The organism is Achromobacter sp. RW408, from assembly GCF_003184165.1.
GTDB classification, from domain to species: domain Bacteria; phylum Pseudomonadota; class Gammaproteobacteria; order Burkholderiales; family Burkholderiaceae_B; genus Achromobacter; species Achromobacter xylosoxidans.
The window spans coordinates 500,285-547,973 of record NZ_QHHO01000022.1 but is presented as its reverse complement, the minus strand read 5'-3'; the positions used below and the strand labels follow the sequence as shown (position 1 = coordinate 547,973).

The following is a 47,689-nucleotide window of genomic DNA, read 5'->3' as shown; positions in this document are numbered from 1 at the left end:
GCGCGGGTCGCTGCCCCCCGAGGGGGCGTTTTTGCCTTGGGGCGGCCCGGCGGCAAAAAAAGCCCCCCCACGCTCGCCGCTGCGCGGGTCGCTGCCCCCCGAGGGGGCGTTTTTGCCTTGGGGCGGCCCGGCGGAAAAAAAGCCCCCCACGCTCGCGCTGCGCGGGTCGCTGCCCCCCGAGGGGGCGTTTTTGCCTTGGGGCGGCCCGGCGGCAAAAAAAGCCTCACGCCGTGGCCTGGCGCCAGTACGATATATGGGAACCATACGATCCAGTGATGGCATTCATTCTCACCAATGTTGCCTTTAAGGAACCAATTCAATCGCAGGCGGCGACGCCCAGGAAGGCATGATGGCTACACCCCTCCCCCACGACCGGCTCGGCGGCATCGAGGTTTTCGTGCAGGCCGCCGAGGCCGGCAGTTTCGCGCTGGCGGCCGAGCGCCTGAGCCTGACCCGTTCGGCGGTCGGCAAGTCCATCGCGCGGCTCGAGGCCAGGCTGGGCGCGCGGCTGTTTCATCGCACCACGCGCCAGCAGAGCCTGACCGACGCCGGCCAGGCCTATTACGACCGATGCGTGCGCGCGCTTGCCGAGCTGTACGACGCCGAGGCGGAGCTGGACAGCGGCCGCCGTTCGCCACAGGGCCGCCTGCGCGTCAGCGCGCCGGTGGTGTTCGGCCGCCATTGCGTGGCCCCGGTACTGCGCGAACTGGCGGCGCGGCATCCGCAGTTGCAGATCGAGATTTCGTTCAACGACCGCGTGGTCGACCTGATCGAGGAAGGCTACGACCTGGGCATCCGCATCGGCGCGCTACCCGACAGCGCGAGCCTGGTGGCGCGGCGCCTGGGCCTGCAGACCATGGGCATAGGCGCGTCGCCGGCCTACATTGCGGCGCATGGGCGCCCGCAAACGCTGGATGAAATGCGCCAGCACGTGGGCGTGGCCTACGCCCGTGGCGGCGTCGAAAAGGGCTGGTCGTTGATGGAGGCGGACGGCGAGGTGGTGCAGCTGCGCGTGCCGCCGCGCCTGCGCATGGACGATCTGCAAGCCATCGCCGACGCGGCCATCGCGGGCGCCGGACTGGCCTGGCTGCCTTGCTGGATGCTGTCGCACTACGTGCGCACCGGCGAACTGGATGTGCTGATGCACGGCGACCGCATGGCGGCGCAGCCGGTGCATGCGGTGTGGCCCCAGGCGCGCTACCTGCCGTCGAAGACGCGCACCGCGATCGACGCGCTGGCCGAACGGGTGCCGGCGATGCTGGCGACGTGGTGACGAAAGCGCGCGGCGCGGCGGCCGCGCGGTGTGGGCGGCAAGCGCCGCCCGAGCCTCAGTCGAACTTGCGGCGCGCGTCCAGCGCCAGGCCGGCGCCGATGCTGCCGAACAGGTCGCCCTCGACGCTGCGCGCCTGCGGCACCAGCGCCGAGACGCATTCGCGCAGTCGCGGCACGCGACTCGAACCGCCGGTGAAGAACACCGTGTCCACATCGGCGGGCGCGACGCCCGCGTCGCGCAGCAGGGTGCCGACGGTCTGCTCGATCTTCTCGATCAGCCGCGCCACGCTGTTGTCGAACGACGGCCGGCTCACGTCCACGCCAAGTTCGGGCGCGATGCGCGACAGGTCGATGCGCGCCGCCGGCGCCTCGGACAGCGCGATCTTGGCCTCTTCCACCTGCACCGCCACCCAGTGGCCGGCGCGCTGCTTGACCAGGTTCAGCAGCAGGTCGATCTTGTCGCGGTCGCCGGCCTCGGCGCGGATGTAGGCGAAGTGCTCGGCGGCCTTGCGGGTGTAGGCCTGGTTGATGGTGTGCCAGCAGGCCAGGTTGCCGTACTGCGTGGACGGCACGTCCTTGCCGCTGCGCAACTGGCTGCCCAGGCCCAGCAGCGGCATGACGTGCGCCAGGCTGAGCTGCTTGTCGAAGTCCACGCCGCCGATGTGCACGCCGCCGTAGGCCAGGATGTCGTCGCGCCGGTCCGGCTTGGCGGCGCGGCCCGGACCCAGACGGATCAGCGAAAAGTCCGAGGTGCCGCCGCCGATATCGATGACCAGCACCAGTTCCTCGCGGTCGATCTGCGACTCGTAGTCGAAGGCCGCGGCCAGCGGCTCGAACTGGAATTCGATGTCGGTGAAGCCGACGCTGCGCGCGATCTCGCCCAGGGTGTCCTGGGCGGTCTGGTCGGCGGCGGGGTTGTCGTCGACGAAGAACACCGGCCGGCCCAGCACGGCGCGCGTGAAGTCGCGGCCGGCGGCGGTTTCGGCGCGGCGCTTGAGCTCGGCGATGAAACGCGTCAGCAGCACGCGGAACGGGATCGAGCGGCCCTGCACCTCGGTGGAACCGTCGATCAGCGAGCTGCCCAGCAGGCTCTTCATCGAGCGCATCAGGCGCCCGTCGTAGCCCGCCAGGTAGTCGGAGATGGCCGCGCGGCCGTAGCTGACCTCGGCGTCTTCATCGTGAAAGAAGATGGCCGAGGGCAAGGTGGTCTTGCCGTCTTCAAGAGCCAGGAGCGCGCGCTGGTCGGGGCGGCTCCAGCCGACGGTGGAGTTCGACGTGCCGAAGTCGACGCCGCATGCGGTGGAAATCATGGAAATTCGGGGGCTGAAAGCAAAACGGCGCACAAGTGTAGCCGCAACCGCCCGAAACGCCATGTCACCCGGGGCGGCGCAGCGCCAGCGCCACGAAAACCAGCGTGACCACGGCCGCCAGCAGCCCGCCGCCGAAACCAGCGGCATAGCCGAGCAGGGCGGCCAGCGCGGTGATGAGCGACGAGGTCAGGATTTCGCCCAGGTCGCGCGCGCTCTGCACCGCCGTCATGTCGGTGCCGGCCTGCGTGCCGCGAGCGGCAAAGCGCATCGCCAGCGTCATCAGCGCCACCGAGGCGGCGCCGGCGCCGAACGAACCCAGCGCCTGGGCCAGGTAGGCCATCAGCGCGGGCTGCGCGGCCCAGCCCCGCGCCTGCGCCAGCCAGGCCACCGCGGCCGCGCCCGAGGCCGCCAGCCCCAGGGCCAATGCGCCGCGCGCGCCCAGGCGCCCGACCAGCCAGGCGCCGCCGCCGCACCCCAGCAGCACCGTCACCGCGCCGCCGGCCATGCCGAGCTGCCCCACCGCGTCCACCGGCCAGCCCGCATCGACCAGGAACAATTTGGACAATCCATAGCCCGCCACCGCCGTCATCGCCGACAGGAACGCCGCCAGTACCAGCGCCCAGGCGCCGGGCCGGCGCGCGAAACCGGCCAGCGAGGCGCGCCGCGGCGCGGCCGCGGGTTCGGGCAGCGCGGTTTCCCGCCACCCCAGCGCCATCAGCAGGCTGAACGCCACCACCGCGGCCAGCAGCGCCAGCGCGCCGCCCTGCCCCAGCCGGCCGGCCAGCACCAGGCAACCGGGCCCGCCGGCGAAGAAGCCGACCATGGTGCCGCCCACCTGCACGGCGTTGGCGCGCGCCAGGGCCTGGCCATGGAAGCGCTCGGCGGTCAGGCCATCGGTGGCGATGTCCTGCGTTGCGCTGGCCAGCGAGGCCAACGCCATCAGGCCCACCACCCAGGGCGCGCTGGCTGCGGCGATGCCGGTCATGGCCACCGCCGCCAGGCAGGCCAGCACCACGGCCTGCATCGGCAGGATCCAGCTGCGGCGCCGGCCGAGCGTGGCGCGCCAGCGGTTGTCGACCAGCGGCGCCCACAGGAACTTCAGCACCCAGGGCAGCCCCACCAGCGGCAGCCAGGCCAGCGCATGCAGGGGCGCGCCATCGCGCCGCAGCAGCGTGGGCAGCGCCTCCATGGCCACGCCCAGCGGAATGCCCTGGGAAAAATACAGCGCGCCGATCATGACGAACAGGCGCGCATTGGCGATAGGCTTCACGTCGATTTCCTTCAAGCTTGCGAGGCCGCGCCGGCGCGGCGGTGTTCACTGCCATGCCCGGGCGTGACGAACAGGATGCGGGCCGGACAGGCCACGTGCAGCCGGTGCCACACGCCGCGCGGCACCACCACGCTGCGCCGCGCGTCCAGCAGCACGTCGGTCTCGGCGCCGGTCGCGTCCATCAGCGTCAGCACCACGCGGCCCTCCAGCACGCAGAGCATTTCCTCGCCCGCGGGATGGCGTTCCCAGACGTCGCCATGCACGTCGGCGTCGCAGGCCGCGGCCTTGACGCCGACCAGCCAGCCCTCGTGCGGCGCCAGCCGGCGCAGCTTGCCGATATCGCGCATGGCGCCGTCGGCGCCGAGCGCCATGAAATGATCGAGCCAGTCGAACACTGGCGGGGGGATGAGCGTGGCCAATCCGTTACTCCTTCGAATGATGGCCGGGCGGCGCGCGCCGCCCGTGTGGGGCGCGCCGTTCAATACTCGGCGCGCAGGGTCAGCATGAGGTTGCGCGGTTCGCCGTAGCGGTTGTTCCAGGCCGTGCCCGACAGGCTCTGGTAATAGCCGCGGTCGAACACGTTGTTGACGTTCAGCGCGGCGGTCAGGTGCTTGTCGACGCGGTAGGCCAGGCGCAGGTCCACCAGCGCGTAGCCGCCCTGGCGCAGCGTGACCGGGCCCGACTCGGTCGAGTAGCCGGACTGCACCTGCAGGCCGCCGCCCACGCTCAGGCGCCGCTGCATCGTCGGCAGCGCATAGTTCGTCCACAGCCGGAAGATGTGCTTGGGCGTGAAGCTGGCGAACGGCTGGCCGCCCGCCTGCGTGTCGGTCAGGTACTTGCTGGTGTTGAAGGTGTAGCCCGCGGCCACCGTCCAGTACGGCGTGATGTTGCCGCTGGCCTCGGCCTCGAAGCCGCGGCTGCGCACCTCGCCGCCAGCCACGTAGTAGCAGTTCTGGCCGACGCAGGGCCAGGCGGGATCCTGCTGCGCGCGATTCTTCTGGCGGATCTGGAACACGGCCAGCGATACGTTCAGCGCGCCGTCCATCAGTTCGCCCTTGATGCCGGCCTCGTAGTTGGTGCCGGTGACCGGGTCCAGCCCCTGGCCGTCGCGCGTCAGCTGGGTCTGCGGCTGGAACACCTCGGCATAACTGCCGTACAGCGACCATTGGCGGTCCAGGTCGACGATCAGCCCGCCGTAGGGCGTGAATTCGGGATCGATGCGCTGTCGCGAAGCGGGCGCGTCCTGGTTCCACCAGCTCATGCGTCCGCCCAGCACCAGCGTCAGCGGGTCGGCCAGCGAGAAGCGGCCCATGCCGTAGACGCCCTGCTGGCGCGCGCGCGTCTCGCCCGGCGAGGTATAGGGTCCCACGCCCGGCTCCGGCACGCTGCGCGGGTCCCAGTCGAACACGTTGACCGGCACGCGCAGCGCCGGCAACAACTGGCCGGTGTACTGCTCGGTCGTGGTGCGCTGGGCATTGCCGCCCAGCAGCAGTTCGTGGCGGCGGCCGAACAGTTGCACCGGGCCGCTGACGTAGGCATCGACGCTGGCCTGGGTGTTGTCGAACTTGTAGGCGCCGCCCATCAGCGCCGACCCCAGGCCGGTCTGGCGGTCGATCGCGCCATAGGCGCCGGCGTACTTCAGGTTGCTGTCGGCGGTCAGATAGTTGGCGCTGACCTTGGCGCTCCACCCCTGGCCGAAGCGGTGCTCCAGGTCGGCGAATACCCGCGTCGTGTTCCAGTTGAAGCGGTCCCAGGCGGCGTCCAGGTAGGTCGAGCGCTTCAGGCCGATATCGCCGCCGTCCTTGTAGCGCGGCACGCCCGCCATGTTGGTGGTGGAGCGGATGCGCTGGTATTGCAGGCCGGCCGAGAGCACCGTGTCCGGGCCCAGGTCGACCTCGCCGATGCCGTAGAACAGCGCCGACTTCTGGTCCGCCACGTCGTAGAAATAGCCGCGGTCCTCGAGCGCCGTGACGATGCGGCCGCGCACGCTGCCGCTGTCGTTGAGCGGGCCGCCGAGGTCGGCCTCGACGCGGTAGCGGTCCCAGCTGCCGGCGCTGAGCGCGCCGCTGAAGGCGAACTCGCGCTGCGGACGCTTGCGCACCAGGTTGACGGTGGCGGCAGGGTTGCCGGCGCCGTGCAACAGGCCGTTGGCGCCGCGCAGGATCTCGACGCGCTCATACACCGCCATGTCCTGGGGCGACGCGGCCATGTTGCCCATCAGCACCGGCACCCCATCCTGCTCGTACGAATCGACCTTGAAGCCGCGGGCGTAGTAGGCGGTGGTCAGCAGTTGGTAGGGCTGCACCGTGATGCCGGTGGCGTGCTGCATCACCTCGTCCAGGCTCTGCAGATTCTGCTGCCGCATCTGTTCCTGGCCGATCACCGTGATCGATTGCGGCGTCTCGCGCACCGTCAAAGGCAGCTTGCCCATGGTGGGCGTCGGCGCGGTGGCGGCGGATTCGCCGCTGACCGTCACCGCCGGCAGCGTTGCCGCATCGCCCGCCTGCTGGGCCTGCGCTGGCCCCACCGCCGTCAACGCCAGCCACACCGGCCAATGGCGCGCCGCGCCCTTGCGCGGCCGTGCCGCCCTGTTCCTGAACCTTGATCGCACCGCAGTTCCTCTTTCCTGGTTACTGAGAATTATTCTCAAACCATTCTAGAGAGCGGCCCGGCGCGCCACTGGCGATTGCGGAAGTCTCGCTGGCGATTGCGGAAGTTTTTTACCGGGCGGGCCGAGGCGGCCGGGACGCGCCATGCGACGCGCGCGGCCGCCTCAGCCGATGACGACGGTCAATACTCGGCGCGCACCGTCAGCATGAAATTGCGCGGCTCGCCGTAGTAGTTGGTCCAGCTGGCATCGTTCAGGCGCTGGTAGTAGACGCGGTCGAACAGGTTGTTGGCGTTGAGCGCCACCGTCACGTGCTTGTCGACGCGGTAGGCCACGCGCATGTCGGCCAGCGCGTAGCCGCCCTGGCGCAGCGTGATGGTCTTGGCCACGTTGTAAAAGCCCGATTGCACCTGTACGCCCCCGCCTACGCTCAGGCGCCGCTCGAGTGCCGGCAGGGCGTACTCGGTCCACAGGCGGAAGATGTGCCTGGGCGTGAAGCTGGCGTAGGGCTGGCCCTCGGCGCGCGTGTCCACCTTGTACTTGGTGGTGTTGAAGGTGTAGCCCGCCGCCACCGTCCAGTAGGGCGTGATGGCGCCGGCGGCCTCGGCCTCGAAGCCGCGGCTGCGGACCTCGCCCCCGGCGACCGAGGGGCAGCGCTTGCCCACGCACACCACCGAGGGGTCGGCCTGGGCGCGGTTCTTCTGCTGGATCTGGAACAGCGCCAGCGATACGTTCAGCGCGCCGTCCATCAGTTCGCCCTTGACGCCGGCCTCGTAGTTGGTGCCCGTGACCGGATCGAGCGGCTGGCCGTTGCGATCGAGCTGGTCAATTTGCGGCATGAATACCTGCGCGTAACTGCCATACAGCGACCACTGCCGGTCCAGGTCGACGATCAGGCCACCATAGGGCGTGAATTTGGCATTGGTGCGCTGGCTGGCTTTGGGCGCTTGCAGCCGGCTCCAGTCCATGCGCCCGCCCAGCACCAGCGTCAGCGGATCGGCCAGCGAGAAGCGGCCCATGCCGTACACGCCCTGCTCGCGGTCGCGATTGATGCCCGCGGACTTGTAGGGGCCGATGTCGTAGCCGGGCACGTCGCGCGGATGCCAGTGGAACACGTCCATCGGCATGTTCAACTGAGGGCTGGTGACATCGGCATTCAGGTTCTCGTACGAAGTCCGCAGTGAATTGGCGCCGAACAGCAGTTCGTGGCGCCGCCCGAACAGTTCCACCGGACCGCCGACGTAGGCATCGATGCTGGTCTGGCTGTTGTCGTACTTGATACCTCCTCCCGACAGCTTGGCGCCCAGGCCTGTCGCGCGGTCGATCCCGCCGTTGACGGTGAGGTACTTCATCTCGGAATCGGAGCGAAGATGATCGACGCTGAGCCGCGCGCGCCAGCCCTGGCCGAAGTGGTGGTCCAGGTCCGCGAACACGCGCGTCGTGTTCCAGTCGGAACGGCTGCCGGCGGATTCCAGGTTGACCGAGCGCCGCAGCCCGATCGGCGCGCCGTCCTTGTAGCGCGGCAGCCCGCCCATGCTGGGCGGCGGATGCGAGCGCACGCGGCTGTGCAGCAGGCCCGCCGACAGCACGGTGTCCGGGCCCAGGTCGACCTCGCCGGTGCCGTAGAACAGCCCGGTCTTCTCGTTCGCGCCTTCATAGAAGAAGCCGCGATCGGCCATGACGCCGACGACGCGGCCGCGCACGCTGCCGCTGTCGTTGAGCGGTCCGCCCAGATCGACTTGGGCGCGATAGTTGTCCCAGCTGCCGGCGCTGAGTTCACCGCCGAAGGCGAATTGCCGCTGCGCACGCTTGCGCACCAGGTTGACGGTGGCCGAGGGATTGCCGGCGCCGTGCAACAGGCCATTGGCGCCGCGCAGGATCTCGACGCGCTCGTAGATGGCCATGTCTTCCGGCGCGGCGGCGCGGTTGCCCATCATGGCAGGCACGCCGTCCTGTTCGAAAGATTCGATCTGGAAGCCGCGGGCATAGTAGGCGGTGGTCAGGTGATGGTGCGGCTGCACCGTGATGCCCGTGGCGTGCCGCATGACGTCGTCCAGGGTTTGCAGGTTCTGCTGGCGCATCTGCTCCGGCCCGATCACGGAGATCGATTGCGGCGTCTCGCGCACGCTCAAGGGCAGCTTGCCCAATGTCGGCTGTTGCGCACTGGCGGCCTCGCGTTCGCCGCTGACGGTGACTGCCGGCAGCGTGGCCGCGTCCTTGGCATCCCTGGCGTCGCCGGCCAGCGCCGGCCCCGCCACCACCGCCAGCCAGAGCGGCCAATGGCGCGCCGCCCGCGCGCGCCGCGCCTTGTTCCTGGACATTGAACGCATGGGTACTTCTCCTTCTTTGATACTGAGAATTATTCTCATACAATTTGAAGGAGAATCCGCAGCGCGCAAGCGTTTGTAAGACTCTTGCTATGTTCAGCGACCAGGAACCAGCGCGCTGGGCAGCACCCCGTAGCGCCGCTGGAAGGCCTTGGTGAAGTGCGAATCGGTATAGCCGCAGGCATAGGCGGCCTGCGACACGCTCATCTCGCCGGCGGCGAGCAGCGCGTGCGCCTGGGCCATGCGCTGCTCGCGCACGAAGGCGTAGACACTGCATCCGAACACGCGGCGAAAGCCCGTGGTGAGCTTGTTGACGTTGACGCCGGCGCGGCGCGCCAGCTCGGGCAAGGTGGGGGGATGCTGAAGATCGGCCAGCAGCAGGTCGCGCGCGTGGTGCAGGCGTTCGGTATCGGCGCGCGACAGGCCGGGCGGCGGCGGCGCGGCCTGTGCCGGCTGCAGGGCGCCCAGCGCCAGCGCGGTCAGTTCGAGGGCCTTGGCGGACAGGTACATGCGCTTGAGCGCGCCCTGCATGGGACAGGCCAGCATCTGCCGGCCCAGGGCCTGCAGCGGCGGCGCCAGCCGCAGGTTGGCCTCGGCGTAGGAATCATCGTGGCACGGCGCGCGCAGCAGGCGGACGATGTCGGCGGGTTCCAGCGACAGGGAGTCGCGCAGGTGGTCCAGCGAGGTGCGCAGCGAGACAAAGCGCAGCGACCGGCGCGCGCCGAACTCGTGCTCCATGCGCAGCGGGTCGCGGCACAGGCTCAGGTGCAGCAGCGGTCCGCTGACTTGCGCGGCCGGCGCGCCCGGCACGCGGTAGCGCAGTTCCCCTTCCAGCACCAGCACCAGCTTCAGGCCGGGTGTCAGGTCTTCGAGCACCCGCTCGCCGCGCTCGAAGCGCAACGTGCCGCCGGCCAGCGACATGGCTGGCGTGGCGGCCGGAACGGCCCAGTCGAGTTCAGGATGCGAAGCGGTCACGGTGGCGGGCCCGGGCGGGATCCGACGCTTTATTGAGAGTGACTATTATTACCGTTTCACCCGTTTCATGCCAACGCGGCATTGCGCGCCGCGCGCCGCAGCGCCTGTGGCGGCTGGCCGTAGACCCGCAGAAAGGCGCGGCGCATGCGTTCGCTGTCGGTGAAGCCGACCCGCCGGGCGACGCTGTCGATACTGCCATCGCCCTGTTCGATCTGCGCGCGCGCGGTCTCGGCTCGGATGCGCTCGACCGCCTTGGCGGGCGTTTCGCCGGTCTCGGCCTTGAAGCTGCGCAGGAACTGGCGCGGGCTGACGCAGGCGACCCCAGCCAGTTGTTCCACCGTCAGCGCCGTGCCCAGGTTGCCGCGGATATGCTCCAGCACGGCGCGCATGCGTTCGCTGTCGGGCGCCAGGTCCTGCAGGGCCGAGAACTGCGACTGGCCGCCCGAACGCCGGTGGTAGACCACCATTTCGCGCGCGGTCTCGGCCGCCACGTCCACCCCCAGGTCGGCCTCGACCATGGCCAGCGCCAGGTCGATGCCGGCGGTGATGCCGGCCGACGTCCAGGTGTCGCCGTCGCGCACATGGATGCGGTCGGGCTCGACCCGGACCGTGGGATGGTTGCGCGCCAGCGCCGCGGCATGGCGCCAATGGGTGGTGGCGCGCAGCCCATCGAGCAGGCCGGCGGCGGCCAGCACCAGCGCGCCGGTGCACACGCTGGCCAGCCGCCGGCCCTGTTGGCGCTGGGCCAGCAGGCGGGCGCGCAAGGCGGCGGTGACGGCGGTTTCGCGCGCGCCCTCGCCGCCCGGCACCACCAGGGTATCGGCCGGCGTGCCGCGCCACGGTCGCGTCTGCACGCCAATGCCGCAGGAACTACGCACTTCGCCGCCATGCTCGGACACGACGTGGACCCGGTATGCCGGGCCAGCCGCCGTCCGCGCGAAACGGCCGGCGGTCTGGAACACGGCCGCGGGGCCGGACATGTCCAGCAGCTGGAAATCGGGCACCAGCAGGAAGGCGACGTGGTGGGTCATGACGGATTGGCGTTTTTTGAGGGAATTATGTCATTCACGCCAAAGTGTGCGTCGATACAGTGGGGCCTGTCAAACCCGACCTGTCCGCCCCTTCCTTTCCCATGCCCTCCTCGCCCTCGCCCGCCACGGGCCGCCGCAACGCCCGTATCCTGGCCGTGTGCCAGGGCCTGTTCATCGCCGCGATTTCCATCGACCTGACGCTGACCGCGCTGACCGGCCACATGCTGGCGCCGGACAAGGCGCTGTCGACGCTGCCGTTCGCGCTGATCACCGTCGCCGGCGCTGTCGTGACCTGGTTCGCTTCGCTGCTGATGCAGCGCATCGGCCGCCGCAACGGCTTCGCGCTGGGCGCCCTGGCCGGCGCGGCGGGCGGCGGCATCTCGGTGTGGGCGGTGTTCCACGATCACTTCTGGGCCTTCTGCGCGGGCACCGCGCTGGTGGGCGTGTTCCAGGCGTTCGCGCAGTACTACCGGCTGGCGGCGGCGGACGCGGTGGAACCGGCCGCCAAGAGCCGCGCGATTTCGGTGGTGATGACCGGCGGCGTCATCGCCGCGATCGCCGGGCCGGCGCTGGCGGCCTGGAGCCGCGACCTGTTCGCGCCGGTGGCGTTCGCCGGCGCCTACCTGATGGTGGCGCTGCTGTCGCTGTTGTCCGCCGCCCTGCTGTTCGGTTTCTATCGCGATACCGAAACGTCCGTGGCCGCGGGCGAGGCGCAGGCCGGGCTGCCGCCGCGGCCGCTGCGCGCGGTGGCGCGCCAGCCGGTGTTCATCGCCGCGCTGGCCAACAACGTGGTGGGATCGGTGTCGATGATGTTCATCATGACGGCCGCGCCGCTGGCGGCGGTGGCGTGCAGCCACAGCATCGGCGACGGCGCCAACATCATGCAGTGGCATCTGGTCGGCATGTACGCGCCGGCTTTTTTCGCGGGCGCGCTGATCCAGCGCTGCGGCCTGGCCAAGGTGCTGGGCGCGGGCATGCTGCTGAACGTGGCCTGCGCGCTGATCGCGATGGCCTCGCCGTCGCTGCCGGCGTTCTACGCGGCGCTGTTCTGCCTGGGAGTGGGATGGAATTTCATGTTCGTGGGCGGCACCACGCTGCTGGCGCAGTCGTACCGCCCATCCGAGCGCGCCCGCGCCCAGGGCGCGGCCGAGATGCTGCGCTATGCCGCCACCGCGGTGGCGACGCTGGCCGCCGGGCCGGCGCTGGACGCGTTCGGCTGGGAGGTCCTGAACGCCGCCATGCTGCCGGTGGTGCTGGCGGCCGGCCTGATGACCTGGCACTGGGCGCGCGGCTCGGCCCGGGCCGCCACGGCGGCCGGCCCGGCCTGACCAGGTCCGACCTGAAGCGGGCTGACCTGAAGCGGGCTGACCTGACCGAGCCCGACGTGCAGCGGGCCGGCCGGGCCAAGCCCCGCGGGCGCGGCGCTTACTGCTGCTGGCGGCGCTGCTCCAGTTCGCGCAGGCATTGGGCGACCCCGGCCTGCATCTGGGCGTTGGAGACGGCGGCGCGGTCCGAGACCTCGCGGCAGCGCACGTATTGCGCCTGGCTCTCGGGCGTGTCGCGGATCACGGCCGGCGCCGAGTTCGGATCGGGCGTGACGGTCATGCGCAAGGTGGAAGGCGGCGACAGGCTGCCGTCCTTGGAGCGCTGGCTGGGATATTGGAATTCCTGCGTGACCGGCGCCGCGTTCTGCGCCTGGGCCGCGCCGCCCAGGCAGGCCAGGGCCAGCAGGACGGCGGTGAACGGGAGTTTCTTCATGACGACCTCTCTTTGTTGGTCGCGCCCGGGCCAGATACCCCGCCCGGTGACGCGCCGGTCTATCGTAGCCCCACGCGCGCCCGCGGGGCGTGCCAAGACGCTACGCCAGCCGCGAGATTTGTTTCTTGCGGTTTCCCCGGCGCCGTTCAGCGCGCCGCCGGCGGCTGGCGCAAGGGCGCCAGCAAGGACGACAGGCCGTTGTGGTCCAGCTCGTGCATCAACGCCAGCAGGCGCCCCAGTTCGCCCGGCGGAAAACCCTTGCGCGCGAACCAGGCCAGGTACGGCCCCGGCAGGTCGGCGATGAGGCGCCCCTGGTACTTGCCGAAAGGCATGGTGCGCGTCACCAGCAGCTGCAGCAGTTCGGGATCCACGGGCCGCTACCTCGCCTGGCCGAAGGCAATGTCGGCCGCCGGCACGGCGGCGATCTTCACGCCGAAGCTGGTCATCGACGAGAGCGTGGTGTTGTGGTGCGCGCGGATCTGCGCGCCTGGCGCGTGCGGCTTGTCCTGGGTGGTGTGGGCGTCGGCCGCCAAGGTGACCGGATAGCCCAGCGCCGCGGCGCGGCGCACGGTGGTGTCGACGCAGAATTCGCTGGCGTAGCCGCACACCACCAGCTGCGTGACGCCCGCCTGCGACAAGGCCTCGCCCAGGCCGGTGCGCAGGAACGAATCGGGGGTGGTCTTGCGTATCCGGATGTCGCCGTCGGCCGGCCGCAGGCGCGTATCCAGCTGCCATCCGGGTTCGCCTTGCGCCAGCGGGCTGCCGGCCGCCTCGTGCTGCACGTAGACCACGGGCGCGGCGGCGGCGCGGGCGCGCTCGGCCAGGTCGTTGATGCGCGCCAGCACGGCGCTGGCATCGGCGGGTTCAGGCGTGGTCTCGAACAGGGCGCGTTGCACGTCGATCACGATCAGGGCGGACGTCATGGTTCTCTCGGAAAAAGTGGGTCGCGGCCCGGCAAGGCCGGGCCCACGGGAACGGAAAGGCGGGCTAACCGCATTCGGCGCCGACCAGCGCGGGCGGCCAGATGCGCGCGTACATCCAGAAATGGCGCGGCTCGCCGCGCACCTGCCGGTAATGGTGCAGCAGCCCTTCGCGGTGGAAATGGCAGCGTTCCAGCACGCCGGCCGAGGCGGTATTGGTGTCCAGCACCGTGGCCTGCACTCGCGCCAGGCCCAGCGTCTGCAGGGCCCACGCGGTCATGGCCTCGCAGGCCCGCGACGCGATGCCGCGGCGCCAGTGCGAAGGCGCGAGGTCGTAGGCGATTTCGGCGCGACGCGCGCCCGGCGCGATCTCGTTGAACCCGATCGTGCCGATCAGGCGGTCGTCGGCCTCGACGATGGCCAGGCGCACGCAGTGGCTGGCGGCAGGGTCGGCATAGCCGCGGATCAATGGCGCCAGCGCGTCCGGGCCGTCCAGCTGCCAACTGGTGTGGCGGGTCACGTTGTCGTCGCGCAGATAGGCATACCAGTGTGTCGCGTCGGTGTCGCGCAAGGGACGCAGGCGCAGGCCGGCGATACCCAGGTCAGGCGCGCGTTGCGGCCAGTCGGCAAGAGGCAGGAGCATGGGGAAGCCACGTCGCAAAGATAGTGCCGGCGCGCCTTCGCGCCGGCCATGGGACAGCTTAACAGGCCAGCGCGCCCTCAGAAATCCAGCCGGCCCTTCAACTCGCCGAACGGCACCATGACGTGTTCGCGGTAGGCGGGGCGTTCGCGCAGGCGCTCGTACCACGCCCGCACGTGGGCCAGGGGCTCGTGGTCGATGTCCAGCTCGTAGTAGCGGTACAGCGCGGTGGCCGCGGGAATGTCGGCCAGCGTCAGCGCCTGGCCGTCCAGGTAGGGCTGCGCGGCCAGCACCGCATCGAGCTGGCGCAGGCAGGCATGGGTGGCGGCCAGGCTGCGCGCGATGGCCGGCAGGTCGCGCTGCGCTTCGGGGGTGCGGTAATAGCCCCAGAACACGCCGGCCAGGAAGGCCGGCTGCAACGCGGTCTGGGCCCAGTCCATCCAGCCATCGGCGCGCGCGCGTCGCGCCGGATCGGCCGACCAGAAGGCGTCGGCGCCATGGCGCGCGGCCAGGTAGCGCAGGATCGCGTGCGACTCCCACACCACCGTGTCGCCGTCGCGCAGCAGCGGCACCCGGCCATGGGGATTCATCCGCAGGAAGTCGGGCGTATCGAGCAGCCCGAACTGGCCGCCGGCCGGCACGTGCTCATACGCCAGGCCCAGTTCGCCCGCCAGCCACAGGACCTTCTGCACGTTGAAGGAACTGCGCCGGCCCCAGATCGTCAGCATCGCAAGCCCCCTTCGAGTGGCGCGTCAGCCGGCCACGACGATGCGCGGCTCGCACAGCACGGGAAAGTTGACCGAATTGGCGATGAAGCAGAAATGATGCGCGCGGGCATGCAGGGCCTCGGCCAGGCCGGCGTCGCCGCCCGCGGCGATGATGACCTCGGGCCGTAGCGTGACCGAGACGAAGGCGCCGCCGCGTTGCGGATCTTCGCGCATGACACCTTGCGCGTCATCGCGGTAGGCCGTGACGATGATGTTCTCGACCGCGCAAAGGTGCAGATACCAGAGCTTGTGGCAGGCCGACAGCGAGGCCACCAGCAGGTCCTCCGGATTCCAGCGCGCCGCGTCGCCGCGGAATGCGGGATCGGCCGAACCGGCGATATCGGGCTTGCCCGGCGACTGGATCACGTGGTCGCGGGCATAAGCGGTGTAGCTGGCGGTGCCCTTGCCGGTATTGCCGGTCCAGGTCACGCCGACGTCGTAATGGTGTTCGCCTTTCATTGCGGCTTCCTCGCGGCGCGCCACGCCGGCGCGCAAAGATAGATAGCGTAGCGCATGCGTCGGGCGGGGGACGGCGACGAGCGCTGCCGCCGATGAGCGTAGCGCGGGCCGCCTCGGCGCGGCGCGCCGATACGGCCAGGATGGCGGGCGGCGGCGGACATGCGGGCCACGGCGCAAGGCCTGGCCGGTCGCCGCAGCGGCGTCAGGCCCCCTGCCCTTGCCGCGCCCCCATCAGCGAGCGCGACAGGCGGCTGGCCGCGGCGAGGATCGGCTCCTTCAATTCATGCAGCACGCTTTCGCCCAGGCGCGAAATCGGCCCCGAAATACAGACAGCTCCCTGCAGCGTCCAGTTGATGCCATAGACCGGCGCGGAGATGCTGGAGACCTCGGGATCGCGTTCCCCCAGCGACACCATGTAGCCGGCGCGGCGCACCGATTCATACGGTTCGCCCGGTTCGCCGGAAAAGGCGAGCAGCACGCGGCCCGGGCTGCCCAGTTCCAGCGGCAGGGCCGCGCCGACGCGCACGTGGTGCCGGATCGACTTGGGGCCCTCGACCCGCGCCATGCAGATGCGCTGCTTGCCTTCGCGCACGTAGAACGTCGCGCTTTCGCCGGTTGCCGCCGACAGCTCGCGCAGGATCGGCTGGACCACCTCGACGATGTTGAAGGTGGCCTGGTAACACGCGCCCAGCCAGCCGGCGGCGCGCGCCAGGCGCCAGGTGCCGTCGGGCCGCTGCGCCAGGTAATCGTCCATGGCCAGCGTGCGCGCCAGCCGCAGCACGGTGGAGCGATGGCAGCCGGTGCGCCGGCTCAGTTCCGCCAGCGAGAGATGGGGGTCCTCCACGCCAAAGGCTTCGAGGATCCGCATCGCGCGGCGCACCGCCACTACGCCCTCTTCGCCCGGCGCGTCGGGGGATTCCGGGGTCAGGTCATCGTTCGTCATATGAAACATGTTCCGTTGTATAAACTCGTATTGTATTAGGTGGAACATCCCTCGACAATTCCTCCCATCAAAAACAAACATCGGAGACAAAACATGAAGCCGTTCGCACGCTTGCTATCGGGCCTGGCCCTTGTGTGCATGAGCAGCCTGGGCGCGGCCCAGGGCTACCCCGACAAACCCATCCGGCTGATCGTGCCGTTCCCGCCCGGGGGCGGCACCGACGTGCTGGCCCGCGAAGCGGCGATCAAGGTGGCCGGCAACACCGGCTGGAACATCGTCACCGAAAACCGGCCCGGCTCGGGCGGCAACATCGGCGTGGACGCCGTCGCCAAGTCGGCGCCGGACGGGTATTCCCTGGTGCTGGGCCAGACCAGCAACCTGGCGATCAACCCGACGCTGTACGCCAAGCTGCCCTACGACCCCGAGAAGGACCTCACCGCCATCGGCCTGGTCGCCGATGCGCCGCTGGTGATCGTGGTGCCGGCCAACTCGCCGCTCAAGACCTTCGAGGACATGATCGCGGCGGCCAAGGCCAAGCCGGGGACATTGAACTTCGCCAGCTCCGGCAATGGCACGGTGGCCCACCTGGCGGCGGTGCAGTTGCAGAACGCGGCGGGCATCCAGCTCACGCACATCCCCTACAAGGGCGCGGCGCAGGCGTCCAACGACCTGATCGGCGGGCAGATCGACATGTATCTGTCTTCCGTGCCGACGCTCATCGGCCACGTGCGCAACGGCAAGATGCGGGCGCTGGCGGTGACCTCGGCGCAGCGCGTGCCCGACATGCCCGACGTGCCCACCATCGCCGAGCGCGGCTTCCCCGGCTTCGAGGCCGTGACCTGGTTCGGCCTGGCCGCGCCGGCCGGCACGCCCAAGGACATCGTGCAGCGCCTGAATGCCGAGTTCAACAAGGCGCTCCAGACGCCGGAGCTGCGCGTCAAGTACCAGGAACAGGGCGCGCGCGTGCTCACCGACACCCCGGAAGCGTTCACCAGGCTGATCCACGACGACCGCATCCGCTGGGGCAAGATCGTCAAGGACTCGGGCGCGAAGGTGGAGTGATCCGGCCGTGGCTGCCCTTTACGCCTACTCCAGCGGCGACGCCAGGCCGGCCACCGCCGCCCCGCCCGGGGCGTGCGACTGCCACCTCCACGCGTATGACGCCCGCTACCCGACGATGAAGGGCGCAAGGCTGCTGCCGCCGGACGCGTCCATGGCGCAGTACCGCGCGATCCAGGCCCGCCTTGGCATCCAGCGCGCGGTGCTGGTCACGCCGTCGACCTATGGCGCCGACAACCGCCCCATGCTCGACGCCTTGGCGCAACTGGGCGAGCAGGCGCGCGGGGTGGCGGTGATCGATGGCAGCGAAAGTGACGCGCAACTGCAAGCCTTGCACGACGCTGGCGTGCGCGGCATCCGGCTCAATCTCTCGCTGGGGGTCACTAGCACCATCGACCAGGTGCTGCCGCTGGCGGCGCGGGTCGCCCCGCTGGGCTGGCATGTGCAGTTGCTGATGCCGCCCGAGCGGCTGGCGCAACTGGATGGCCTGCTGTCGGCCCTGCCGGCGCCGATCGTGTTCGATCACATGGCCCGCATCAGTCCGGCGCAGGCCGGCGCGCATCCGGCCCATGCCCTGGTGCTGCGCCTGCTCGGCCAGGGCCGCGCCTGGCTCAAGCTGTCGGGCGGCTACCTCGTCAGCCCGCGCCACAGCGTCGAGGATCCCGCGCTGGACGCGCTGGCCCGCGGCTATCTCGACGCCAATCCCGAACGCATCGTCTGGGGCAGCGACTGGCCCCACGCCTCGGCGTCGGCCGGCATGCAGCCCATGCCCGACGACGCGCGCCAGCTCGATCGGCTGGCCGACTGGGCCGGCAGCGCCCGGCTGCGCCAGGTCCTGGTGCACAACCCGGCGACCCTGTACGGCTTTGCGGCATGAATACCAGAACAACACGGAGACAACGCATGCAGACCTCTTACTTCCTCTCGCGCCGGCGCTTCCTCGCGCTGGGCGCGGCCGTGGCGGCCGGCGCGGCCTTCGGCGCGCGCGCCGCGCAGGATTGGCCCGGCGGCAAGGCCATCACCTGGGTGGTGCCCTATCCGGCCGGCGGCAGCACCGACGTGCTGGGCCGCGCCATCGCGCAGCAACTGGACGCGCTGCTGGCCACGCGCGTGATCGTCGACAACCGTCCCGGCGCCACCGGCACCATTGGCGCAGCCCGCGTGGCGCGCGCCGAGCCGGACGGCCTGACGCTGCTGGGCACCTCGATCGGACCCCAGGCGATCGCGCCGCACGTGCTCGGCAAGCTGACCTATGACCCGGTGGCGGACTTCGCGCCCGTCATCATGATCGGCACCATTCCCCATCTTCTGGTGGTGGGCAAGGAGCAGCCGTTCCACACGGTCGCCGACCTGATCGCGGCCGCGAAAAAGGCGCCCCAGAGCCTGGCGTATGCCTCGGGCGGCACGGGCACGATCCTGCACATGCAGGGCGAGCTGCTGCAGCAAAAGAGCGGCGCGCGGTTCCTGCACGTGCCCTACAAGGGCGACACGCCCGCGCTGCAGGACACGCTGGCCGGGCAGGTGCAATTCGCCTTCATTCCCGCGGCGGCCGCGCTGCCGCACGTGCAGACCGGCGCGCTGCGCGCGCTCGCCGCCACGTCGGCGCGGCGCCTGCCGGCCTTGCCGCAGGTGCCAACCATGGCCGAGGCCGGCTTCAGCGATTTCGTGGTGGAGCAATGGCAGGCCGTGTTCGCCCCCGCCGCCACGCCCGCGCCCGTCATCGCCCGGCTCAACGCCGGGATCGGACGCGCCTTGCAGAGCCCGGCGCTGACGGCGCTGGCCGAGCAGCTCGGCATCACGCTGGCCGGCGGCACGCCGCAGGCCCTGGACACCACCCGCAGGGCGGACTTCGACAAATGGGGCAAGGTCATCCGCGACGCCGGCATCAAGCCGGCCTGACCCTGCCCTTCCGACTCTCACCTCCACAGGAACACTCATGGCAAACCAGGACATCATCAAGGACTTCCCGCGCGTCGGCGCCGACATCGTGCGCCGCGCGGCGGCACTGCAACCGGCCATCCTGGCCGACGTGGCCGGCCGCCGCGGCGCGCTCAGCGGCCGCATCCGCCCGCTGCACCCCGGCATGAAGCTGGCCGGCACGGCGCTGACGGTGGAAGTGCGCCCCGGTGACAACCTCATGATCCATGCCGCGATTTCGCTGGCCAAGCCGGGCGACGTGCTGGTGATCGACGGCAAGGGCGACCTCAGCTCGGCGCTGATGGGCACCATCATGATGAACGCCTGCCGCAAGCTGGGCATCGCCGGCGTGGTGATGGATGGCGCGGCGCGCGATAGCGTGGAGATCATCGAAATGGACTATCCGGTGTTCGCCGCCGGCACCAACCCGAACGGCCCCACCAAGAACGTGCCCGGCCGCATCGGCCATCCCGTGTCGGTCGGCGGCGTGACCGTGCATCCCGGCGACTTCGTCATCGGCGACGCCGACGGCGTAGTGGTGGTCGAACGCGAGAAAATCGAAGGCCTGCTGCCGGCCGCCGAAAAGAAGGTGCGCGACGAGGCCGCGCGCATCGCCGCGATCCAGGCCGGCGACACCGAGGCCAAGTGGCTGACGGCCGCGCTGCGCGCCGCCGGCGTGCTCAAGGAAGGGGAAGCGCTGTGAACAACATCGCCACAGGCAAGGCCGCCATCGTCGTGACCGCGGCCGACCTGGCCCCGGAAGCCGTCGCGCTGCTGCAGGATTTCAATCTGGTGTTTGCCGGCAAGACGCCCAGCGAAGAGGGCATCGTGTCCTTGTGCCGCGAGCACAACCCGGTTGCCATCATCGTGCGCTACAGCAAGGTGGGCGCCGCCGCCATGGACGCCGCGCCCGCGCTGCGCGTGATTTCCAAGCACGGCAGCGGCACCGACACCATCGACAAAGCCGCCGCCGCCCAGCGCGGCATCCAGGTCGTGGCCGCCGTGGGCGTGAACGCCGCCGCCGTGGCCGAGCATGCCCTGGCGCTGCTGCTGGCCTGCGCCAAATCGGTCGTGGGCCTGGATGGGCGCATGCGCGCCGGACACTGGGACAAGTCGACGCACAAGAGCCTGGAACTGGACGGCAAGACCATCGGCCTGGTGGGCCTGGGCGCCATCGGCCGGCGCATGGCCGCCATGGCGCACGGCCTGAACATGCGCGTGATCGGCTTCGATCCCTACGCGCGCGATCTGCCCGAGTACATCGCCAGCGTGCCGCTGGACGCGATCTGGCGCGAGGCCGACGTGGTGTCGCTGCATTGCCCGCTGACCGACGAGAACCGCGGCCTGGTCAATGCGGCGACGCTGGCGCAGTGCAAGCCTGGCGTGGTCCTGGTCAACACCGCGCGCGGCGGCCTGGTCGACGAAGACGCGTTGCTGCAGGCGGTGCGCTCGGGCCAGGTGCGCGCCGCCGGCCTGGACAGCTTCGCCGTCGAGCCGATGACGGCCGGCCACCCCTTCCAGCAGGAGCCGCGCATTCTCCTCAGTCCGCACGTCGGCGGAGTGACCAGCGCCGCCTACGTCAACATGGGCGTGGCCGCCGCGCGCAATGCGCTGGACGTGCTGGCCCGCGCGGCCGCCCCCGCCTGAGGAGCCGCGCCATGCCGCAACGATGGAAGCATGCGCCGCCGGACAGCAACTGGGGCGAATTCGGACCCGACGACCAGCGCGGCCGCATGAATCTGGTGGACCGCGCCAAGGTGCTGCAGGGCATCGCGGAGGTCCGCGAGGGCCTGACGTTCTGCCTGTCGCTGCCGCTGGACGTGCCGGGCGGCATGGCGCTGAACCCGCGGCGCCTGCCGCCGCAGCGCTACGCCACGCTGCGCGATGGCAAGAGCGCCGGGGCCCAGGGCTTTTGCTGGTCCTACGCGTCGGAAGACCCGCTGCTCACGGACGTGGTGTGCGACGACGTGCTGCTGATGAACACACAGTATTCCACCCAGTGGGACAGCCTGGCGCACATGGGCAGCCGGTTCGATGCCGATGGCGACGGGCAGGCCGAGGCGGTGTTCTACAACGGCTTTCGGGCCGGCGCCGAAATCCTGGCGGCCGCGGAGGATCCGCAAGCCGTGGCGGACTGGGCCCGCTTTCCCGGCCCCCGCGCCGGGGCGCTCGGCATCGAGCAACTGGCCGAACATGGCGTGCAGGGCCGCGCCGTGCTGATCGACCTGGAGGCCCATGTCGGCCGCACGCGCACCGCCGTGGGCTACGACGCGCTGATGCGCATCCTGGAGGCCGACGGCGTGGCCATCGAGCCGGGCGACATGGTGTGCCTGCACACCGGCTTCGGCGACACGCTGATGTCGATGAACCGCCAGCCCGACGTCGCGCGCCTGCACGCCACCGGCAGCGGCCTGGACGGCGACGATGCGCGCCTGCTGCGCTGGATCGTCGACACGCGCCTGGCGTGCCTGATTGCCGACAACCCCGCCGTCGAGCTGGTGCGGCCGGTAGCCCTGGGGGGCGCGGCCACGCCGCTGCGCCGCCCGCGCCTGCCGCTGCACGAGCACTGCCTGTTCAAGAACGGCATCCACCTGGGTGAACTGTGGTGGCTGACGCCGCTGGCGCGCTGGCTGCGCGCCAACGGGCGCCACCGCTTCCTGCTGACCGCGCCCCCGCTGCGCCTGCCAGGCGCGGCCGGCTCGCCAGCCACGCCCATCGCCACGGTCTGAAACGCTGAAAACCGCAAACCAGGCGCAGCCGCCGGCACAGGCGGCGCGCTTTCCACAAGGAGACGATCTCGTGAAACTGTTCCGCCTTTTACCCCTGGCGCTTGCGTTCTGCGCCAGCGTGGCCGCCGCCGACTACCCCGACCGCGCGCTCAAGCTGGTGGTGCCCTATTCCGCCGGCGGCGCCGCCGATGCCCAGGCCCGCCTGGTGGCCCAGAAACTGGGCGCGCGCCTGGGCCAGACCGTCGTGGTCGAGAACAAGCCCGGCGCCAGCGGCACCATCGGCGCGGCCAGCGTGGCGCACGCCGCCGCCGACGGCTACACGCTGCTCTACGACGCCACGGCGTTCGCCATCAATCCCTCGCTCTACAAGAAACTCAGCTACGACAGCCGGCGGGATTTCCTGCCGATCTCGCTGATCAGCCTGACGCCCAACCTCCTGGTGGTGCCGGCGCAGTCGCCCTACCAGCGCATCGAAGACCTCACGACCGCCGCGCGCAAGGGCCACCTGACGTTCGGCACGCCCGGCCAGGGCACCGCCCAACACATCGCCGCCGCCTGGTACGCGCAGGGCAACAAGCTGGAACTCACCCACGTCCCCTACAAGGGCGGCGCGCCGGCGCTGACCGACCTGATGGGCGGCCAGATCGACATGATGTTCAGCAACATGGCGGCGTCCTACCCGCTGGTCAAGAGCGGCAAGCTGCGCGCGCTGGCGATCACGTCGCCCGAGCGCATCGCGGCGCTGCCCGACCTGCCCACCGTCGCGGAGAGCGGCGTGCCGCAGTATTCGGTGTACGAGTGGAATGGCGTGCTGGCGCCGGCCGGCGTGCCGCCCGAGGTGGCCGCGCGCATCGAGCAGGCGTTGCGCGCCACGCTGCAGGACCCGGCGCTGCGCCACAGCCTGCAGGAACTCGGCGCGCAGCCGGTGGGCTCGACCGCCGCCGAATTCCGCGCCTTCATCGACGACCAGATGGAACGCTCGGCCCGTATTCTGGCCGAGGCCGGCATCCACAAGGAATGACGCGGCCAGCGAGGGCTCAAGGCCGAATGACATTCCCGCATAAAAACAGAGGACGACAAATGAATCACCGTAATCGAACCCGCTTCTCGCCCCGGCGCGCCGCGCTGCTCGTCGCGGCCGCCGCGACACTCCTGGCGGGCGGCGTGGCCCATGCCGCCGACGCCTGGCCCAACCGCCCCGTGCGGATCGTGGTGCCCTACGGCCCGGGCGGCGCGGTCGACGTGGCCACGCGCAAGGTCGCGCAGATGCTGTCGACGCAGACCGGCCAGAGTTTCGTGGTGGAGAACAAGCCCGGCGCGACCGGCACCATCGGCGTCAGCCAGGTGGCCCGCGCGCCGGCCGATGGCTACACGCTGGTGGCCAACGACACCACCTATTCGCTGCTGCCGCACATCTTCAAGAAACTGCCTTTCGATCCGGCGGCGGACCTGCAGCCGGTCACGGCCTTCATCTTCGCGCCCATGGCGCTGGCGGTGGCGGCCGACAGCCCCTATCGCACGCTCGACGACCTGCTGGCGCGGGCGCGCGCCAAGCCCGACTCGGTGACGTACGGCTCGGGCGGCGCCGGCACCACGCCGCACTTTGCCGCCGAAGGGCTGGCGCGGGCGACGGGCGTGAAATTCATGCACGTGCCGTTCAAGGGCGCCGCCGAAGCCACGCAGGCGGTGCTGGGCAAGGTGATCGACTTCCAGTTCGCCTCGACCACCGGCCTGATGGGGCCGGCGCAGGGTGGACAGTTGCGCCTGCTGGCCGTGAGCGGCGCCAAGCGGCTGGCGGTGCTTCCCGACGTGCCGACATTCGCGCAGGCTGGCGTGAAGGATTTCGGCGTGGTCAACTGGACCGGCCTGTGGGCGCCCAAGGGCACGCCGCCGGAAGTCACAGAACGCCTGCAACGCGAAGTCACCAAGGCCATGGCGTCGGAGGAAATGCAGACCTTCGCCACCAAGATGGGCGCCGAGCCGCGCGCCGCCGACGCGGCGGAATTCGGCCGCATCCTGGCCGACAGCAACGTGATGTGGGGCAACGTGGCCCGCAGCATCGGCTACGACGCCAAATAGACACCGAGGAGACGCCATGTTTTTCCCGCAACCGCCCCAGGTGGCGCAATTGGACGCATGGAGCGCCATGCCCGACAACTTCCGCCGCCCCCAGCGCAGCGACTGGGCCGACGCCAACCGCGGCGGCGCGCCGGTCGATTCGTTCCTGGAAGGCCCGGTGTTCGATCGCCACGGCAACCTGTACGTCACCGACATTCCGTGGGGGCGGGTGTTCCGCATCGGACCCGACGGCCAATGGTCGTTGGTGACAGAATACGACGGCGAGCCCAACGGCATGAAGTTCCTGGACGACGGCCGACTGCTGATCACGGACTACAAGAATGGCCTGATGGTCCTGGACGTGGCCAGCGGCCAGGTCGCGCCCTACCTGGCCCGCCGCAACAGCGAGCGCTTCAAGGGCGTGAACGACCTGATCTTCGATGCGCACGGCAATATCTACTTCACGGACCAGGGCCAGAGCGGCCTGCACGATCCCAGCGGCCGGCTGTACCGCCTGCGCCCCGACGGCCGGCTGGATTGCCTGCTCGACAACGTGCCCAGCCCCAACGGCGTGGCGCTGTCGCCGGACGGCAAGGTGCTGTACCTGGCGGTGACGCGCGGCAACTGCGTCTGGCGCGTGCCGCTGATGGCGGACGGCAGCGTCAGCAAGGTGAGCCAGTTCTTCACCTCGTACGGTCCCAGCGGCCCGGACGGACTGGCGGTGGACCGCGAAGGCAATCTGCTGGTCTGCAATCCGGGCCTGGGCTACGTGTGGCTGCTGAACCATCGCGCCGAGCCGGTGATCGTCTGGCGCAGCCCCAACGGCATGTCGACCACCAACCTGGCCTTTGGCGGCGAGGACGGCCGCACCCTGTTCTGCACCGAGTCGCTGACGGGCACCATCCTCATCGCCCGCGCGCCCCATCCGGGCCTGCTGGCCGCGGCCCCGCGCTGACGCGCTCCGGGCGACGGGCCCGGCGGGATCCCACGCATCCACGACGGGCGCGCCGCGCTTGCCTTTACATCCCGTTTCAGCAAGGATGGGCATGCGTCCGTATCGTGGGCGCACCGCAACACAGGAGCTCGCCATGATGAGAACCACCTTGACCTGCACCCTGACAGTCGCCCTGCTTGCCGGCTGCGCCCCCTCCAAACCGATCAGCGCGCGTTCCGTGCCCGTGGACAATCACACGGCGCGCGATTCGCTCGACTGGCCGGGCAGCTACGAAGGCACCCTGCCTTGCGCCGATTGCCCCGGCATCCGCACCCGCCTGACCTTGATGCAGGACGGCCGCTACGAGCGCGCCACCCAGTACCTGGACCGCGAGCCGCAGCCTGAAACGGTCGCCGGCACCTTCAGCTGGGAATCCGATGGCAGCACCATCCGCCTGGACGCCTCGGGCGACAGCCAGCGCTATTTCATCGCCGAGAACCAGGTGATCATGCTGTACCGCGACGGCACCCGGCCCACCGGCCCGCTGGCGCCGCACTACGTGCTGCGGCGCGCGCAATAGCGCCGCCGCGCCGGAAAATGCCCCCCAAGGAAGGAAGACCCATGAAGACCGATCACGAACTGCTCGACGCGTTTGCCCCGACCGGCGCGCTGCGCGCCTCCATCAACCTGGGCAATCCCATCCTTGCCAACACCCATCCCGACACCGGCGCGCCCGGCGGCGTGTCGGTCGACCTGGCCACCGAACTGGCGCGCCGGCTCGACGTGAAACTGGAGCTGGTGGTGTTCAAGTCCGCCGGCGAATCGGTCAACGCGGTCGCCGCCGAACAGGCTGACGTGGGCTTCTTCGCGATCGATCCGCTGCGGGGCGAACAGATCGCCTTCACCGCGCCCTACGTGGTGATCGAAGGCGCCTACCTGGTGCGCGACGATTCCCCCATCACCCGCATGGAAGAAGTGGACCGACCCGGCCAGCGCGTGGTGGTCGGCAAGGGCAGCGCCTATGACCTGTACCTGACGCGCGAGATCAAGCACGCCGAACTCTTTCGCGCGCCCACCTCGCCCGCCGTGGTCGACACCTTCGTGAAGGAAAACATGGAAGTGGCGGCCGGCGTCAGGCAACAGTTGGAGGCCGACGCGCACCGCCTGGGCGGCCTGCGCCTGCTGGACGGCCACTTCATGCTGATCCGCCAGGCCATGGGCGTGCCCAAGAGCCGCGGCGCCAAGGCGAGCGCGTACCTGGCCGCCTTTGTCGAAGCGATGAAGAAAAGCGGGTTCGTGGCCGAGGCGCTGGCGCGCCACAAGATCCAGGGCGCCGCCGTGGCGCCATTGGAAGCGGCGCCGCAATAAAAGGCAGCGTAGCCGCCACCCCGCTCGATTGCTCGCCGCGAGCCTTGCACGCGGTGGCATCACGCGCCTTGCCGGCCGCGCCGCCGCCTGCTGTGAACCGTCGCTGGCGGCCCGCAGCGCGGGCCGCCAGCGACAGGGATCGCAACCGCCGTCAGTGGCTGATCATCCAGGGCCGCGAACCGGCGAAGGACTTGGCGCCGTCGGGCGTGGCGCGGGTCTTGCCGGACCGGCGGGCGCCCGAACAGCAACCGCAGTTCATGCCGTGGCCCGAACGCGAGCTGCGCGGTTCGTTGGCGCTGCGTTCGTTGGCGGCATGGGCACGGTTGACGGCCGACGACAGCGCCGAGATCGCGGGCGCGCCGCCGACGATGCGGTTCGAGGCCGCGCCGCATCGCGGACAGTCGGCCGGGTCGCGCCACTGCGCCAGCGGCCGCAGCGCCGTGAATTCGCCGCAATCGGCGCAGGCGTAGTCATACATGGGCATGTCGGTCTCCTGCGCGCAAGGCCTAGCGGTCGCGCGACAAGGGCATGTCGATGCCGCCCTTGATGTGCTTGACCGGACCGGAGGCCGACGGCTGGATGTCGAAATCGAAGATCTCGGTCGGCAGCCACAGCGTGGCGCAGGAGTTGGGAATGTCCACCACCCCGCTGATGTGCCCCTGCACCGGCGCCGTACCCAGTATCGAGTACGCCTGCGCGCCCGAATAGCCGAACTTCTTCAGGTATTCGATGGCGTTCAGGCAGGCCTGGCGATAGGCCACGTTCACGTCCAGGTAGTGCTGCTTGCCGCCCTCGTCCACCGAGATGCCTTCGAAGATCAGGAAGTCCTTGTAGGCCGGCGTGATCGGGCTGGGCTTGAAGATCGGGTTGAGGATGGCGTACTTGTCCATGCCGCCCTTGATCAACGTGACGCGCATGTGCACCCAGCCGGCCATTTCGATGGCGCCGCAGAAGGTGATCTCGCCGTCGCCCTGCGAGAAGTGCAGGTCGCCCACCGACAGGCCGCCGCCCTTGACGTAGACCGGAAAGAACACCCGCGCGCCGCGCGACAGGTCCTTGATGTCGCAGTTGCCGCCATGCTCGCGCGGCGGCACGGTGCGCGCGCCCTCGGCCGCCGCGCGGTCGCGGTCGGCCCCTTGCAGCGCGCCCATGTGCGCCGTCTTGGGCGCGGGCGGATTGGCCAGCGGCGGCACGCGGTTCGGGTTGGTGTCGATCAGCGCCTGCTCGCGCTGGTTCCAGGTGTCCAGCAGCTTCTTGTCGGGCAGGCAGCCGATCAGGCCGGGATGGATCAGGCCGGCGAAGCTGACGCCCGGGATGTGGCGCGACGAGGTGAACATGCCATGGAAATCCCAGATGGATTTCTGCGCATGGGGGAAATGGTCAGTAAGGAAGCCGCCGCCATTGTTGCGGCTGAAGAAGCCGTTGAAGCCCCACAGGCTGTCGGGCTTGGCGCCGATGTCCAGCAGGTCCACCACCAGCAGGTCGCCGGGCTCGGCGCCTTCGACGCCGACGGGGCCGGACAGGAAGTGCACGGTGGAAAGGTCGACGTCGCGCACGTCATCGGCGCTGTCGTCGTTCTTGATGGCGCCGCCGGTCCAGTCGTAGGTCTCCAGGATGAAATCGTCGCCGGGCTTGACCCAGACGGCCATCGGGATATCCGGATGCCAGCGGTTGTGGATCTGCTTGTTTTCGTAGGGGGACTGGGCCAGGTCGACCTGGATGAGGGTATCGGTCATTCTCTTTCATCTCCAACGCAACGTGTTGATAAAACAGAACTTGCCATCAGGGGCCGGCCAAGGTGCCTGACGTGCCGGGGCGCGTCGCCAGCGACTGATTCGTCATGCACGGTAGGACAGTTTCGGGCGACGGTAAACTGGGTTTTTTCACAGTGAAGCCGTCACACGCCCCTTCGACACCCGGCCCCGGTCCGAGCCTCAGCCACTCTTGCGGCAAAAGCAGTAAACGTGCCGATAGGGATCGTCGACCATGTGGCGCGAAGCGATCACCCCATCGATGGCGGGCACGAACTCTTCGAATTCCGGGCTCACTTCGACCGGAAACGGCGTGCGCTCCGGCAGATCGTTGTAGCCCAGCACCAGCACGCCGCCAGGCCTGAGCACCGCGTGGCATTGCGCCAGCAGGCGGCGCAGGCCGGCCTCGCCGTCAATGCCGAAGCCAAGCAGGCCGTTGGCGACCACCACATCGAAGGCGTCCGCGCCATAGTGTTCCGCCATGTCGAGCGCATCGCCGATCCGGTGCAGCCCCGGCCGGCCGTAGACCGCATTGCGCGGCGAGATATCCAACGAATGGAAGGTCGCGCGCAGCAGCCTGGGATAGTGCCAGTTGTGCTTATCCAGGCCGAGGAACAGCAACTGTTGCGGTTCGCGCTGTAAGGCGGCCAGCCGGTTCAGATAGGCGAACACGCGCGTCTCGAGAAATACCCGGCTGGGCGTATCCAGCCTGAAATCGATTCCCACGCGTTCGGCCAGAACAGGCGACAGCCTGAACAGCGCCCGATTGGCGATATATTTCAACTTGCGCAACTTGCGCATCACATTCCCTCCTGCTCCGAGGGAAAGCAATATGCTTTGCGCACGCGGACCTGCCTATTGGACTGGTCCGATATTGCACGACAGTTATGATGCGTCCATCGCATTCGCGGCCGGCCCGCAACGGAAGTCCCAGTCCATGTTCCCGCTTCGCCCCCTGTCCGCCCTTTTCCTGTTCGCCTGTACCCTGCCGGCCCACGCGGCCGAGGAATGCGTGGCGCGGTTCGACGCGGGCGTGGCCCGCTACCAGGAAGCCGTGGGCGTGCAGAAGGGGCGCGAGACGGCCAACTGGCAGGAACTGAACGGGCTGCTGTGCCAGGGGCGGCTGGACCTGCTGGACATGGAGTTCGCGCTGGTCGACGACTACGAACAATGCGCGCGCAACGGCGGGAAGTTTCCCGAGCAGACCGCGCGCGCGATGCAGGACCGCTCGGACAACCTGGCCGCGCGCAAGAGCGCGTGGATCGACACCTGCGGCCCCTACATGAAGCAATAGCGCGGCCGCCGCAACGCGCGGGCGGGCTCCGCGCGCTTCGCAACGGCCAGGCGCGTCAGGCGGCCGTTGCCGCCGCCGCGGGCCGCGGGAAGAAGATGGCGCGGGCGGGGTCGAAGTCGTAGCGGTCTTCGAACTCGGTGGCGTCCGCGGCCAGGGCCAGCACCGAATCGAGGATGAAATCGGCCTTGGCGTCCGACAGCAGCACGCTGAAGTTCAGGCGGATGAAACCCGGCTTTTCGATCTCGCGGCCGTCGAGGATGGCCTGGCGCATGCGCGCCGATTCGGCCTCGTCGATCTCCAGCAGATGATGCACGTAGGGACCGGCGCAGGCGCAGCCGCCGCGGGCCTGGATGCCGAAGCGGTCGCTCAGCATGCGCGTGACCAGTTGCTGGTGGACGTAGCCGCCCTGGCCGTTGCGCACGCGGAACGAGAAGATCGGCAGGCGCGGCGCGCTCAATGAACCCAGCAGTTCCAGGCGGGGATGGTCCTGCCAGCGGGCCAGCGCGCGCTGCACGAAGGCGGCGTTGCGCCGCGCCATCAGGTCGGCGCCCAGCGCCTCCTTGACCAGCAGCACCAGCGCGGCGCGGATGTCGCCGACCACGTTGGGGGTGCCGGCCTCTTCGCGCGCTTCCAGGCTGGCGCTGTAGTCGTGGTTCATGGGCGAGACGAACTTGACGGTGCCGCCGCCCGGGAAAGTGGGCGTGGTCGGCACGACCGCGTCGCGGCGCACGATCAGGATGCCCGAGGCGCCGGGCCCGCCGATGAACTTGTGCGGCGAGAACACGATGGCGTCGATGGGCGCGTCGGGCGCGGGCGTCATGCGGATGTCCAGGTACGGCGCGCCGCCGGCGTAGTCCCAGATCATCCGGGCGCCGGCGCGCTTGACGAGGCGCGTGATCGCTTCGACGTCGGCGATGATGCCGGTGACATTGGAGGCGGCCGACAGCGCGCAGATGACCAGCGTGCCCGCCGGCGCTTGCAGCGCGGCGTCGAGCTCGTCCAGGTCCGGCCCGCCCTGCGCACTTTCGGCCAACACCACGATATCGGCGCCGCATTCACGCCACGGCAGGATGTTCGAGTGATGCTCGTAGGGGCCCATGACGACGCGCACCTTGCGGCCCGCCGCCAGCGCGGCCGGCACGCCCAGCAGGTGCACCAGGCGGTTGATGCCCATGGTGGCGCCCGAGCCGGAGAAGATCACGGCATGCTCGTCGCCCGCGCCGCAGCAGCGGCCGACCACGGCGCGCGCCTCGCGCCGCAGGCGCGTGATGAAACCGCCGCAGAACGAGGCCTCGGTGTGCGAATTGGCGTAGTACGGCAGCACGTGCTCGAGCACGAAGCGCTCGACCTGCATGAGCGCGCGGCCGGAAGCCACGTAATCGGCGTAGACCAGCGGCTTGAGGCCGAACGGGCCTTCGATGACGGCGTCCTTGCCGATCAGGCCGTCGGCCAGGCTGGCGATGATGTCGGGGGATTGCAGGGATTGCTGGAACTGGCGCAACGGCCCTGTGGCGGCCGGGGTCGCTTGGGTGGACATGGTGTGGATTCGATGAAACGGCTGGCAGGAAAGTTAGCGAAATATCATACGATGGAAGGAAATTTGAAACCTCACCTAAATTTTCCTTAAAATCGTCAAAATTCGATCGTTTGAACGAATATATGGAAAAAATAGACAAGTTTGATCTGAATATCATTTCCTGCCTGCAACGCGAAGGTTCGCTGTCGCAGCGCGAGCTGGCCGATCGGGTGGGGTTGTCGCAGAACGCGTGCTGGCGGCGGTTGCAGCGGCTGAACGCCTGCGGCATCATCCGCGGCACCCGCGCCGAGGTGAACCTGGCGGAACTCGGGCTGGACCTGACGGTGTTCGTGATGATCCGCACCAGCCACCATGCCAAGGAATGGGCCGACGGTTTCCGCAAGCACGTGGAACGCCTGCCCGAAGTGACCGGGTTCTACCGCATCGGCGGCGACTGGGACTACCTGATCCAGGTGGTCTGCCGCGGCATCGCGGGGTACGACCGCTTCTACCAGAAGCTGATCACCGATTTCGAGCTGTCCACGGTGACGGGGTTCTTCAGCATGGAAGCCATCATCGAGAACCGGCCGCCCGACCTGGGGCTGCTGCAGGAGTCCGTGGGCAACGCGTAGCGCCCACGGTTGGCCGCGGGCGGCGCGGCGGCTTGAATAACCGGCGGTCATGATCGCCCGGGGCGGCTTATATCCACGGGTTATCCCGGATGCCTCCATATCCACAAATCGTCAATAATTCGCCAACGTTTTGTCGTCGATCCGTCCCCACCGCCGCCCATGTCCGTTTCCGTCCGGGACGCCATTGTTTCCTCCTCCCATCTCGCCTCGTCCGCCCCGGAGCTGTCCGAGGTGGAGTTCGGCCTGATCATCGCCTCGCACGCCTTCAACCGCTGGATGGTCCGCTGCATGGCCTGTGCCGGGCTGCCCGAGCTGACCTCGCTGGACATCCTGGTGCTGAACCACGTGTTCCATCGCGGCCGCGGCAAGAAACTGGCGGACATCTGCTTCACGCTCAATGTCGAAGACACCCACCTGGTGAACTATTCGCTCAAGAAGCTGGAGCGGCTGGGCGTGGTGCAAAGCGCCAAGACCGGCAAGGAAGTGATCTACACCACCACCGATGCCGGCGCCGCCGCGATCCAGCGCTACGCCGAAGTGCGCGAGCAATGCCTGGTGAAACCCTTCATCGACTCCCCCGCCGCGGACGATGCCAGCCACCAGCTGGCCAATACCCTGCGCGCCCTGTCGGGCCTGTACGACCAGGCCGCGCGCGCCGCCACCTCGCTGTGAGAATCCACGTTGTCTAGCATTCCCGCCTCTTGCCCCCAGCCGCTGCTCTCCGTGCGCGGCATCTCGGTGGACTTCAATACCGAAAACGGCGTGTTCCGCGCCGTCGAGAACCTGGACTTCGACGTGCGGCCGGGCAAGACGCTGGCCATCGTCGGCGAGTCCGGCTCGGGCAAGTCGGTGACGTCCATGGCCATCATGCGGCTGACGGACTACAACAACGGCCGCATCGCCACCGGCCAGATCCTGTTCCGCGACGGCGACGACCGCGAGGTCGACCTGACGGCCGCGTCCGACGAGCGGATGCGCGCGATCCGAGGCAACGACATCGCCATGATCTTCCAGGAGCCGATGACCTCGCTGAACCCGGTATTCACCATCGGCGACCAGATCATCGAGGCCATCATGCTGCACCAGCAGTTGTCGCGCTCGGCCGCCCGCAAGGCGGCGCGCGCGCTGCTGGAGAAGGTGCGCCTGCCGGACGCCGAGCAATTGCTGGACCGCTATCCGCACCAATTGTCGGGCGGCATGCGCCAGCGCGTGATGATCGCGATGGCGCTGTCGTGCCAGCCGCGCCTGCTGATCGCCGACGAACCCACCACCGCGCTGGACGTGACCATCCAGGCGCAGATCCTGAACACCATCCGCGAATTGCAGCGCGACCTGGGCACCGCCGTGATCTTCATCACCCACGACATGGGCGTGGTGGCCGAGATGGCCGACGACGTGGTGGTGATGCTGCGCGGCAGGAAGGTCGAGCAGGGCCCGGTGGAAGAGATCTTCCGCGCGCCCAAGCATCCCTATACCCGCGCCCTGCTGGCCGCCGTGCCGCGCCTGGGCAGCCTGACCGGCCGCGACCTGCCGCTGCGCACGCCGCAGACGGTGCTGGAAGGCGACACGCTGCGCGAAGTGGGCGAGACCCGCGAGCAGGACACGGCCCGCTACGACGAGCCGGTGCTGCGCGTCGAGAAGCTGACCACGCGCTTTGACGTCGGCCACAACCTGTTCGGCCGTGTCACCCACCGCGTGCACGCGGTCGAGGAAGTCAGCTTCGACGTCTACCCCGGCGAAACGCTGGCGCTGGTGGGCGAATCGGGCAGCGGCAAGTCGACCATCGGCAAGACCCTGCAGCAGCTGGTGGCGCCGACCTCGGGCGCGGTGCGCTACAACGGCCAGGACATCTTCTCGATGGACGCCGCCGGCCGCCAGCGCCTGCGCCAGGAGATCCAGTACATCTTCCAGGATCCGTATGCCTCGCTGGACCCGCGCAAGACCGTGGCCTTCAGCATCGCCGAGCCGATCCGCACCCATCGCCTGCTGACCGACGAGGCCGCCATCGCGCGCCGCGTCGGCGAGCTGCTGGAACAGGTGGGCCTGAAACCCGAGCACGCGCGCCGCTATCCGCATGAATTCTCCGGCGGCCAGCGCCAGCGCGTCTGCATCGCCCGCGCCCTGGCCAGCGACCCCAAGCTGATCATCGCCGACGAATCGGTGTCGGCGCTGGACGTGTCGATCCAGGCGCAGATCCTGAACCTGCTGATGGACCTGCAGAAAGACCGCGGCCTGTCGTACCTGTTCATCACCCACGACATGGCGGTGGTGGAGAAGGTCAGCCACCGCGTGGCGGTGCTGTACCTGGGCCAGATCGTGGAACTGGGCACGCGCCGCCAGATCTTCGAATCGCCGCAGCATGCCTACACCCGCAAGCTGCTGGCCGCCGTGCCGGTGGCCGAGCCCGGCCGCCACATCGACACCTCGCTGATCGAGGGCGAGATCCCCAGCCCGGTGCGGCGCGTGGGCGACGAGCCGGCGATCATTCCCCTGGTTGAATTCGCGCCCGGCCACCGCGTGGCCCGCGCCGCCTGAACCTTCCGTTTTCTACACGTCGGCCCGGCCGATTTCCCGTCCTGGAGTTGAACATGCTCTCCCTACGCAAAACCTTCACCGCCACCGCCCTGGCCCTGGCGCTGGGCGGCGCGCTGCCCGCGGTCCTGTCGACCGCCCAGGCCGCCGGCACGCTCAACGTCGCCATCAACCAGGATCCGGGCAGCTGGGATCCGATCGACACCTTCGTGACGTTCTGGGGTTCGGTCGGCAGCAACCTGTACGACGGCCTGACCATGCGCGGCGCCGACCTGAAGCTGCAACCCGGCCTGGCCACCAAGTGGGAATACCTGGACGACAACAAGCGCCTGCGCTTCACGCTGCGCCAGGGCGTCAAGTTCCACAATGGCGAGCCGTTCAACGCCGAGGCCGTCAAGTTCACGTTCGAGCGCCTGCTGGGCGCGGAAGGGGCCAAAGGCCCGCAGAAGTCGAACTACGACTCGATCGGCGAGGTCAAGGTGGTGGACGAATACACCGTCGACTTCATCCTCAAGCAACCCGATCCGGTGCTGCTGACCAAGCTGGCCGGCTACGGCGCCATGATCGTGCCGCCCAAGTACATTCAGGAAAAGGGCGAAGAGAACTTCAACACCCACCCGGTCGGCACCGGCCCGTTCAAGTTCGAGAGCTACCAGCCCAAGGTCAACGTGACCCTGGCGCGCAATGACGACTACTGGGGCGGCAAGCCCAAGCTGGACAAGGTGGTCTACCGCTTCATCAGCGAGCCCGGCACCCAGGTCGCCGAACTGCAGGCCGGGCGCGTGGACATCGCCACCCTGATCCCGCTGGGCCTGATCGAGACGGTCAAGAAGTCGGGCAACGCCGACGTCATCTCGACCGGCGGCCCGGTGGCCTTCGCGCTGCGCTACAACACCAAGAACGGCATCACCCAGAACCGCGACGTGCGCCGCGCGCTGATCATGGCGGTGGACCGCGACACCATCGTCAAGCAACTCCTGCTGGGCCAGGCCAAGACCATCGCCAGCTTCCAGGGTCCGCAGTCGTTCGGCTACAACCCCGAGCAGAAACCCCTGCCCTTCAACCCCGCCGAAGCCAAGAAGCTGCTGGCCGGCGCCGGCATCAAGCCGGGCGCGACGGTGCAGATCGACGTGCGCGGCAGCGATTCGAACTTCCGCGAAGTGGCCCAGGCGGTGTCGGGCTATCTGCAGGCGGTGGGCGTGCGCGCCACCATCAAGCCGTACGAAACCGGCGTGCTGCTCAACGACATCATCCCCGGCGGCAAGACCGGCGAGATGTGGCAGAACCAATGGGGCGGCTGGACCTACGACTACGACAACACGGCCTACCTGATGTACCACTCGGGCCAGAAGTGGAATCCGTACGACAACGATCCCAAGCTGAACGCCATGCTGGAAGCGCAGCGCACCGTCTATGACGTGAAAAAGCGCGAAGCCATGCTGCAGGAGATCGCCGGCTACGTGGCCGACCAGGCGCTGGAACTGCCGCTGTACAGCCTGAACACCATCGTCGGCGTGAACAAGCGCGTGAAGGGCCTGGAAGTGCCGGGCGACATCCGCTTCCGGTTCCTGGAAACTGCGGTGGAGTAAAGCCCACCCCCGAAGCGCTGCGCGCTTCCCCCTCGAGGGGGCATGCCAGGGGACCGGCAAAGCCGGCTCCCCGGCATCCCGCCAGGGGGCGGTGCTCGAATCGGCGCCGTGATGCTTGTGAAGCACTTGAAGTATTTGACGCATTAACCCTACTGATTCGCCGGGGCGAAAGCCCGGGCGGAGCCTCATGACCGGATTTTTGATTAAACGCGTGTTGCAGGCGGTCTTCGTGATCGTGGCCGTGACGCTGCTCGTCTCCTATGCCGTGCGCCTGACCGGCGACCCCGCGCTGATGCTCAGCCAGGGCTCGGGCAGCGTCACCGAGCAGGACCTGGCCAACATCCGCCAGGCGCTGGGCCTGAACCGGCCGTTCCACGAGCAATACCTGAGCTACATGCAAGGCCTGCTGCACGGCGACTTCGGCCGCAGCTTCATGGGCGGCACCTCGGTCGCCAAGCTGATCGGCGACGCGTTGCCGGCCACGCTGATGCTGGCGTTCACCTCGCTGATCGCGTCGATCCTGATTTCGCTGCCGCTGGGCATCCAGGCCGCCATCAAGCGCGGCAAGCCCACCGACCAGGCGATCCGCATCCTGTCGCTGGTGGGGCTGTCGTTCCCCAACTTCTGGCTGGCGCTGATGCTGGTGCTGCTGCTGTCGATCACCTTCCCGCTGCTGCCGCCGTCGGGCTGGAGCGGTCCGGCCAGCCTGGTGCTGCCGTCGCTGACCATGGCCATCATCCTGTCGGCCACCAACATCCGCCTGGTGCGCACCACCATGCTGGAGACGCTGTCGGCCCAGTACATCATGGTGGCGCGCAGCAAGGGCCTGAAGGAACGCATCGTGCTGTACAAGCACGCGCTGCGCAACTGCGCCATTCCGCTCATCACCTACCTGGGCCTGCAATTCGGCGGCCTGATCGGCGGCATCGTCGTCATCGAGATGGTGTTCAACTGGCCCGGCCTGGGCACGCTGGCGTTCGACGCCATCTCCGGCCGCGACTACCCGGTGCTGCAAGGCACGGTCACCGTGCTGGCCGCCGTCATCGTCCTGGTCAACCTGATCGTCGACATCGCCTACGGCATCGTCGATCCCCGTATCCGCACGCGGTGAGCCCCATGCAGACCACTACTTCCCCCGCCGCCCCCAAGGCAATCAAGCCGCGCAGCCGCTACCGCTCGCTGGAGTTCGTGCTGGGCGCCATGCTGACCGGCATCATGATCGTCCTGGTGCTGGCCTCGGGCTGGCTGTTCCCCGATGGCGGCGAGTCCATGGACCTGACCGCCCGCCTGATGGCGCCCTTCACCAGCGCCGCCCACCTGTTCGGCACCGACCCGCTGGGCCGCGACGTGCTGGCGCGCGTCATCGTCGGCGGCAAGATCTCGCTGCTGGTGGGCTTCGCGTCGGTGCTGGGCGGCGCCCTGCTCGGCATCATCATGGGCCTGATCGCCGGCTACTACCGCGGCTTCTGGGACATGATCGTGATGCGCTTTGCCGACGTGCAACTGGCGCTGCCGTTCATCCTGGTGGCCATCACCTTCATCGCCATCCTGGGCGGCGGCCTGTTCAACGTGATCTTCTTCATGATCATCTCGCAGTGGGTGCAATACGCGCGCGTGGTGCGGGCCCAGGTGCTGGCGCTGCGCGAACGCGAATTCGTGCTGGCGGCGCGCGCCTTCGGCGTGCGCGACCTGGCCATGATCCGCCATCACATCGTGCCCAACCTGCTGGGGCCGCTGGTGATCCTGATGACGCTGAACGTCGCCAACAACATCCTGCTGGAAAGCAGCCTGACCTTCCTGGGCTTGGGCGTGGATCCCATGATCCCGAGCTGGGGCGGTATGCTGGCCGATGGCCGCACCTACATGCAGACGGCGTGGTGGGTGAGCGTGTTCCCCGGCCTGGCGATCATGCTGACGGTGCTGGGCCTGAACCTGCTGGGCGACTGGCTGCGCGACCGCCTGGACCCCACCGGCAAGGTGTAAATGTATGCCCCCGCCTTGGGGCGGCCTGCTCCGGCAGGCACTTGAGGACTACTGACGATGGCATTGCTGGAAAAGACATTCGACCGCACGCTGGACGCCTGGATCCATGCCTACAAGGCCCCGGCCTGGCGCGGCGCGGCCGTCGAAGGCTGGCTGTTCGAGGGCGTCGATGCGCGCCGCGAAGCCGAGGCGCGGCTGGCGCAGGCCGGCGTGACGGCGCGCTTTCGCAGCGCCTACAAGCCGCTGCTGCACTACTTCCTGGAAGAGGTCGAGCGCGACGGCCTGGTGGCGGTCGAGCTGCGCTACCCGCTGCACGAGCACGCCCAGGCCAAGCGCTTCACCCTCGAAGCCTACCCGCTGGTGGCGCTGCTGCAAGGCGTGCGCGTGACGATGAAGCCGGGCGCGTCCGACCTGCACTACGACGTCACGCTCGTCTACGCCGACGGCCGACGCCGTGAAGATCGCGTGTTCGCGCCCAACCAGCTTGGCCAGGCGCAGGACGGCAAGCCCGAACTGTCGCCCACCGGGTGGCTGCGCGTGCGCGACGCCGACGGCGCCATCCAGACCGACGCGGCCCAGGCCACCGAATACCAGCAGGCCTTCCGCAGCATCGTCGACACGGTGCGCAACCATCCCTGGGGCGCGCACGAGCCGTATTTCGACCGGCTGGAGATCCGCGTCGACCTGCCCGGCATGGACTTCGCGCTGCCGGTCGACGAGGAAATCGTCAGCACCTTCGAGGCGCTGCACGAAGACCTGTACTTCACGCTGCTCGAACACTTCCAGCACCATTCCGGCCGCCCCTCCGGCGACCGCGGCCTGCAACCCGGCCAGATCATTCCCGACATCCGCCGCCACGACGGCGCGGCGCGCGTGCAGGTGACGCTGGAACCCTTCGCGCCGCCGGCGCCGGTGGCGCCCGTGGCGCTGGACGCGCCGCTGGCCGAACTGCGCCAGCCGCTGGCCGCCGCGCAGATCGCCGGCTGCATGGCCGCGCTGGGCGGCGACGCCTTCCAGGCCGTTTCGCGCCAGGGACGCCCGGTGCTGGGCACCTACCTGCGCGGGCCCGGCCCGGCGGTCTTCATCTCGGGCGCGCAGCACGCCAACGAGACCTCCGGCGTGGTCGGCGCGCTGCGCGCGGCGCAAGCGCTGAAGGCGCGCGGCGACGCCCATTTCGCGCTGATCGCGGCCGAGAATCCGGACGGCTACGCGCTCTTTAACCGCCTGCGCGAACAGCATCCGCGCCACATGCTGCACGCCTCGCGCTACAGCGCGCTGGGCGACGACATCGCCTACCGCGAGCACGCGCCATTCTTCGAACGCGAAGGCCGCCACCAGGCCCACGCCATCAGCGGCGCGCAGTTGCACATCAACCTGCACGGCTACCCGGCCCACGAGTGGACCCGCCCCCTGTCGGGCTACCTGCCGCGCAATTTCGAGCTGTGGACCATCCCCAAGGGCTTCTTCCTGGTGCTGCGCCACCACCCGGGCTGGAGCGAGCGCGCCCGCCGCCTGATCGAGGGAGTGACGGCGCGGCTGGCCCGCAACGTGCCCGGCCTGGTCGAATTCAATGCGCGCCAGCTTGAACTATTCCACGCGCACGCGCTCGAAACCGGATTCGATGTGCTGAACGGCATTCCCGTGCAGGTCACGGAGACCGACCGGGAAGAGCTGCCGATGGCGCTGATCTCCGAGTTTCCGGATGAAACCGTGTACGGAGACCGCTTCGTTTTCGCGCATACTGTGCAAATGGAAACCGTCCTGGCGGCGACCGATATCCACCGCTCCGGACATTAGCAAGCGCCCGACATGAACATCCGAGAACGCAACCACGGCGACGATCTCGCCCTGGTGGACATCTGGCTCCGTTCGGTACGGGCCACCCATACGTTCCTGTCCGAAAAGGAAATCCAGGCCATGTACCCGCAGGTGCTCAACACCTACCTGCCGTCGGTCCGCGTCTGGGTCTGTGAGGACGATGCCGGCGAAGTCGCCGGCTTCATGGGCCTGAACGGCAACAAGGTCGAGATGCTGTTCGTCGACGCCAACAAACGCGGCAAGGGCGCCGGGCGGCGCCTGCTGAATTTCGCGCTGTCGCTGCACGGCAGCCTGCGGGTCGACGTCAACGAGCAGAACCCGCAGGCGCATGGTTTCTACAAGCACTATGGCTTTGAAGACGTGGGCCGCTCGGAAACCGACGACGCGGGGCGGCCGCGGCCGATCATTCATATGAAGCTGGCGGGCTGAGGCCGTCAGCGGTTCTCCCGGGTGTGCCACAGTCGCAATACGTAGATGATCGAATCCCGGATCTCGTAACGTATTTCGTACTCCCCGACCAATATCCTGCGTACCTCGCGCGGTTCGAACTGAAATAGCTGCTCGCCAATGCGGGAGTTGGTCGGCAAAACACTTGAAGCCTTGACCAGCGCTTGCACAGCCCGTACGGCCGCGGGCCTATTCACCGCCGCCAGGAATTCATGCAAGCGCGCCAGATCGGAAAGCGCCTTGCTGGTCCACTTCATTTCCATCATCGCGGCAGCGGCAATGGCTGGTCAGAGCCCAGGCTCTCCGCCCAGGCTTGCACGGCTTGGTCATCCACAATCCGACCAGCATCCACGTCAGCAAGCGCTTGCTCGGTGAGCTTGTCACGTTCCTCCTCTTGGGCAATCCAAGCGGACAGTGCCTGCTTCACGATCCAGCCGCGAGATCGGTCCAGGCGCACAGCCATCTGATCGACCTTCTCGGCCAACGGAAGCGGCACATGTGCGGTCAGCACCTTGGTTGCGGGACTCATCTTGTATCTCCAGAGGGGTACTGTCAGCATGGGCAGCCTATTTTAATCGAAGTGATTAATTCTTAATCAAAAAAGATCATCAGATGCGGTTTGGCAGGGCAGAAGCCAGGCGTCCCCGCACAAGACAAGACGGTTTCAGACAATCGCCCGGTTCGGACGCTTGATAGCCATACGATAATAAAAATCATTCCCCGTCAATAGACAAACCATGATCCTTCGGTCACCCCGTGGCATGGTGACTTGTGCATGAGCGCCCCCGCCTATCCCTCGCCTCCCTCGCTGGAAACCCTCTACCACGATCATCACGGCTGGTTGCGGAGCTGGTTGCAACGCCGCCTGGGCAACGATTCCGATGCCGCGGATCTGGCGCACGACGCCTTCCTGCGCTTATTGGCCAAACCGGTGGGCCGCGAGTTCCACGGCTTTCTCCAGGCTCGCGCCTGGCTGCGCACCGCCGCCAGCGGCCTGTGCGTGGACCTGTGGCGTCGCCGCGAAATCGAACGCGTCTGGCTGCAAACCCTGGCCGCCCAGCCCGAGCCGCTGGCGCCGTCGCCCGAGGATCGGGCGCTTGTCGTCGAGGCCCTGCTGCAAATCGGCGCGATGCTCGGCCGCCTGTCGCAAAAGGCGGCGAGCGCCTTCATCATGGCTCAGGTGGACGGGATGCCCTATCGCGCCATCGCGGCGCAGTTGTCCGTCTCCGAACGCATGGTCAAGAAGTACATCGCCCAGGCCATGCTGCAATGCGCCTTGATCGAGGCCGGCCGGGGTGACTGATCCCGCGCCCGGCAAAGCGAAGCGCCCCCCGCGGAGCCAACGGGCCGCGGCAACCGCGCCTGCCGCGGCGCGAACCAAGCCCCGTATCCAGAGCCTGGAGCAGGCGGCGCAGTGGTACGCCAGACTGCGCGACGAGCGCGCCACCGACGCGGATCGGGTCGCCTGGCAGGCCTGGCTGCAGGCGCCGGAGCATCAGGCCGCCTGGGCCTGTATCGACAAGGTCAGCCGCAAGTTCGACCCGTTGCGCGGCTATGGCCCACCGGGCACGACAGCCGCGGTCGCCAGCGGCGAGGCGGCGCGACGCGCGGTGAATGCCCGACGCCAGGCCCTGAAAGTCATTCCCGGCGTCATGGGCCTGGGCCTGTTCGCCCTGGGTTGGCGCTACACGCCGCTGCCCGAGATGGTGGCGGCGCTGCGGGCCGACCACCACACCGGCACCGGCAAGCGGCAGCGCCTGGTGTTGACGGACGGTTCGCGCGTATGGCTCAACACCCGCAGCGCGCTGGACGTGGACTACCGGCGCCAGGAACGGCGCCTCATCGTCCTGGGCGGCGAAATCCTGGTCCAGACCGCGCAAGACAAGCTGCGGCGCCCGTTCTACGTGGATACGGTGCATGGCCGGCTGCAAGCCCTGGGCACCCGCTACTCGGTGCTCCTGGGCCGCGCATCAACGCGCGTCGACGTATTCGAGGGCTCAATGGAAATCCGCACGAACGCGGGACGGACACTGCAGGTTCACGACGGGCAAGCCGCCACGTTCGACACCCAGCAAATACGCGCCCTGGCGGGCGCCGATCCGATGCGTGAAGCCTGGGTTCACGGCGTGGTGCCGGCGGACCACATCCGCCTGGCGGACTTGCTGGCCGAACTGGGCCGCTATCGCCACGGCCATCTCGGCGTCGCCCCGGAAGTGGCGGACATTCGCGTCATGGGCGTCTTCCCGACCGACGATACGGACCGGGCGCTGACCATGCTGGAGCAGACCCTGCCCATCCGGGTACGCCGTCGCCTGCCGTGGTGGACGACGGTCGAAGGTCGCTGAACCGCCCCGAGTTGAAAGGCATCACGCCCGCGTCGGTCACCTTCCTTGATCCGCACGCATCGTACCGGCCTCGCCTCCTCAATAGGACCAAAGGCAGTTCCCCTTTTTCCGTCCAGTTCGGTTTAGTGCATAAGAGACGATGATCGGAGGAACGCGAGCCTTTCGTCCCGATCCGGCCCGCCCACGGAACGCGACGGAAAACCGTGCCTGCCATCGATGGTCGTCTCTCCATCCAAGTCACTTCCGGAGAGATCAATTGATGCCACGTCCCATTATCCGCCCGCGTGGCCCCGCGCTGCGTCCGTTGGCGCTGGCACTGAACCTAGCCATGGCGGGCTCGCTGCTCGCCTCCATGGGCGCGATGCCCGCCGCACAGGCGCAGACCGCCGCCGCGCCGGCACGCCGTTACGACATTCCCGCCGGCCCGCTCAACACGACCTTGAACCGCTACGCAGAAGAAGCAGGGATATTGTTATCCGCGCCAGGCGTCCTGACACAAGGCAGGTACGGGCCTGGCCTGTCCGGCGCGGCGACCGTCGAACAGGGCTTCGCCCGGCTGCTTCAGGGCCAAGGATTGCAGGCAGTACGCCTGGCTGATGGTAGCTATGTCTTGCATCAGTCCACGCCGGATAGCCGTGCCGTGACCTTGCCTGCTGTGCGCGTAACGGCAACGCCATCCGCGCCATCGGCAGTGCCCGAGCCCTATGCCGGCGGCCACGTGGCCCGGGGTGGCCGCCTGGGCTTGCTGGGCAACAAGGATGTCATGGAAACGCCGTTCAGCACGAGCAGCTATACCTCGCGCATGATCGAGGATTGGCAGGCCGATACGGTGGCCGAGGTGTTGCGGGCGGACGCATCGGTAAGAGAGACGTTCCCCGAATCGGGTCCGACAGAATTCTTCAATGTGCGGGGCTTCCACATGCCAAGCACGGATTTCGCCTGGAATGGCCTTTTCGGTCTGACGCCGGGCTTTCGCGTCGCCACGGAGTTCCTTGAACGGGTGGAAGTGCTAAAAGGCCCGGGCGCTCTGTTGTATGGCATGACTCCGGCCGGTTCCGTGGGCGGGGTCATCAACCTGGTGCCCAAACGCGCTGGCGACAAGCCGTTGACCCGCCTGACTACCAGGTATGCCTCGGATTCGGAGCTGGGCGCCCATTTGGACATGGGGCGACGATTCGGACAGGAGAATGAATTCGGCATCCGGGTCAATACCGCCACATCCAATGGCAACACCGCATTGGACGGCCAGAGAGAGAAGCGGGAAATGGCCGCGGTGGCGCTCGACTTTCGCGCAGAGCGGCTGCGCATCGCGCTGGATGCCTACAGCATCGATGGCAAGAAGCGCGGCGCCATGCCGCTCTTCACCACTTTCGCCAACGAACACGTTCCTGCGGCTCCCGATCCTGCGACCAACACCATGCCGGGGGCGTATTCCTCCGAGCGCAGCAAGGCGCTCATCGGCTCGCTCGAATTCGATTTCAACGAACATTGGACCGGATTCGCGGCCATCGGCACCAAGCATCAAAGCAGTTCCGGCTACATGAACAACGCGCTGGGCATGAATGCGCAAGCCTCGGGCGACTACATGGGCATGGCCAAGAATACGAGAAGCTTCTCCAATGTCAACGCCGCCAATGCCGGCATTCGCGGACGTCTGCGCACGGGCCCCGTCGGACACGAGATCACCTTCAGCGGCAATGCCATCCAACAAGCCGGCGGCGCCGTCCAAGGCCCGGTGACGATGTGGGCGTCGAACATCTACAGGCCAAGCCAACCCACGCTGACGGTCGGCCCGGCCATGGTGCCAAAATCGTCCGACTCCACCTTCAGCAGTATTGCCCTCAGCGACACGCTTTCGTTCTCGCAGGACAAGTACCTGCTGACGCTGGGCGCGCGGCAGCAGCGCGTCCGAACGAAGAACTATGCGCCGTCGGGCGCCGTGACTACCCGATATGATGAACAAGCGCTTACGCCCGCCGTTGGCTTCGTCGTCAAGCCATGGGCCCCCCCCGTCTCCATTTACGCCAACTATATCGAAGGACTCTCGCAGGGCGACAGAGTCACGGATACCACTGCCGCCAACTTTGGCGAGGTCTTCCCGCCGTACAAAAGCAAGCAGATGGAACTGGGGGCAAAGTGGGATGCAGGCAATCTACTGAATACCCTTGCCGTATTCCAGATCACTCGTCCGAGTCTCATCAAGGACAACGGCAGCAACAGATATGCGCCCGACGGAGAACAGCGCAATCGTGGCCTTGAATGGAACATCGCCGGCGCGGTGACACCGGGATTGCGCTTGCTGGGCGGAGCGACTTATCTCAAGGCGATCAACACACGGACCCGCGCCGGGCTGCTGGACGGAAGGATGGCCATGGGCGTTCCCACCTGGTTGGTCAACCTGGGCGCCGAATGGGATACCCCGTGGTTGCCCGGCCTGACGCTCCGGGCCACGGCCATCCACACAGGCCGGCAATATGCCGACAACGCCAATACGCAGAAATTGCCGGCCTGGACTCGGGTCGATCTGGGCGCCCGGTACGTCACCCGGCTGGCGGCGCACCCTGTTGCTTTCCGTGCGGGCGTGGAGAATGCCTTCAATCAGCGCTATTGGTCAGGCGCGTGGAACGGCTTTTCCTCCGTCGGCGCGCCACGCACGGTCAAGCTGGCGGTCAGCGTGGATTTCTGACTTGCGGCCCATCGCATGACGTGCGACTGCGCACTTAGGTGGCCCTTGCCCCCTACCCCGCCTCGCCATGCCGCGCCCGCCACGCCTTGAGCGCGGCGCGGTATTCGTCCATGGCTTCGTTGTAGGTGTCGTAGACGCAGGGGATACAGCCGCTGTTGCAGCATTCCTCGGGCGCGGGGGCCTCCGGCGGGACGGGCGGCGGATCGTCGTCGACGGGCGGAGTGGTGTTCGGGGTATCGGGGGTATTCGCGGGACTCATGGCCGCATGTTAGCGCCGATCGGCGCCGCCTCGTCCGCCAGCGCCCGCCATTGCTGGCGCCGGATCTCGTAGCGCAGCTTGCGCGCCTCCCCTTCGCCGGTGGTCTCGATCCAGCGCATCCCGCATTTTTCCATGACGCGCAGCGACGCGGCGTTGGCCTGTATGGCCACGGCGCTCAGCGCGTCCACCGGCAGGCGTTCGAATCCCAGCGCCAGCAGGGCGCGGGTGATTTCCGAGGCGTAGCCCCGGCCCCAACAGGTGGGCATGAACGCGTAGGCGATCTCGACCCGCTCGATCTTGCCCGACAGCGCCAGCTTGAGGCCGGCTCGGCCGGCCAGTGCGCCGCTGTCGCGCTCGCTCAGCACATACATGCCATAGCCATGTTCGGCCCAGTGCAGCATGTTGTGCTCGACGTAGCGCCGGCTGGCCGTGGCGTCGCGGGTGCCGCCCATGGAGGCCATCAGGGCAGCGTCGGCGTGCATCGCGGTGATGAAGGGCAAATGGGTCGACGACATGCGCTCGGCGCGCAGGCGCCGGGTGACGAAGGATTCGGGCAGCAGGGCGGACGGCATGATCTCGAAGCATGGACACACACGGTGCCTTGCATCATATCCATGCCCGCCCCTGCATGCCATCGCACTTTCGCACCGTGGACACACCGCTGGCGTCGCGGTACGCGGCGCAAAGCGCGGCAATCGCGGCGGGTTCCGGTCGCGCCGGCGCGGCGGCCTGGGCAGGCCTTCCCCGCTAGCCGCGCTTCAGGCCCAGGAAGCTCCAGTGCACGTCGGCGCGGTCCAGCATGTCTTCGCGCCTGACGAGGTGATGCGCCGACAGGCCATGCCCGGCCGCCAGCGCGATGGTCTCCTCGGCCGACACGTCGAACATGCGGCGGCCGGGCGGCACCGGGCCGTGGCGCAGCGACATCAGGATCTGGCCGCCGGGCGGCAGCAGGGCCGCCAGCGCCGCCATGCCACGGGCGCGCTCGTGCTCGTCCAGGTGCATCCAGACGGCGGTCAGCATGATGACGTCGAATTCGCGCCCTTGCAGGCCCGCAAGTTCGGGCAAGGCGTCATCGACCCACTCCAGGTTGGGCAGCGCGTGGCGCCGCTGGCCCTCGCGCCGCAGTTCGGGCGTGGGCTCGGCCGCCACCACCTGGTGGCCCATGCGGGCCAGCGCGGCGGCATCGCGGCCCGAGCCGGCGCCGATGTCGGCGATGCGCGACGGCGTCGCCGGGATCAGGTGCGCCACGTCGCGATGCACATCCGCGAAAGCGATGCTCTCGTACTGCTCGGCCAGGGCCGCGGCGTTTTCGCCGTAACCCTGGGTGCCCGAGACCACGGCCCCGCCGCCGTCGACAGCTTGCGCGGGATCGGCGGCGCTCATTTGGCCTTGAGCGCGTCGTAGATGCGCTTGCCGACGCGGCCGTCCTGCGGCAGGTTGCGCTTTTCCTGTTCGGCGCGCACCGCGTCGCGGGTCTTGGCGCCGGGGATGCCATCGGCGGTGCCGACGTCATAGCCGCGGGCGTTGAGCATCTCCTGCACTTCCTTGATCTGCGCGCGCGACAGGCCGGGGTCGTCCGTCGGCCAGGCCGTGGCCAGCGCCGGGCCGCCCTGCAGGCGGTTCAGCAGCAACGCCACCGCCAGCCCATAGCGGCGCGACTGGTTGTAGTGCAGGATCGCGTCGAAATTGACGGTGGCCAGGAACACCGGACCCTTGGCGCCGGTGGGCGCGAACAGGTAGGCCTGCTGGTCGTTGCCGGCGGCCAGCTTGAGCGCCGAGCCGTCGCCCTGCTTGAGACCCGCCTGGGCCCACTGCGCGATGCTGCGGCGGTCCTGCGAGCCGACGTATTCGGCGTCGGGCGCGGGCGGGATGGCGGCTGCCACGTCGGCCGGCACGCGCACCTCCACCACCGCCGGCAGGCCGTGGGTCCATTTGGCGCGGCGCTTGCGCAGGTGGTTGGCGGTCGAGGCCAGGGCGTCGGGCAGCGAGTTGTACAGGTCGATCCTGCCGTCGCCGTCGCCGTCCGCCGCCAGCTCGTAGAACGAGGTGGGGATGAACTGCGTCATGCCGAAGGCGCCGCTCCAGGAGCCGACGAAGTTGTCGGCCGGCACCACGCCGTCGCGCAGCAGGCGCACGGAGGCGTAGGCGTTCTTTTCCCACAGTGTCTTGTTCTCGGTGCAGGCGCGGGTCAGCCAGGCGTTGAGCACGTCGGTCTTGCCGACCTGGCGGCCGTAGTTGGTTTCGATGCCGAAAATGGCGACCAGCGTGGCCGGGTCCACCTGGTACTGCTGGCTGATGTCGCCCAATTGCTTGCCGTACTTGGCGAGCACCGCGCGGCCATCGGCCACGCGCTCGTCGTCAACCGTCTTGGCGATGTAGTCCCACCAGGTTTCGCGGCCCTCGGGCTGGCCCTGGGCGGACGCCACGGTGGTGGGAAGCAGCTTGGCCTTGGCGGTGTACTTGTCCCAGTCGGCCACGGTCAGGCCGTTGGC

At 68.7% G+C, this 47,689-nt stretch carries 49 protein-coding genes; 25 read left to right on the top strand and 24 right to left on the bottom strand.

Going from position 1 to position 47,689, the window contains the following annotated elements:
- Positions 1-349: 349 nt before the first annotated feature.
- Positions 350-1,273 carry a LysR family transcriptional regulator gene (locus DK459_RS04815; protein ID WP_054471920.1) on the top strand — a complete coding sequence of 308 codons (924 nt, stop codon included), beginning with the start codon at positions 350-352 and terminating at the stop codon, positions 1,271-1,273.
- Between the two features lie 55 nt (positions 1,274-1,328).
- Here the strand turns inward: DK459_RS04815 and DK459_RS04810 are convergent, their stop codons facing one another.
- The 7 genes from DK459_RS04810 to DK459_RS04780 all read right to left on the bottom strand — a co-directional run bounded on the left by DK459_RS04810 (position 1,329) and on the right by DK459_RS04780 (position 10,793).
- Entirely contained in the window at positions 1,329-2,582 is a 1,254-nt protein-coding gene (locus DK459_RS04810; RefSeq protein WP_024069566.1) for an Hsp70 family protein, read from the bottom strand.
- A gap of 64 nt (positions 2,583-2,646) precedes the next feature.
- The gene (locus DK459_RS04805; protein WP_110134600.1) at positions 2,647-3,819 is read right to left on the bottom strand and encodes a RhtX/FptX family siderophore transporter; all 1,173 of its coding nucleotides are present in this window, start codon (positions 3,817-3,819) and stop codon (positions 2,647-2,649) included.
- Between the two features lie 44 nt (positions 3,820-3,863).
- Positions 3,864-4,271 (bottom strand): cupin domain-containing protein, encoded by a 408-nt coding sequence (locus DK459_RS04800; RefSeq protein WP_024069568.1) that lies wholly within the window; start codon positions 4,269-4,271, stop codon positions 3,864-3,866.
- Positions 4,272-4,330: 59 nt separating this feature from the next.
- A complete protein-coding gene (locus DK459_RS04795; protein ID WP_006384843.1) occupies positions 4,331-6,463 on the bottom strand; it encodes a TonB-dependent siderophore receptor in 2,133 nt (710 codons plus the stop codon).
- Between the two features lie 179 nt (positions 6,464-6,642).
- Positions 6,643-8,781 (bottom strand): TonB-dependent siderophore receptor, encoded by a 2,139-nt coding sequence (locus tag DK459_RS04790; protein ID WP_110134599.1) that lies wholly within the window; start codon positions 8,779-8,781, stop codon positions 6,643-6,645.
- Between the two features lie 102 nt (positions 8,782-8,883).
- Positions 8,884-9,762 (bottom strand): AraC family transcriptional regulator, encoded by an 879-nt coding sequence (locus tag DK459_RS04785; protein ID WP_223308514.1) that lies wholly within the window; start codon positions 9,760-9,762, stop codon positions 8,884-8,886.
- A gap of 65 nt (positions 9,763-9,827) precedes the next feature.
- On the bottom strand, positions 9,828-10,793 hold the full coding sequence (locus DK459_RS04780) for a GlxA family transcriptional regulator (RefSeq protein ID WP_024069572.1): 966 nt from the start codon (positions 10,791-10,793) through the stop codon (positions 9,828-9,830).
- A 101-nt stretch (positions 10,794-10,894) separates the two neighbouring features.
- Here DK459_RS04780 and DK459_RS04775 point away from each other — a divergent pair, with 101 nt between their 5' ends.
- Positions 10,895-12,121 (top strand): MFS transporter, encoded by a 1,227-nt coding sequence (locus tag DK459_RS04775; RefSeq protein WP_110134500.1) that lies wholly within the window; start codon positions 10,895-10,897, stop codon positions 12,119-12,121.
- Between the two features lie 97 nt (positions 12,122-12,218).
- Here the strand turns inward: DK459_RS04775 and DK459_RS04770 are convergent, their stop codons facing one another.
- From DK459_RS04770 to DK459_RS04740, 7 genes are all read right to left on the bottom strand, one after another.
- Positions 12,219-12,551 carry a hypothetical protein gene (locus DK459_RS04770; protein WP_006385040.1) on the bottom strand — a complete coding sequence of 111 codons (333 nt, stop codon included), beginning with the start codon at positions 12,549-12,551 and terminating at the stop codon, positions 12,219-12,221.
- Between the two features lie 146 nt (positions 12,552-12,697).
- Positions 12,698-12,922: a DUF3820 family protein gene (locus DK459_RS04765; RefSeq protein WP_006385039.1), complete on the bottom strand. Its 225-nt coding sequence runs from the start codon at positions 12,920-12,922 to the stop codon at positions 12,698-12,700.
- Between the two features lie 6 nt (positions 12,923-12,928).
- Positions 12,929-13,474 carry a cysteine hydrolase family protein gene (locus tag DK459_RS04760; RefSeq protein ID WP_049054241.1) on the bottom strand — a complete coding sequence of 182 codons (546 nt, stop codon included), beginning with the start codon at positions 13,472-13,474 and terminating at the stop codon, positions 12,929-12,931.
- 64 nt (positions 13,475-13,538) lie between these two features.
- Positions 13,539-14,114, bottom strand: coding sequence for a GNAT family N-acetyltransferase (locus DK459_RS04755; RefSeq protein WP_054443707.1), 576 nt, complete (start codon positions 14,112-14,114; stop codon positions 13,539-13,541).
- Between the two features lie 77 nt (positions 14,115-14,191).
- Complete coding sequence (locus tag DK459_RS04750) at positions 14,192-14,839, bottom strand: glutathione S-transferase family protein (RefSeq protein ID WP_006385036.1); 648 nt, start codon at positions 14,837-14,839, stop codon at positions 14,192-14,194.
- A gap of 24 nt (positions 14,840-14,863) precedes the next feature.
- Positions 14,864-15,337 carry an OsmC family protein gene (locus DK459_RS04745; RefSeq protein WP_006385035.1) on the bottom strand — a complete coding sequence of 158 codons (474 nt, stop codon included), beginning with the start codon at positions 15,335-15,337 and terminating at the stop codon, positions 14,864-14,866.
- Positions 15,338-15,539: 202 nt separating this feature from the next.
- Positions 15,540-16,289: an IclR family transcriptional regulator gene (locus DK459_RS04740; RefSeq protein WP_006385034.1), complete on the bottom strand. Its 750-nt coding sequence runs from the start codon at positions 16,287-16,289 to the stop codon at positions 15,540-15,542.
- Positions 16,290-16,373: 84 nt separating this feature from the next.
- Between DK459_RS04740 and DK459_RS04735 the strand changes: the two genes are divergently transcribed.
- From DK459_RS04735 to DK459_RS04685, 11 genes are all read left to right on the top strand, one after another.
- Entirely contained in the window at positions 16,374-17,342 is a 969-nt protein-coding gene (locus DK459_RS04735) for a tripartite tricarboxylate transporter substrate binding protein (protein WP_024069578.1), read from the top strand.
- A gap of 7 nt (positions 17,343-17,349) precedes the next feature.
- Positions 17,350-18,216 (top strand): amidohydrolase family protein, encoded by an 867-nt coding sequence (locus DK459_RS04730; protein ID WP_110134499.1) that lies wholly within the window; start codon positions 17,350-17,352, stop codon positions 18,214-18,216.
- 26 nt (positions 18,217-18,242) lie between these two features.
- Entirely contained in the window at positions 18,243-19,238 is a 996-nt protein-coding gene (locus DK459_RS04725) for a tripartite tricarboxylate transporter substrate binding protein (RefSeq protein ID WP_081004585.1), read from the top strand.
- Between the two features lie 37 nt (positions 19,239-19,275).
- On the top strand, positions 19,276-19,959 hold the full coding sequence (locus DK459_RS04720) for an RraA family protein (RefSeq protein WP_006385031.1): 684 nt from the start codon (positions 19,276-19,278) through the stop codon (positions 19,957-19,959).
- Positions 19,956-20,903, top strand: a complete 948-nt coding sequence (locus DK459_RS04715) for an NAD(P)-dependent oxidoreductase (protein WP_024069581.1) — start codon at positions 19,956-19,958, stop codon at positions 20,901-20,903. Before DK459_RS04720 ends, DK459_RS04715 begins: the two co-directional genes overlap by 4 nt.
- An 11-nt stretch (positions 20,904-20,914) precedes the next feature.
- Positions 20,915-21,985: a cyclase family protein gene (locus DK459_RS04710; RefSeq protein ID WP_006385029.1), complete on the top strand. Its 1,071-nt coding sequence runs from the start codon at positions 20,915-20,917 to the stop codon at positions 21,983-21,985.
- Positions 21,986-22,055: 70 nt separating this feature from the next.
- Entirely contained in the window at positions 22,056-23,006 is a 951-nt protein-coding gene (locus tag DK459_RS04705; RefSeq protein WP_006385028.1) for a tripartite tricarboxylate transporter substrate binding protein, read from the top strand.
- A gap of 59 nt (positions 23,007-23,065) precedes the next feature.
- Positions 23,066-24,064, top strand: coding sequence for a tripartite tricarboxylate transporter substrate binding protein (locus DK459_RS04700; protein WP_024069582.1), 999 nt, complete (start codon positions 23,066-23,068; stop codon positions 24,062-24,064).
- Positions 24,065-24,080: 16 nt separating this feature from the next.
- The gene (locus tag DK459_RS04695; protein ID WP_024069583.1) at positions 24,081-24,998 is read left to right on the top strand and encodes an SMP-30/gluconolactonase/LRE family protein; all 918 of its coding nucleotides are present in this window, start codon (positions 24,081-24,083) and stop codon (positions 24,996-24,998) included.
- Positions 24,999-25,131: 133 nt separating this feature from the next.
- Complete coding sequence (locus tag DK459_RS04690) at positions 25,132-25,557, top strand: copper resistance protein NlpE (protein ID WP_006385025.1); 426 nt, start codon at positions 25,132-25,134, stop codon at positions 25,555-25,557.
- A gap of 41 nt (positions 25,558-25,598) precedes the next feature.
- On the top strand, positions 25,599-26,345 hold the full coding sequence (locus DK459_RS04685) for an ABC transporter substrate-binding protein (RefSeq protein ID WP_006385024.1): 747 nt from the start codon (positions 25,599-25,601) through the stop codon (positions 26,343-26,345).
- A gap of 151 nt (positions 26,346-26,496) precedes the next feature.
- On the opposite strand, the gene DK459_RS04680 is transcribed toward DK459_RS04685, so the two are convergent.
- The 3 genes from DK459_RS04680 to DK459_RS04670 form a co-directional block, all read right to left on the bottom strand.
- Positions 26,497-26,829 carry a zinc ribbon domain-containing protein gene (locus tag DK459_RS04680; RefSeq protein ID WP_020928519.1) on the bottom strand — a complete coding sequence of 111 codons (333 nt, stop codon included), beginning with the start codon at positions 26,827-26,829 and terminating at the stop codon, positions 26,497-26,499.
- A gap of 22 nt (positions 26,830-26,851) precedes the next feature.
- Complete coding sequence (gene fmdA / locus DK459_RS04675; protein ID WP_024069584.1) at positions 26,852-28,081, bottom strand: formamidase; 1,230 nt, start codon at positions 28,079-28,081, stop codon at positions 26,852-26,854.
- Between the two features lie 198 nt (positions 28,082-28,279).
- Positions 28,280-28,897, bottom strand: coding sequence for a class I SAM-dependent methyltransferase (locus tag DK459_RS04670; protein WP_006385021.1), 618 nt, complete (start codon positions 28,895-28,897; stop codon positions 28,280-28,282).
- Between the two features lie 136 nt (positions 28,898-29,033).
- Between DK459_RS04670 and DK459_RS04665 the strand changes: the two genes are divergently transcribed.
- Complete coding sequence (locus tag DK459_RS04665) at positions 29,034-29,390, top strand: hypothetical protein (protein WP_006385020.1); 357 nt, start codon at positions 29,034-29,036, stop codon at positions 29,388-29,390.
- Between the two features lie 55 nt (positions 29,391-29,445).
- On the opposite strand, the gene DK459_RS04660 is transcribed toward DK459_RS04665, so the two are convergent.
- The gene (locus DK459_RS04660) at positions 29,446-30,927 is read right to left on the bottom strand and encodes an aminotransferase class V-fold PLP-dependent enzyme (protein WP_024069585.1); all 1,482 of its coding nucleotides are present in this window, start codon (positions 30,925-30,927) and stop codon (positions 29,446-29,448) included.
- 122 nt (positions 30,928-31,049) lie between these two features.
- Between DK459_RS04660 and DK459_RS04655 the strand changes: the two genes are divergently transcribed.
- The 8 genes from DK459_RS04655 (at position 31,050) to DK459_RS04620 (ending at position 39,889) form a co-directional block, all read left to right on the top strand.
- Positions 31,050-31,538, top strand: a complete 489-nt coding sequence (locus DK459_RS04655; RefSeq protein WP_006385018.1) for an Lrp/AsnC family transcriptional regulator — start codon at positions 31,050-31,052, stop codon at positions 31,536-31,538.
- 159 nt (positions 31,539-31,697) lie between these two features.
- Entirely contained in the window at positions 31,698-32,210 is a 513-nt protein-coding gene (locus tag DK459_RS04650; RefSeq protein WP_006385017.1) for a winged helix DNA-binding protein, read from the top strand.
- Between the two features lie 9 nt (positions 32,211-32,219).
- A complete protein-coding gene (locus tag DK459_RS04645) occupies positions 32,220-34,073 on the top strand; it encodes a dipeptide ABC transporter ATP-binding protein (RefSeq protein WP_054447735.1) in 1,854 nt (617 codons plus the stop codon).
- Positions 34,074-34,126: 53 nt separating this feature from the next.
- Complete coding sequence (locus DK459_RS04640; protein ID WP_006385015.1) at positions 34,127-35,659, top strand: ABC transporter substrate-binding protein; 1,533 nt, start codon at positions 34,127-34,129, stop codon at positions 35,657-35,659.
- 187 nt (positions 35,660-35,846) lie between these two features.
- Positions 35,847-36,770: an ABC transporter permease gene (locus tag DK459_RS04635; protein WP_006385014.1), complete on the top strand. Its 924-nt coding sequence runs from the start codon at positions 35,847-35,849 to the stop codon at positions 36,768-36,770.
- Positions 36,771-36,775: 5 nt separating this feature from the next.
- Positions 36,776-37,642, top strand: coding sequence for an ABC transporter permease (locus tag DK459_RS04630; RefSeq protein WP_024069588.1), 867 nt, complete (start codon positions 36,776-36,778; stop codon positions 37,640-37,642).
- Between the two features lie 57 nt (positions 37,643-37,699).
- A complete protein-coding gene (locus tag DK459_RS04625) occupies positions 37,700-39,439 on the top strand; it encodes a hypothetical protein (RefSeq protein ID WP_024069589.1) in 1,740 nt (579 codons plus the stop codon).
- Positions 39,440-39,451: 12 nt separating this feature from the next.
- On the top strand, positions 39,452-39,889 hold the full coding sequence (locus DK459_RS04620) for an acetyltransferase (protein ID WP_020928528.1): 438 nt from the start codon (positions 39,452-39,454) through the stop codon (positions 39,887-39,889).
- A gap of 5 nt (positions 39,890-39,894) precedes the next feature.
- On the opposite strand, the gene DK459_RS04615 is transcribed toward DK459_RS04620, so the two are convergent.
- Entirely contained in the window at positions 39,895-40,170 is a 276-nt protein-coding gene (locus DK459_RS04615; protein WP_026384571.1) for a type II toxin-antitoxin system RelE/ParE family toxin, read from the bottom strand.
- A complete protein-coding gene (locus DK459_RS04610) occupies positions 40,170-40,436 on the bottom strand; it encodes a CopG family ribbon-helix-helix protein (RefSeq protein WP_024069590.1) in 267 nt (88 codons plus the stop codon). The genes DK459_RS04615 and DK459_RS04610 overlap by 1 nt, the downstream gene beginning before the upstream one ends.
- 246 nt (positions 40,437-40,682) lie before the next feature.
- Here DK459_RS04610 and DK459_RS04605 point away from each other — a divergent pair, with 246 nt between their 5' ends.
- From DK459_RS04605 to DK459_RS04595, 3 genes are all read left to right on the top strand, one after another.
- Positions 40,683-41,210: a sigma-70 family RNA polymerase sigma factor gene (locus tag DK459_RS04605; protein ID WP_024069591.1), complete on the top strand. Its 528-nt coding sequence runs from the start codon at positions 40,683-40,685 to the stop codon at positions 41,208-41,210.
- Positions 41,203-42,252: a FecR domain-containing protein gene (locus DK459_RS04600; protein WP_024069592.1), complete on the top strand. Its 1,050-nt coding sequence runs from the start codon at positions 41,203-41,205 to the stop codon at positions 42,250-42,252. Before DK459_RS04605 ends, DK459_RS04600 begins: the two co-directional genes overlap by 8 nt.
- Before the next feature lie 259 nt (positions 42,253-42,511).
- Complete coding sequence (locus DK459_RS04595) at positions 42,512-44,938, top strand: TonB-dependent receptor (RefSeq protein WP_070543066.1); 2,427 nt, start codon at positions 42,512-42,514, stop codon at positions 44,936-44,938.
- Positions 44,939-44,990: 52 nt separating this feature from the next.
- Here the strand turns inward: DK459_RS04595 and DK459_RS04590 are convergent, their stop codons facing one another.
- The 4 genes from DK459_RS04590 to DK459_RS04575 all read right to left on the bottom strand — a co-directional run.
- Positions 44,991-45,197 (bottom strand): oxidoreductase-like domain-containing protein, encoded by a 207-nt coding sequence (locus tag DK459_RS04590; protein ID WP_006385007.1) that lies wholly within the window; start codon positions 45,195-45,197, stop codon positions 44,991-44,993.
- Positions 45,194-45,769, bottom strand: coding sequence for a GNAT family N-acetyltransferase (locus tag DK459_RS04585; RefSeq protein ID WP_026384566.1), 576 nt, complete (start codon positions 45,767-45,769; stop codon positions 45,194-45,196). The genes DK459_RS04590 and DK459_RS04585 overlap by 4 nt, the downstream gene beginning before the upstream one ends.
- A gap of 175 nt (positions 45,770-45,944) precedes the next feature.
- Positions 45,945-46,580 carry a bifunctional 2-polyprenyl-6-hydroxyphenol methylase/3-demethylubiquinol 3-O-methyltransferase UbiG gene (locus DK459_RS04580; RefSeq protein ID WP_054498683.1) on the bottom strand — a complete coding sequence of 212 codons (636 nt, stop codon included), beginning with the start codon at positions 46,578-46,580 and terminating at the stop codon, positions 45,945-45,947.
- On the bottom strand, positions 46,577-47,689 hold a 1,113-nt coding region (locus DK459_RS04575), incomplete at its 5' end, for a lytic murein transglycosylase (protein ID WP_110134598.1). The genes DK459_RS04575 and DK459_RS04580, both read right to left, overlap by 4 nt.

Excerpts from the sequence above, each read along its gene's own strand:
- DK459_RS04740 (WP_006385034.1), bottom strand. The coding sequence starts at position 16,289 with ATGTTTCATATGACGAACGATGACCTGACCCCGGAATCCCCCGACGCG.
- DK459_RS04680 (WP_020928519.1), bottom strand. The coding sequence starts at position 26,829 with ATGCCCATGTATGACTACGCCTGCGCCGATTGCGGCGAATTCACGGCG.
- DK459_RS04640 (WP_006385015.1), top strand. The coding sequence starts at position 34,127 with ATGCTCTCCCTACGCAAAACCTTCACCGCCACCGCCCTGGCCCTGGCG.
- DK459_RS04745 (WP_006385035.1), bottom strand. The coding sequence starts at position 15,337 with ATGAAAGGCGAACACCATTACGACGTCGGCGTGACCTGGACCGGCAAT.
- DK459_RS04725 (WP_081004585.1), top strand. The coding sequence starts at position 18,243 with ATGCAGACCTCTTACTTCCTCTCGCGCCGGCGCTTCCTCGCGCTGGGC.
- DK459_RS04685 (WP_006385024.1), top strand. The coding sequence starts at position 25,599 with ATGAAGACCGATCACGAACTGCTCGACGCGTTTGCCCCGACCGGCGCG.
- DK459_RS04610 (WP_024069590.1), bottom strand. The coding sequence starts at position 40,436 with ATGAGTCCCGCAACCAAGGTGCTGACCGCACATGTGCCGCTTCCGTTG.
- DK459_RS04620 (WP_020928528.1), top strand. The coding sequence starts at position 39,452 with ATGAACATCCGAGAACGCAACCACGGCGACGATCTCGCCCTGGTGGAC.
- DK459_RS04630 (WP_024069588.1), top strand. The coding sequence starts at position 36,776 with ATGCAGACCACTACTTCCCCCGCCGCCCCCAAGGCAATCAAGCCGCGC.
- DK459_RS04665 (WP_006385020.1), top strand. The coding sequence starts at position 29,034 with ATGTTCCCGCTTCGCCCCCTGTCCGCCCTTTTCCTGTTCGCCTGTACC.
- DK459_RS04810 (WP_024069566.1), bottom strand. The coding sequence starts at position 2,582 with ATGATTTCCACCGCATGCGGCGTCGACTTCGGCACGTCGAACTCCACC.
- DK459_RS04650 (WP_006385017.1), top strand. The coding sequence starts at position 31,698 with ATGTCCGTTTCCGTCCGGGACGCCATTGTTTCCTCCTCCCATCTCGCC.
- DK459_RS04750 (WP_006385036.1), bottom strand. The coding sequence starts at position 14,839 with ATGCTGACGATCTGGGGCCGGCGCAGTTCCTTCAACGTGCAGAAGGTC.
- DK459_RS04615 (WP_026384571.1), bottom strand. The coding sequence starts at position 40,170 with ATGGAAATGAAGTGGACCAGCAAGGCGCTTTCCGATCTGGCGCGCTTG.
- DK459_RS04670 (WP_006385021.1), bottom strand. The coding sequence starts at position 28,897 with ATGCGCAAGTTGCGCAAGTTGAAATATATCGCCAATCGGGCGCTGTTC.
- DK459_RS04780 (WP_024069572.1), bottom strand. The coding sequence starts at position 10,793 with ATGACCCACCACGTCGCCTTCCTGCTGGTGCCCGATTTCCAGCTGCTG.
- fmdA (WP_024069584.1), bottom strand. The coding sequence starts at position 28,081 with ATGACCGATACCCTCATCCAGGTCGACCTGGCCCAGTCCCCCTACGAA.
- DK459_RS04720 (WP_006385031.1), top strand. The coding sequence starts at position 19,276 with ATGGCAAACCAGGACATCATCAAGGACTTCCCGCGCGTCGGCGCCGAC.
- DK459_RS04700 (WP_024069582.1), top strand. The coding sequence starts at position 23,066 with ATGAATCACCGTAATCGAACCCGCTTCTCGCCCCGGCGCGCCGCGCTG.
- DK459_RS04770 (WP_006385040.1), bottom strand. The coding sequence starts at position 12,551 with ATGAAGAAACTCCCGTTCACCGCCGTCCTGCTGGCCCTGGCCTGCCTG.
- DK459_RS04760 (WP_049054241.1), bottom strand. The coding sequence starts at position 13,474 with ATGACGTCCGCCCTGATCGTGATCGACGTGCAACGCGCCCTGTTCGAG.
- DK459_RS04805 (WP_110134600.1), bottom strand. The coding sequence starts at position 3,819 with ATGATCGGCGCGCTGTATTTTTCCCAGGGCATTCCGCTGGGCGTGGCC.
- DK459_RS04580 (WP_054498683.1), bottom strand. The coding sequence starts at position 46,580 with ATGAGCGCCGCCGATCCCGCGCAAGCTGTCGACGGCGGCGGGGCCGTG.
- DK459_RS04710 (WP_006385029.1), top strand. The coding sequence starts at position 20,915 with ATGCCGCAACGATGGAAGCATGCGCCGCCGGACAGCAACTGGGGCGAA.
- DK459_RS04790 (WP_110134599.1), bottom strand. The coding sequence starts at position 8,781 with ATGTCCAGGAACAAGGCGCGGCGCGCGCGGGCGGCGCGCCATTGGCCG.
- DK459_RS04660 (WP_024069585.1), bottom strand. The coding sequence starts at position 30,927 with ATGTCCACCCAAGCGACCCCGGCCGCCACAGGGCCGTTGCGCCAGTTC.
- DK459_RS04595 (WP_070543066.1), top strand. The coding sequence starts at position 42,512 with ATGCCACGTCCCATTATCCGCCCGCGTGGCCCCGCGCTGCGTCCGTTG.
- DK459_RS04755 (WP_054443707.1), bottom strand. The coding sequence starts at position 14,114 with ATGCTCCTGCCTCTTGCCGACTGGCCGCAACGCGCGCCTGACCTGGGT.
- DK459_RS04695 (WP_024069583.1), top strand. The coding sequence starts at position 24,081 with ATGTTTTTCCCGCAACCGCCCCAGGTGGCGCAATTGGACGCATGGAGC.
- DK459_RS04735 (WP_024069578.1), top strand. The coding sequence starts at position 16,374 with ATGAAGCCGTTCGCACGCTTGCTATCGGGCCTGGCCCTTGTGTGCATG.
- DK459_RS04635 (WP_006385014.1), top strand. The coding sequence starts at position 35,847 with ATGACCGGATTTTTGATTAAACGCGTGTTGCAGGCGGTCTTCGTGATC.
- DK459_RS04775 (WP_110134500.1), top strand. The coding sequence starts at position 10,895 with ATGCCCTCCTCGCCCTCGCCCGCCACGGGCCGCCGCAACGCCCGTATC.
- DK459_RS04585 (WP_026384566.1), bottom strand. The coding sequence starts at position 45,769 with ATGCCGTCCGCCCTGCTGCCCGAATCCTTCGTCACCCGGCGCCTGCGC.
- DK459_RS04690 (WP_006385025.1), top strand. The coding sequence starts at position 25,132 with ATGATGAGAACCACCTTGACCTGCACCCTGACAGTCGCCCTGCTTGCC.
- DK459_RS04815 (WP_054471920.1), top strand. The coding sequence starts at position 350 with ATGGCTACACCCCTCCCCCACGACCGGCTCGGCGGCATCGAGGTTTTC.
- DK459_RS04605 (WP_024069591.1), top strand. The coding sequence starts at position 40,683 with ATGAGCGCCCCCGCCTATCCCTCGCCTCCCTCGCTGGAAACCCTCTAC.
- DK459_RS04590 (WP_006385007.1), bottom strand. The coding sequence starts at position 45,197 with ATGAGTCCCGCGAATACCCCCGATACCCCGAACACCACTCCGCCCGTC.
- DK459_RS04625 (WP_024069589.1), top strand. The coding sequence starts at position 37,700 with ATGGCATTGCTGGAAAAGACATTCGACCGCACGCTGGACGCCTGGATC.
- DK459_RS04655 (WP_006385018.1), top strand. The coding sequence starts at position 31,050 with ATGGAAAAAATAGACAAGTTTGATCTGAATATCATTTCCTGCCTGCAA.